Origin of the sequence: Sphingomonas sp. (assembly GCF_036388435.1) — a bacterium.
Taxonomy (GTDB): domain Bacteria; phylum Pseudomonadota; class Alphaproteobacteria; order Sphingomonadales; family Sphingomonadaceae; genus Sphingomonas.
This window is the reverse complement of sequence record NZ_DASVRV010000053.1, coordinates 110,016-167,227: the sequence shown is the minus strand read 5'-3', so window position 1 is coordinate 167,227 and position 57,212 is coordinate 110,016. Positions and strand designations below refer to the sequence as shown.

Genomic DNA, 57,212 nt, shown 5'->3' with positions numbered 1-57,212 from the left:
CCCGTCGCCGCCAGCGCACGGGCATGGGCGACGGTGCCGGACGCGGAGGTCGGGGGGAAACGGCGGAAATAGGCGACGACGCTCGCGGGCGAGGCGATCCCGGCCTGGCGCTCGGCCGCGCGCCGGTTCGCCCCCTCGTTCGGCCAGCCCGGATGGGCGAGCAGAAAGCGCGCATAGCTGTCGAAGGGCAGGGCGTCGGTCTGCCCGATCGCACGCCATTCGGCGATCGCCGACGCGATCGACCGGTCGTTCGCCGGCGTGCCGGCGACGGGAGCGACGACCTGCGACGGATAGCCGGTCCACCCGCCCGGCGAGGCGCCGGTGACCTGGGCGAGCACGGCGAGGACGGCAGTCGATTTGAGGAGCGTTGCGATCATGTGGACAGGATAGGCCACTCACCCGTATCTGTCCTGAACGAAATCGCGCGGTTCGGCGCGTAAGGAGCGGACTCCACCCATGTTTTCCGGATCGATCCCCGCGCTCGTCACGCCCTTCGCGGCCGATGGCGCGTTCGACGAAGCGGCGTATCGCGACCTGATCGAATGGCAGATCGCCGAAGGGTCGTCGGCTTTGGTGTCCTGCGGCACGACCGGCGAGGCCGCGACCCTGTCGGCGACCGAGCATTTCCACGTCGTCGCGGTCTGCGTCGGCCAGGCGCGGGGGCGCGTGCCGGTGATCGCGGGCGCGGGTTCGAACGACACGCGGGTCGCGGTCGACAACCTCCACGCCGCCAAGGCGGCGGGGGCCGACGCAGCGCTGATGGTCCCGCCCTATTATAACCGCCCCAGCCAGGACGGGATCGCCCACCACTTCGCGACGATGGCGGACGCGGCGACGCTGCCGATCATCCTCTACAACGTCCCCTCGCGTACCGTGACCGACATCCTGCCCGCCACGCTCGCCCGGATCGTCCAGGCGCATCCGGGCGTCTTCGTCGGCGTCAAGGATGCCAGCGGCGTCCTAGCGCGCGTGTCGGAGCACCGCGCGAGTCTAGGCGCGGATTTCTGCCAGCTGTCGGGCAATGACGACCTTGCGCTCGCCTTCAACGCGATGGGCGGGGTGGGGTGCATATCCGTCTCGGCCAATGTCGCGCCGCGGCTGTGCGCCGAGTTCCAGGCCGCGTGCCAGGCGGGAGACCATGCCCGCGCGCTGGAATATCAGGACCGCCTTTTTCCGCTTCACACGGCACTATTCACCGACGCCTCGCCCGGCCCGGTGAAATACGCCATGACCCGCGTCCGCCCCGGCTTTCCCGAAACGCTCCGCCCGCCGATGACCTGGCCGGGCGACGCGTCGCGCGCGGCGGTCGACGCGGCGCTGGCCCATGCCGGGCTTGTCTAGTCCGGGTCGGATCCGTCCTCCGGCACGCCCGCGTCGCACGCCCGCGCCGCCCCGCCGCACCCCGCTTCCGTTCTCCGGGGCGCTCCCCTACATGCGGCCTATGTCGCGTCCCAAGCCCGCCACCTTCGACAAGCGCAAGATCGTCGCCGAAAACCGGCGCGCGCGGTTCGAATATTCGATCGAGCAGACGTTCGAGGCCGGGATCGCGCTGACGGGGACCGAGGTCAAGTCCCTGCGCTTCGGCGAGGGATCGATCGCCGAATCCTATGCCGAGGTGAAGGGTGCGGAGGTGTGGCTCGTCAACTCCAACGTCCCCGAGTTCAGCCACGGCAACCGCTTCAACCACGAGCCCAAGCGCCCGCGTAAACTCCTCCTTCACGAGCGCGAGATCAAGAAGCTGCATGGCGGGGTCGCGCGCGAGGGGATGACGTTGGTGCCGCTGTCGGTCTATTTCAACGGCCAGGGCCGCGCCAAGGTCGAGCTCGCGCTGGCCAAGGGCCGCAAGGACCATGACAAGCGCGAGCATATCAAGGAACGCGAGTGGAAGCGCGACGCCGCCCGCATCATGCGCGACCGCGGATGACCGCCACCGCCCGCCTGGGCATGTGGAAGCGCGCGGCCGCCTGGGGCCACCGCAACATGCCCACGCGCGAGAGCATGGAACGCAGCCGCCTGCTCCGCCCTGTCGCGCACCGCGTCCTTCACCCCGCTTTGTGGCGCGCGACGCGGCGTTCGGTGCCGCGCGGCGTAGCGTTGGGCATGGTGACGGGCATCCTGTTTCCCGTCGCGCAGATCGCCTTTTCCGCGCTGCTCGCCTTGCCGCTTCGCGCCAACATTCCGGCGGCGGCGCTGACGACCTTCATCACCAACCCGTTCACGACGCCGTTCCTGTGGATCGTCGCCTATTTCATCGGCGAATGGGTGCTGCGCGTCGACCGCCACGTGCCGGGCGATCTGGCGGCGGGCGCCGCGCAGCAGATCGGGGAGAAGATCGGCTGGGTCCCCTGGTTGATGGAGAAGGGCGCGGTCGCGGCGCTCGGCATCGTGATCCTGACCGCCGTCCTCGCGGCGCTCGGCTATGCGCTGTCGGCGCTGGGCTGGCGGCTCTGGATCGCGCGCAAATGGCGGCACCGGCGCGTCGCGCGGGACGAACTGCACGGCACGATTGACGAGGCGTCCTAGTCGGGTAGAACACGGGGCATCCTCCTCCATCCAAGGATGTTCGATGCGGAAGTCGCTTCTCGTCACCTCGCTGCTCGCCACCGTCACGGTCGCGGGCATCGGCTATGCCCAATCGGGCGCACCTACGGCTCCGGCATTGCGCCCGGCGGCGGCCCGGCCGACCTCCGTGCCCGGCAAGCCCCAGCTCGGCAGCTTCGGCGTCGACCTCACCGCGATGGACCGGACCGTCGCGCCGGGCGACGACTTCTACAAGTTCGTCAACGGCCGCTGGATGGACCGGACCGAGATTCCCGCCGACCGGTCGAGCTGGGGCGGCTTCGGCATCCTGCGCGACCTGTCGGATCAGCGCACCCGCGCGCTGATCGAGGACGTCGCTCGCCAGCGCAACGCCCCCGGCTCGGCCGGCGAGAAGGTCGGCGTAGCCTATGCCAGCTTCATGGACGAGGCCGCGATCGAAGCAAAGGGCGCCGCGCCGCTCAAGCCCTATCTCACGGCCATCGACGCGATCGCCACCCCGGCCGATCTCGCCACCGCCTTTGCGGTCGCGACCCGGCGCGGGATCGACGTGCCGATCGGTGCGGGCGTCCAGCAGGACCTGAAGGACAATAGCGTCTACACCGTCTATACCGGGCAGGGCGGTCTCGGCCTTCCCGACCGGGACTACTACCTCGTCGACAATCCCAAATTCGTCGAGGTGCGCGCGAAATACGTGCCGCACATCGCGACCATGCTCCGCCTCGCCGGCCGTCCCGATCCCGAGGGTGCCGCCCGGCGCATCTTCGAGCTGGAGAAGCAGATCGCCCAGGTCCACTGGACCCAGGTCGAGAACCGCCAGATCGAGAAGATCTACAACCCCGTGCCCACCGCCGAACTGGCGAAGCGGATGCCCGGCTTCGACTGGGCGACGCTGCTGACCGCGCTGCGCATGCCCAGCCAGCCCCAGGTGATCGTGGCCCAGCCCTCCGCGCTGACCGCGACCGCGAAGATCGTCGGCGTCACGCCCCTGTCGACCTGGAAGGAATATCTCGCCTTCCACACGATCAGCAACGCGTCGCCGATGCTGCCCAAGGCGTTCGTGAACGAGAATTTCGCATTCTACGGCACCACGCTGTCGGGCACCCCGCAGCTGCGCGACCGGTGGAAGCGCGGCGTGTCGGTGGTCAACGGGTCGATGGGCGAAGCGGTGGGCGAGCTCTACGTCCAGCGCTACTTCACCCCCGACGCCAAGGCCAAGGCCGACGAGCTGGTCAAGAACCTCGTCCGGGCGATGGACGCGCGCTTGGCCAAGCTGGAGTGGATGGCGCCTGAGACCCGCGTCAAGGCCCGCGCCAAGCTCGCGGCGTTCACGCCCAAGATCGGTTATCCCGACAAGTTCCGCGACTATAGCGCGCTGCGGATCGTAGCCGGCGACCCGCTCGGCAATGCGGAGCGGGCGGCGAACTTCGAATATGATCGCCAGCTCGCCAAGGTCGGCAAGCCGGTCGATCGGTCCGAATGGTTCATGACGCCGCAGACGGTCAACGCCTACGCCAACCCGCTGCTGAACGAGATCGTCTTTCCCGCCGCGATCCTCCAGCCGCCCTTTTTCGATCCCAACGCCGACGCGGCGGTCAATTACGGCGGCATCGGCGCGGTGATCGGCCATGAGATCACCCATCACTTCGACGATCAGGGCCGCAAATTCGATCCCCAGGGCAATGTCGCGGAATGGTGGACGCCGCAGGACGTGGCGCGCTTCAAGACCTATACGGACCGCGTGGTCGCGCAATATTCGACCTATGAGCCGATCCCGGGCGGCAAGGTGAACGGCGAGCTGACCCTGGGCGAGAACATCGCCGACCTGGCTGGCGCGACCATCGCCTATGACGCGTACAAGCTGTCGTTGAATGGTCGCCCCGCGCCCGTGATCGACGGCTTCACCGGCGACCAGCGCTTCTTCCTGGGCTTCGGCCAGGTCTGGCAGACCAAGGCGCGCGAGGCGTCGATCCGCCAGCAGCTCACCACCGACCCGCACACGCCCGGCAATTTCCGCGCCTATGCCGTGCGCAACCTCGACCCCTGGTACGCGGCCTTCGACGTGAAGCCGGGCCAGGCCTATTATCTGCCGCCCGCTCAGCGCATCAAGGTCTGGTGATCCATCGATCCTCCCCGAGATCGAACTCGGGGAGGATTTGATTGCGCGGTCGGGTCGACCATGGTGAACAGCGCATCATGGCTTCCGCCCCCACCATCATCGCCCCGGTCCGCAGCGCGACCATCACGACCGGCGTCGCGGCGGTCCTCGCCGCCGCGCTCGTCCTGTTCCTGACCGGCAGCCCGGTCGCGGCGGCCGGGTTCCTGGCGGCCGGTCTGATCGCGGGCGGGGCGGTGATCGCCTGGCGCCTGCTCGCGCCGCGACGCGCCGACGCGGATGCGCGCGCGACGGACTGGGACCTGGTGCGCGGGATCGCCCAGGCCAGCGACGACGCCGTCGCGGTGACCGACCGCGCCGGCCGCCTGGTCTGCGCCAATGACGGGTTCGAGGCGATGTTCGGCGGACTGCCCGTGCCTCCCGGCTTGCCGCTCGACGAAGCGGGGGTGAACGCCCTCGGCGCGGCCGGACGCGCGGCGTGGCGCGACGGGCGGGGCGGGGCCGAACGGCTGCGCTCCGGGGCCGCGCTGCTCGCCGCGACCGTCACCCGGGCCGGGGTGGAGGCCGACATGCTCGTGTGGCGCTTTCGTGCGGACCGCGACTATGATCTCGGCCGCACCGTCGCCGAACTGCTCACCGGTGAAACGGGCACCCGATTGGGTCATGCAGGGATCATGGCCGCGCTGATCGGCCCGGATGGCCGCGTGCGTGCGGCCAACCCGGTGCTCGCCCACCGCGCCACCGGCCGTACCGAAGGCGCGATCGAGGGGCGCGACTTCGCCCGCCACCTCATCACCGACAGCCGCGGGCTCGTCCGCTTCGAACGCGAGGGGCTGGAAGGGCACCCGCTGCGCATCGTCCAGGTGCCGTTCCTCGACGGCGAGGACGCCCCCATGCTCGTGGCCCTGCTCGACGACGAGGAAGACGCGCCCGCCATCGGCGCCAGCGCGTCGGCGCATGTCCGCAGCCTCGTCTCGCTCATGCCCTTCGGCATGGCGCTGGTCGACCGGGACGGCCGCTTTCTCCAGATGAACGACGCCTTCACCCGGGCGGCCGGGGTCAAGTCGGACGCGCCGCCGCTCTATCCCGGCGATCTGGTCGTGCGCGAGGACAAGGGCGCGGTCGCCGACGCGATCCGCCGCTTCGCGGGCGGGGCGACGCATTCGACCGACATGGCGGTCCGTCTCGCCCATCATCCCGACGAACCCGTCGCGCTGACGATCGCGGGCGCGCGCGGGCTGGGCGACGCCGCCGTGCTCCTGTCGCTCAAGGACAATTCGGAGGAAAGCCGCCTGAAGCGCGAGGTGGCGCAGGCGACGAAGATGCAGGCGGTGGGCCAGCTCGCGGGCGGCGTCGCCCATGACTTCAACAACATCCTGACCGCGATCATCGGCTATTGCGACCTGATGCTGATGCGCCACTCGCCCGGCGACAGCGACTATGACGACATCCAGCAGATCCGCGCCAACTCGAACCGCGCCGCCGCGTTGACGCGCCAGTTGCTCGCCTTTTCGCGCCAGCAGACGCTCCGGCCGCAACTGCTCCAGCTCCCCGACGTGGTGTCGGAGGTGTCGAACCTGCTTAATCGGCTGATGGGCGAACTCGTCACGCTGGACGTCCATCACGGCCGAAATCTGGGCCCGGTGCGCGCCGATCCGGGGCAGCTCGAACAGGTCATCGTCAACCTCGCGGTCAACGCGCGCGACGCGATCCTGCAAAGAAACCCGCGCGGCGGCGGCACGCTGACGATCACGACACGCGCCGTCCCCGCGACGGAGGTCCGGCGCCTCCAGCACGACGTGCTCCCGGTCGCGGATTACACGGCGCTGGAGGTCAAGGATAATGGCAGCGGCATCCCGCCCGCCGATCTTCCCAAGATCTTCGAGCCCTTCTTCTCCACCAAGGAACTCGGCAAGGGCACGGGGCTGGGGCTGTCCACCGTCTACGGCATCGTCAAGCAATCGGGCGGCTATATCTTCGCCGAGTCGGAGCCGGGGCACGGTGCGACCTTTTCCATCTTCCTGCCGGTCCATGCCTCGGCCGGGCCGGTCAAGGCGGCGCCCGCCAAGCCCGCGGCCAAGCCCGCCGACCTGTGGGGGTCGGGGACGATCCTGCTCGTCGAGGACGAGGACATGGTCCGCGCCGTCGCCGAGCGCGCGCTGACGCGCCAGGGGTACAGCGTGCTGGCGGCGGAGAATGGCGAGGTCGCGCTCGACCTGCTGGAGCGGAGCGGGCGGCCCGACCTGCTGATCTCCGACGTGGTCATGCCGACCATGGACGGCCCCACCATGGTCCGCCACGTTCGCGAGAAATATCCCGACCTGCCTATCGTGTTCATGTCGGGCTATGCCGAGGAGCAGCTCCGCAAGTCGATCGATCTCGACAATGTCGTCTTTCTGCCCAAACCGTTCTCGGTCCAGCAGCTGGCCGAGGTGGCGCGCGACGCGATGGCGGGGCGGTGACGCGCCCGAATCGGCCCAACCGCTTGAACACCGGCCCATTTGCGCCCGCGCGAAAGCCCGCTATGCACCAGCCCCGATGACTTCTCCCAAGCGTATCCTTATCGTCGAAGACGAGCCCCTGATCGCCATGATGCTCGAGGACTTCCTCGAACTTCTCGACAAGGAGGTCGCCGGCACCGCCGATTGCGTCGCGGCGGCCATGCCGCTGATCGACGGCGCCGACGCGGCGATCCTCGACGTCAATCTGCGCGGCGGCGAGAAGAGCGGCCCGATCGCCGAGGAGCTGGCGTTGCGCGGCGTACCTTTCGTCTTCGCGACCGGCGGTTCCGAGGATTCGGTGGCCGAGAAATTCCGCGATCGGCCGCGCCTGATGAAGCCGTTCACGATGGACGGCGTGCAAAAGGCGCTCGACGCTCTCTGATCGTCTCCCCTCCCTGACACGGGGAGGGAAATGACGCCGGGGCTAGCCAACCCGCCTGTCCCGAAGCATAGCCGCACCATGCCACATGTCTTCGACAAGTCGCGCCTTCCCAGCCGCCACGTGTCGGTCGGGCCCGAGCGCGCCCCGCACCGCTCCTATTACTACGCCATGGGCCTGAGCGAGGAGGAGATCGCGCGACCCTTCGTCGCGCTCGCCTCCGCCGGCAACAATTCGGCGCCGTGCAACACCACGCTCGACGCGCAGGCCGACGCCGCGCAGGCGGGCGTGACCGCCGGCGGCGGAATGCCGCGGCGGTTCAACACCATCACCGTCACGGACGGCATCGCCATGGGTCACCAGGGGATGAAGTCGTCGCTGGTCAGCCGCGAGGTCATCGCCGATTCGGTCGAGCTGTCGGTGCGCGGCCATTGTTACGACGCGCTGGTGGGCTTTGCGGGGTGCGACAAGTCGTTGCCCGGCATGATGATGGCCATGCTGCGCCTCGATGTCCCGAGCATCTTCGTCTATGGCGGGTCGATCCTGCCCGGCCGCTTCCACGACCGGGACGTGACGGTGGTCGACGTGTTCGAAGCGGTCGGTGGATACGCGGCCGGCAATTGCCCGCTCGACGAGCTCACCGCGCTGGAGAAGGTCGCATGCCCCGGCGACGGCGCATGCGGCGGCCAGTTCACCGCCAATACCATGGCCTGTGTCGGGGAGGCGATCGGACTATCGTTGCCGAACAGCAACATGGTGCCGGCCCCTTACAGCACGCGCGAGCAGATCGCGGTGGCGGCGGGCGCGCAGGTGATGGAGCTGGTCGCGGCCAATATCCGCCCTCGCGATATCTGTACGCGCCAGGCCTTCATCAACGCGGCCCGTGTCGTCGCCGCGACCGGCGGCTCGACCAACGCCGCGCTCCACCTGCCCGCCATGGCGCATGAGGCGGGCATTGCGTTCGACCTGTTCGACGTCGCCGAGGCGTTCAGGTCGACGCCCTATCTCGCCGACCTCAAGCCCGGCGGGCGGTATGTCGCCAAGGACATGTACGAGGCCGGCGGCGTCTACATGCTGATGAAGACCATGCTGAGCGGCGGCTTCCTCGATGGCGACTGCCTGACCGTGACCGGCCGGACGCTGGGCGAGAATATCGACCGGGTCACCTGGAATCCCGACCAGAAGGTCATCTACGACGTCAAGGCGCCGATCAGCCCCACCGGCGGCGTGGTCGGCCTGCGCGGCACGCTTGCGCCTGAGGGAGCGATCGTGAAGGTCGCCGGGCTCCATCGCCTCCAATTCGCCGGTCCCGCCCGCGTCTTCGATTGCGAGGAGGACGCCTTTGCCGCAGTCGAGCGGCGCGACATCGCCGAGGGCTCGGTCGTGGTCATCCGGTACGAGGGCCCCAAGGGCGGGCCGGGGATGCGCGAGATGCTGTCCACCACCGCCGCGCTCTACGGATTGGGCCTCGGCGAGAAGGTCGCGCTGATCACCGACGGCCGTTTCTCCGGTGGCACGCGCGGCTTCTGTATCGGCCATGTCGGGCCGGAAGCCGCCGATGGCGGTCCGATCGCGCTGGTCGAGGACGGCGACCCGATCCGCATCGATGCCGAGGCTGGGACGATCGACCTCGACATCGCCGAAACGGTTCTCGCCGGGCGTCGCGCCCGCTGGATGCCCCGCGTCAATGACTACGGCTCCGGCGCGCTCTGGCGCTACGCGCGCAATGTCGGGCCAGCCTATCAAGGTGCCGTGACCCATCCCGGCGCGATCGCGGAGACGCACGTCTATGCCGATATCTGAGCGCGTCGGCGGGTGGGCTGCCCTGGTCCTGCTCGCCGCCTGCTCCGAGCAAAGCACCGCCGAGCGTGAGGCGGAGGCCCGGGTCGAGCGTCCCACCGTGATCACGGAGACGAACCACGTCTTCTGCGCGCATCCGGGAGACGAGATGGCCTCGAACTGCACGATCGAGCGCTATCGGACGGACCAGGGGTTGGTGCTGACCGTCCGTCATCTCGATGGCGCTTTCCGCCGCTTGGCGGTTACCACCGACGGACGCGGCATCGTGGCCGCCGATGGGGCCGAGCCCGCGCGTGTCACGATCCTCGATGCGAATCGGATCGAGGTGGCGATCGGCGGCGACCGTTACCAGCTACCGGCGACCGTAGGGGAGCAGGTCGCCCGGCCATGATTCGGATCGACGGCCAGCCGATCCTCACCGCCGCCGCGATGCGCGCGGCGGAAGAGGCGGTCATGGCGGCGGGCACGACGGTCGACACGCTCATGGCGCGCGCGGGGGACGGCGTGGCCGGCGCCGTGCGCCGCCTCGCCGCCGGATCGGAGGTGCTGATCCTGTGCGGCCCGGGCAATAATGGCGGTGACGGCTATGTCGCCGCGACCGCGCTCGCCCGCACGGGTCATTCCGTCCGCGTCGCCGCGATCGGCGAGCCGCACACCGATGCCGCCCGCCGCGCCCGTTCGGGCTGGACCGGCCCCGTCGAGTCGCTCACCGACGCGGCGCCGGCGCCGATAGTCGTCGACGCGCTGTTCGGCACCGGCCTGACCCGGCCGCTCGGCGACGATTTGGTCCAGGCGCTTCACCGCCTGGCCGACCGGGCGCAGTTCCGCATCGCCGTCGATCTGCCGAGCGGGGTGGCGACCGATGACGGCTCCGTCGCGAGCATACCGCCCCGCTTCGACCTGACCCTGGCGCTCGGCGCGCTCAAGCCCGCGCACCTGCTCCAGCCCGCCGCCCGCTATGCCGGAGAACCGCGCATTGTCGACATCGGCGTCCCTGTCGCGAGCCGAGTCGCCGCGCTCGCCCGGCCGTTACTGCCGGAACCCGGACCCGATGCGCATAAATTCACCCGCGGCCTCGTCGCGGTCGTCGCCGGCGCGATGCCGGGCGCCGCGTCGCTCGCCGCCGAAGCCGCGGCCCATGCGGGCGCCGGCTATATCCTGCTGTTCGGAAGCGAGGCCGCCGGCCCGCACGCGATCGTCCGCCGACCCTGGACTCCCGACGCCCTTCACGACCCCCGCATCGGCCCGCGCATCGGCGCCGTCGTGATCGGCCCCGGTCTCGGCCGTGACGCGGACGCGCGCGAAAAGCTCGCCGCCGCTCATGCCTCCTCCCAGAAACTGGTAGTCGATGGCGACGCACTTCGCCTGCTCGACGCGGACGAACCGCGAACCGCCGCCACCATCCTGACGCCTCATGCGGGCGAGTTCGAACATCTGTTCGGTGCGGGGCAGGGCGGCAAGATCGCCCGCGCCCAGGATGCCGCCCGCCGCACCGGCGCGGTGGTGGTCTTCAAGGGCGCCGACACGGTGATCGCCGCGCCCGACGGCCGCGCGGCCGTCGGCGCGTCACCGAGCCACTGGCTCTCCACGGCCGGCACGGGCGACGTACTTGCAGGCACTTGCGGCACGATGCTCGCATCGGGTCTCGATCCGTTCCAGGCGGCGAGCGCGGCGGTCTGGCTCCACGGCGAGGCCGCGCGCCGGCTCGGCCCCGCCTTCGTCGCCGACGACCTCGCCCGCGCGCTCTCGGCCGCCCGCGCGTGAGCGAGGTCGTCCGCATCGCCGCCCAGGGTGACGGGGTCGCCGCCGACGGCCGCCACGCGCCCTTCGCCGCGCCCGGCGACACGCTGACCGGGACGGGCGAGATCCTGCCCGGCCCGCATCACCGGCAGCCGCCCTGCCGCCACTTCCCCGAATGCGGCGGCTGCCAGCTCCAGCATCTCGACGATGCGAGCTATGCCGATTTCATCGCCGACCGCATCGCCGCGGCATTGGCTTCGCAGGGCCTGTCCGCCCCGATCCGCCCCGCGATCCTGTCGCCCCCCAATACCCGCCGCCGCGCCACCCTTCATGCGGAAGCGCGGGGCGGGCGCGTCCTGCTCGGCTTCGCGGCGGAGAAGAGCCATGCGATCGTCGACATGCGCGAATGCCACATCCTCGCGCCCGAGCTGTTCGCGCTCGTGCCGCCCCTGCGCGTCCTACTCCAGCGACTCGCGCTGCGCGGGCGCGGCGACGTTCACCTGTCGATCGCCGACCAGGGTGTCGACATCCTGCTCACCGGCCTGCGCCCCGACGGCCTCGCCGCCGCCGACGCGATCACCGCCTTTTGCGAGCGGCACCGCGTCGCGCGCCTGTCGGTCGACGACGGCCTCGGTCCGGAAACGCGCTGGGAACCCGAGCCGGTGACCGTGACGTTGGGCGGCATCCCCGTGCCCTTTCCCCCATACGGCTTTCTTCAGGCCACGCGCGAGGGGGAGGCGACGCTCGTCGCGGCCGTTCGCGAGGCCATCGGCACGGCGCGCATCACCGCCGATCTGTTCGCAGGTCTCGGCACCTTCGCGCTGGCACTCCCCGGCCGCGTCTACGCCGCCGAGAGCGCGCGCGAGGCCGTGTTGGCGCTCAAGGCCACCGTCCATGGCCGCCAGCGCGCCGTGTTCGTCGAGTATCGCGACCTGTTCCGCCGCCCGCTCACCACGCCCGAACTGGACCGCTTCGACGCGGTGGTGATCGACCCACCCCGCGCCGGCGCGCGCGAACAGGCGGCGACGCTGGCCGTCTGCCGGGTCCAGGCGATCGCCTATGTTTCGTGCAATCCCGGCAGCTTTGCGCGCGATGCGAAGACCCTATGCGAGGGTGGCTGGCGCATCGATTGGGTCCAGCCCGTCGGGCAGTTCCGCTGGTCCACCCATGTCGAGCTCGCCGCGCGATTCGTCCGTCAACCGGGATAGGTCGCCGCGACGAAATACAGCCCGTCGGGCGGCGCGTTGAGCCCCAGTCGCGACCGGTCCCGCGCCTCGAGCGCCGCACGCAACCGGTCGACCGACCAGCGCCCCATGCCGACCAGGGCCAGGCACCCGACCATCGACCGTACCTGATGATGCAGGAACGACCGCGCCGCCGCGCGCACGATCAGCCGCTCTCCCGCCCGCGTCACGTCGAGCCGATCGAGCGTCCGCACCGGGCTGTCCGCCTGGCAATGCGCCGAGCGGAAGGTGGTGAAGTCGTGCCGTCCCGCCAGCACCGCGCATCCCGCCGCCATCGCCGCCTCGTCGAGCGGTTGGGGGACGCGCCAGGCGAGCCCCTGCTCGACGGTCAGCGGTGCGCGCCGGTTGCTGATGCGATATTCATAGGCCCGCCCGGTGCACGAAAAGCGCGCATGCCAGTCGTCCGCCACCACGTCGCACGCCAGCACCGCGACCGGGTGCGGCCGTACCCGCGCGTTGAGCGCCTCCATCAGCCGAAAAGGCGCGATGTCGCGTTCCAGGTCGAGATGCGCGCGCATCGCCAGCCCGTGCACCCCCGCATCGGTGCGCCCCGCCGCATGGACCGCCACCCGCTCCCCCGTCACCGCGCGCGCCGCTTCCTCCAGCACTCCCTGGACGCTCGCGCCATGCTTCTGCCGCTGCCAGCCCATGAAGGGCCGACCGTCATATTCGACCGTGAGGGCGAAGCGGGTCACACCAGCGTGCCGGGCGGGATCGGAAAGCCACGGAGCAGTTCAGCCGTCGTCGTCACATCCCGACCCGCCCGCTGGACGAGCATGGGCCGGATCGCGCCATCCGCGCACGCGATGGCGAGCGCCCCGTCCAGTACGGTGCCCGCCGGGATCCCGTCCGGAAGGACAGGCGCGACGACGATATCAGCGTCCAGCACCTTGACCCGCTCGCCCGCCACCTCGAACCACGCACCCGGAACCGGCGAAAAGGCGCGCACCTGCCGCTCGATCTCGACCGCGCTCCGCCCCCAGTCGATCCGCGCCTCGGCCTTGTCGATCTTGGGCGCATAGGTCAGGCCGTCCTCCGGTTGCGCCGTGGGCGGATAGCGGTCGATATCGCCCAGCACCGCGACCATCAGTCGCGCGCCCATCGCGCTCAGCTCGGCCGTCAGTTCGCCCGCGGTCTTGCGCGCGATCGGCGTCCGCTCCTCCAGCCGCACCGGTCCGGTATCGAGCCCCGCCTCCATCTGCATGATCCCAACCCCGGTCTCCGCATCCCCTGCCAGGATCGCGCGCTGGATCGGCGCCGCGCCGCGCCAGCGCGGGAGGAGAGAGGCGTGGACGTTGAGACAGCCCAGCTGACAGGCGTCGAGCACCGCCTGGGGCAGGATCAGCCCATAGGCCGCGACCACGCCGATTTCTGCTTCTAGGGTGGCGAACTCGACCTGCGCCTCGGCTTTGCGCAACGACACCGGCGAGCGGACCGCGATCCCGAGCGCCTCCGCCTTAGCCTGGACCGGGGAGGGCACCAGCGCGCGCCCGCGCCGCCCGGCGGGGCGGGGCGGCTGGGTGTAGCAGGCGACCACCTCGTGCCCGGCGGCCACGACCGCCTCCAGCACCGGCACCGCGAAGTCGGGAGTTCCCATGAAGACGATCCGCATGGGCAAAGGCCCTTCCACGCTGGCGGAGCCGCTGCCAAGTCCCTATCTGTTCTCCATGGCGTCCCCCGAAATCGAGGCGTTGACCAACGCGCTGGCGCGGCTCCCCGGCCTCGGCCCCCGGTCGGCGCGGCGCGCGGTGCTGCACCTGCTCAAGAAGCGCGAGGCGGCGCTCGGCCCCTTGCTGACCGCGCTGGCGGCGGTCGAGGAACGGTTGGAAACGTGTCGGACCTGCGGCAATGTCGACACCGCCAACCCCTGCGCGGTCTGCGCCGACCCGCGCCGCGACGCCCGCGCGCTCTGCGTGGTCGAGGAGGTCGCCGACCTCTGGGCGCTGGAACGCTCGCGGCTGTTTCCCGGCCGATTCCATGTGCTTGGCGGCCGTCTTTCGGCGCTGGAGGGAATAAGGCCCGAAGACCTCGCTATCGACGCGCTGATCCGGCGCGTCGAGGCGGGCGGGATCGACGAGGTCGTGCTGGCGATGAACGCGACGCTGGAGGGGCAGACCACAGCCCATTATCTCGCAGAGCGGATCGAGCGTTTCCCCGTGCGCGTCACCCAGCTCGCCCACGGCCTGCCGGTCGGCGGCGAGCTCGACTATCTCGACGAGGGCACGCTCGCCCAGGCGCTCCGTGCCCGGCGGCCGGTGAGCTGATACGCGCGACCGAAGGCGGGCAGGGGCCACCCGAACTTGACGCCCCCAGCCCCGCGACCTAGCTCGCGCGCCATGGCCGTCCTTCCCATCGTCGAGATCCCCGATCCCCGCCTCCGCCTCGTCTCCAAACCCGTGGAGCAGGTCGACGACGCCGTGCGCGCGCTGATCGCCGACCTGACCGACACCATGTACGCCGCCAAGGGCATCGGCCTCGCCGCGATCCAGGTCGGGGTCGACCGCCGCGTGCTAGTCATCGACTTGCAGGAAGGCGAGGACGAGGGGGGCAGGCCGATCCGCGATCCGCATGCCTATGTGAACCCGGAGGTGGTGGAGGTCTCGGAGGAGCTGAGCAGCTACAATGAAGGCTGCCTGTCCATCCCCGAACAATATGCCGATGTCGAACGCCCTGCCCGCGCGCGCGTCCGCTGGCTCGACGAACGCGGCGAGCAGCATGAGGAATGGCTCGAAGGCCTGCTCGCCACCTGTATGCAGCACGAGATCGACCATCTGAACGGGGTTTTGTTCATCGACCATGTCTCCCGCCTGAAACGCGACATGGTGCTCAAGAAGCTCGCCAAGATGCGCCGCGCCGCCTGACGAACACGCTCTCGTCCCCGGATTGGGGAGGAGCCGGAGGTGCGTGGACGGGATGCGCCTTGCATCGCGCGATTCCCTCTGTCCTGCCACCTGCGTTCCGGCTACGTTCCAGCCCATGATGCGCCGCTGCTCCCTTTCACACCCTCTCCGAAACTTCACCAAACCCGATCGGGTCGGACCCCGCCGATGATCGAGCTGATCCTCGTCGCGCTGCTCGCGCTCATCCTCGGGCTCACGCTCGGCTGGCTGCTCGCCGGTCGGCGGTCGGCGGGAGTCGCCGCGGAGCTTGCCATGGCCCAGGGCCGGGCGGCCGATTTCGACATCGTTCGCCAGGCCCGCGACGCCGTCGAGCGCGAGCGCAACGACGCGCTTCGCGAACTGGCCGCGATCCGCGCCCGTTTCGAGGAACGCGACGCCGAGGTCCAGTCGCTCCGCACCGCGTTCGAGACGTCCAGGCGTGACCTTGGTGACCTTTCGCGCGAATTCGCCGACGTGAACGCCCGCGCGCAGGAGCGGGAGCAGGCGCATACCGAGGCGCTCAACCAGGCGCGCGAACAGATTTCCTCCCATTTCGGCGACGCCGCCGCCAAGGCGCTGGAGACCGCCCAGCGCCAGTTCCTCGAACGCGCCGACGCCCGCTTCCGCCAGTCGGAGGAAGCGTCGGGCCAGAAGCTCAGCCAGCTGCTCCAGCCCGTCAGCGAACGCCTGCAACGCTACGAACAGGGCGTGGCCCTGGTCGAGGAGCAGCGCCGCGACGCCTTTTCCGGGCTCCAGACCCAGATCGACCTGATGCGCAGCGGCCAGGAATCGGTCCGCGCCGAGGCCGCCAAGCTCGTCAACGCGCTCCGCAACGCCCCCAAGGCGCGGGGCCGCTGGGGCGAGCAGCAGCTGCGCAACGTCCTCGAGTCGTGCGGGCTGGCCGAACATGCCGATTTCCGGACCGAGGTCAGCGTCGACGACGGGGAGGGCGGCCGCTTCCGCCCCGACGTCATCATCCGCATCCCCGGCGGCAAGACGCTGATCATCGACGCCAAGGTGTCGCTCAACGCCTATCAGGACGCGTTCGGCGCCGTGGACGAGACCGAGCGGCTGGCGGGCCTCGCCGCCCATGCCCAGGCGATGCGCGCCCATGTCACCGGGCTGGGCGCGAAGAGCTATTGGGCGCAGTTCGAGGACGCGCCCGATTATGTCATCATGTTCGTGCCGGGCGAGCATTTCCTGTCGGCCGCGCTGGAGCATGACAACACGCTCTGGGACTTCGCGTTCGACCGCAAGGTACTGATGGCGACTCCGACCAACCTCGTCGCCATCGCCCAGACTGTCGCGGCGGTGTGGCGGCAGGAGATGCTGGCGTCGCAGGCCCGCGAGATCGGCCAGCTCGGCAAGGAGCTCTATTCGCGGCTGGCGACGATGAGCAGCCATGTCTCCAAGCTGGGCCGCAATCTCGACCTGGCGAGCAACGCCTATAACAGCTTCGTCGGCAGCCTCGAAAGTCAGGTCTATACCCAGGCCCGCCGGTTCGAGGCGCTCAACATCGATACCGGCGTCAAGCAGATCGAAACCGCGCCCGTGATCGAGACCAGCACCCGCCCGCTCACCAAGCTAGCTGAGAACAGCTCGCCGGACATCGACAAGGAGGGCTTGCGCGCTATCGAATAGGGCCTAATACGTCTTTGGCTTCAATCCTAATAGGCGGCAAAGAACTCTTAATCGGAAGCGAGAAGACCCGAAGCGGCGCGCGTGATCTGGTTCATATTTCTAACCAACTGACAAAGATTGAAGCTGTCTAGCGAAGGACAGCTATCATGGGCAGGTTGTATGACCTGCACCAAGATCGCGATCAAAAATGGCGTTGGTTCGGGGTGAAACCTGGATCAGATATTCTGATCGTGTCGCGTCGTTCTTGGGAGACGAGGCCGGGTGCTGAGGTAGCGCTTTCGCGCTATCTTCAACTCTGTAATCGTGTTTCCGGCGGCTAAGGTGCAGAGGGTACGGGTGGGGTAACCTACCTGTACTTTCAGCATGACGCTCATTTTTGGCGCTGCGCCAGGACCTCATAGGCCATCACGGCGGTCGCCACCGCCGCGTTCAGGCTGTCGGCGCGGCCGAGCATCGGGATCTTGACGAGCAGGTCGCATGCCTCGGCATAGCCCTCCGGCATCCCCTGCGCCTCGTTGCCCGTCAGCAGAAAGGTCGGGGCGGCATAGTCGACCGCGCGGTAATCGCGCTCGGTATCGAGGCTCAGGCCGACCAGCTGGCCCGGTCCGCCTCGCAACCATTCGAGGAACGCGTCCCACTCGCACCGGACCACCGGCACGGTGAACAGCGCGCCCATGCTCGCGCGGACCGCCTCGACCGAGAACGGATCGACGCAATCGCCGACCAGGATCAGCCCGCCGGCGCCGACCGCGTCGCCGGTGCGCAGCATTGTTCCCAGATTGCCCGGATCGCGCAGTCGCTCCGCGACCAGCCAGATGCCCGAGGCGTCCCGGTCGAGATCGTCCAGCGTCGCCCCGAACTCGTCATATACCCCCATCACCGCGCCGGGATTGTCCTTGCCCGACAATTTGGACAGGATGTCGGGCGTCGTCTCCAGCGCCTCGCCACCCGCCGCCTCGACCGCGTCGATCAGCCGGACGACCAGCGGATGCGCGGCGGTCGCGCCGGTGAAGAACAGCAGCCGCGGCACCCGCCCGCTTTCGCGCGCCTCGGTCAGGATGCGCAGCCCCTCGGCGAGGAACTGGCCCGATTCGCGCCGGTGCCGCTTCTCGCGCAGGTTGCGGGCATGCTTGACCAGCGGATTGGAATAGGCGGTGACGAGCCGGGTCATGGGCGGGTGGCGGAGAGGTCAGTCCTCCCCGAACTTGGCCTCGACCAGATCGCACAAGGCGGCGACCGCCTGCTCGGCACCGTTACCCTCGGCCGAGATGGTGATCTCGTCACCCATCGCCGCGCCCAGCATCATCAGCCCCATGATCGACGTGCCCGTCACCGCCGAACCGTCCTTGCCGACCTGCAGCTCGACCGGCTGGGCGGCGGCGAGCGTCACGAATTTGGCGCTGGCGCGCGCGTGGAGCCCGCGCCGGTTGACGATGCGGACCGTGCGGCAGACCGCCGTCACGCCGCCGCCTCGCCCAATATCTCGGAGGCGACCGAAATATATTTGCGCCCCGCCTCGCGCGCGGCGGCGACCGCGTCGACGACCTTCATCGCCTTTCTGGCGGAGCCGAGCCGGATCAGCATGGGCAGGTTCATCCCCGCGATCACCTCGACCCGGCCGCGCTCCATCAACGAGATCGCCAGGTTGGACGGGGTGCCGCCGAACAGGTCGGTCAGGACGATCACGCCCGATCCCGCATCCACGCGCGCGATCGCGCCGGCGATGTCGACGCGGCGCGCTTCCATGTCGTCCTCGGGCCCGATGGCGATCGTCGCCACCTGTGCCTGGGGTCCTACCACATGCTCCATCGCGGTCACGAACTCGTCGGCGAGCCGACCATGCGTGACCAGAACCAGGCCGATCATTTGCGTAGCTATATCCAAATCAAGTGGCGCCGGCCGGGGATCGTTCCAGCGAGTCCTGCAACGCCGCCTTCAGGTCGCGGTGTGACAGGGTGGGCGAAAATCCCGCCGCGCGCAACCGCCTCGCGATCCGGTCGGCGACATGAACCGACCGGTGTTTCCCTCCGGTACACCCGATCGCCACCGTCAGATAGGCCTTGCCCTCCGCGCGGTAGCGGGGAAGCAGCACCAGCAACAGCGCCTCGATCCGGCCGACCGCATCCTCATAGGCGGGATCGCCCATGACATAAGCCGCCACATCCGGGTCGAGCCCGATGCGCGGCCGGAGTTTGGGCACCCAATGCGGGTTGCGCAGGAAGCGCATGTCGAACACCAGGTCGGCGCTGCGCGGCAGCCCGCGCGAGAAGCCGAACGACATCACCGACAAGGTCGGCCCGCTGGTTCCCGCCAGCCCGAAGCTGCCCCGGATATCGCGCTGAAGCTCGTTGGCCTTCAGGTCGGTCGTGTCGATCAGCCTGTTGGCCCAGCGCTTGAGCGGCTCCAGCAGCTCACGCTCGTGCGCGATCCCGTCCGCCGCGGGGCGATCAAGCGCCAGCGGATGACGCCGCCGCGTCTCCGAATAACGGCGCTCCAGCTCGGGCGTGTCGCAGTCGAGGAACAGCGTGCCGACATCATACCCGCCCTCGGCGTTCAGATCGGTGACCAGCTCGATCAGCCGGTCGGCATCGAACCCGCGCGTATGCGCCCCCAGGCTGACCGCGACCGAGCCTAGCCCGTCATCGATCTCCGGCGCGTCGAGCATGCGGCGGACCAGGTTGAGCGGCAGGTTGTCGACCACCTCCCACCCCAGATCCTCCAGCGTGCGCAGCACCGTCAGCTTGCCCGCCCCGGACATGCCGGTGACGAGGAGAACGCGCCGACGCGGCGTCACGCGACCACCATCTCAGGGTTGGCGAGCATCAATTCGACCTTAATCGGCGCGGAGGCGGGGCGGGGGTCGAGGAGAAGTTCGGGGAGCGCGATCCCCGCGACCGACCGGGTGCGGGAGATCGGCAGGCGTTCGATCTCGTCGCCCAGCGCGACGCATAGCGACAGCGTGACCTCCGGCTGCGCAGCGGTCGTCCAGATACCCAATCCGCGCACCTCCAGCTTGCCGGCGATCAGGTCGGGCGAGCCCGCGACGATCCGCCCCGCATCGCGGCGCACCCGCGTCCGGTCGTCGGCGACCAGCACCGCCCCCCGATCGATCAGCCGCAATGCGAGGTCGGATTTGCCCGACCCGGACGGGCCGGAAATCAGCACGCCCCGGCCGCCGATCGCGACGGTGGTGGCATGGATCACCTCCTCGGACATGGACCTGCTCCGACGATCAACGTGGTTCGGCGAGCGGCAGCCGCACGACGAAGCGGGCGCCAGGTGCCCCGTCCGCGCGCGACTCGACCGCGACGGCGCCCTGATGGCCTTCCACGATCGTCCGCGCAATGGCGAGGCCCAGCCCCGAATGCCGCCCGAACTCCTCGCCGCTCGGCCGGATCGACTGAAAGCGCCGGAACACCGCCTCGCGTTCGGTCTCGGGAACGCCGGGTCCCTGGTCCTCGACCCAGATGATCATGTCCTCCTCGTCGGCCAGCGTACCGATGCGGATCTCGCCCGCATCGGGCGAGAAGGAGATCGCGTTCTCGAGCAGGTTCTCGAACACCCGCTCCAGCCGCGACCCGTCGCCCATCACCACCAGCGCGTCGCCCCGATCGCGAGCGAAGCGAAGCACGATCCCCCGCTCCACGCCGCGCGCGCGGCGCTGGTCGAGCAGGCCATTGATAAGGGCGGCGAGATCGACCGGCTCGAACTTCGCGCGGCTGAGCTGCGCGTCGAGCCGTGAGGCTTCGGATATGTCGCTGATGAGGCGATCGAGCCGGCGCACGTCGTCGCGGACGATCGCCATCAGCTGCTCGGCGAGTGCCGGGTCGCGGACCCGCTCCAGCCCGTCGACCGCGGAGCGCAGCGAGGCAAGGGGGTTTTTGAGCTCGTGGGTGACGTCCGCGGCGAACGCCTCGGTCGCGTCGATCTGCGCGCGCAACGCCAGGCTCATGTCCGACAAGGCGCGCGCGAGCATCCCGAGTTCGTCGCGGCGCGAGGGCAGGCGCGGCACCACCACCTCGCGCGCGCGCCCCAGCCGCACCCGCACCGCCGCGCGGGCGAGCCGGCGGAGTGGGCGCACGATGGTGCGCGCGAGAAAAAGCGACAGGAACACCGATACCAGGGTGGCGATCAGCAGCACCACGCCCAGGCGGAACCGCTCCACGCGCACCGTCTGGGTGATGTCGCGCGCGGTGCTCGCGGTCAGTACCACGCGGCGGCCGGACAGCGGTGCCGCCGCCGTCAGGACGGGGGTGCGGTCGGGCGCGCGCCAGACCGTCGTCGCGACCGAGCGCGTCGCCTGGGCTTCGCGCACGTCGGGCCATTGCAGCCCGTTCCCCCGTTCGCGGAACAGCGGCGAGCGCGCGGCCCCGACGATGGTGTCCAGCCCCGCGTCGAGCAGCCGTGCGCTGCGCTGGTCCCAGCCCTGCTTGTCCGGGTCGACCAGCACGAAGTTGCGCAGGCCGAGCCGACGCGAATCGACCATGCTGCCGCCGCGCTCGTCATAGATGCGGATGCGCGCGCCCGTGTCCTGCGCCAGCCTGACGACCAGCGCGTCGCGATAGCGCAGGTTCACCGCCGTGATCGCCTCCGCGATCAGCCGGACCTCGCGCGCCGATTGCTCCAAGCGCGAATCGATGATCCGCGACCGATAGGAGTCGAGATAGAAGAACCCGCCCACCATCATCATCAGGACGAAGATGTTGACCGCCAGGATGCGCCCGGTCAGCGAGACCTGTCCCGACCAGCGCAGCGTCAGGTCCCGGTCGCCCCTTGGCGACTCACTCGTCCGAGAATCGATATCCGGCGCCATACAGGGTCTCGATGGCGTCGAAGTCCGGGTCGACCTCCCGGAACTTGCGACGCAGGCGCTTGATGTGGCTGTCGATGGTACGGTCGTCGACGTAGATATCGTCCTGATAGGCCGCGTCCATCAACTGGTTGCGCGTCCTCACGATCCCGGCGCGCTGCGCGAGCGTCTCCAATATCAGGAACTCGGTCACGGTGAGCGTCACGGTTTCGCCCGCCCAGGTCGTGCGGTGGCGCGCGGGGTCCATCACCAGTCGGCCGCGGACGACCTGGGCGTCGCCCTCTTGCGGCTCCGCGTCAGGAGCCTGGGTCAGCTCGGTCCGGCGCAGGATGGCGCGTATGCGCGCGATCAGCAGCCGCTGCGAAAAGGGTTTGGCGATGTAATCGTCCGCTCCCATCGCAAGCCCCAGCGCCTCGTCGAGCTCGTCGTCCTTGGAGGTCAGGAAGATGACGGGCATCGCGCTATGCTCGCGCACGCGGCGCAGCAGCTCCAGCCCGTCCATGCGCGGCATCTTGATGTCGAAGATGGCGAGATCGGGCGGATTGTCGATCAGCGCCTTCAGCGCGGTCTCGCCGTCCGAATATAGACGCGTCAGGAAACCCTCGGTCTGCAGCGCGATCGACACGGAGGTCAGGATGTTGCGGTCGTCGTCGACCAGCGCGATCGTGGCGCTCATGTCGGGCTGGCGGCCGGAATCATGCGACGCCGGTAGTCCAAAGACGGAACGCGCTCAACCGCCACGGTGTTTGACCGCCAATGGTGGGCCGCTTATGCGACCGTATAGCAATGCGTCGTGGTGCCAGAGACCGCCTCGCATATCGAATTGGGGAGAAGTCTTTCGTGAACGAGCGCATTCCGGACGCCGGGCTGGACCGGCAGGGCATCGAGACCCGCGCCACGCTGCACTGGAACCTGGTCACCGCCCGCCTGATCGAGACGGCTGTCGCGCGCGGCGAGGGCAAGCTGTCCGCCGACGGTCCGCTGGTCGTCGAGACCGGCCTCCACACCGGCCGCTCCGCGCAGGACAAGTTCATCGTCCGCGACGCCGAAACCGAGTCGACCGTTTGGTGGGGCAAGTCGAACAAGGCGATGGAGCCCGAGCATTTCGCCGCGCTCAAGACCGATTTCCTGAAGGCGCTCCACGGCAAGGAGGACTTGTTCGTTCAGGACCTGTTCGGCGGATCGCAGCCCGACCACCGCGTGCGGGTGCGCGTCATCAACGAACTCGCCTGGCACAATCTGTTCATTCGCACGATGCTGGTCCGCCCGGCCGAGCATGAGCTCAAGGGCTTTGCGGCCGACTACACGATCATCGACCTGCCCAGCTTCCGCGCCGACCCCGCGCGCCACGGCACCCGGTCGGAAACGGTGATCGCGGTCAACTTCTCCGAGAAGCTGATCCTGATCGGCGGCACGAAATATGCCGGCGAGATGAAGAAGTCGGTGTTCGGGCTCCTGAACTACCTTCTGCCCCCGACCGGGGTGATGCCCATGCATTGTTCGGCGAACATGGGCGCGAACGGCGACACGGCGGTGTTCTTCGGCCTCTCGGGCACGGGCAAGACGACCTTGTCCGCCGATGCCAGCCGCACCCTGATCGGCGACGACGAGCATGGCTGGTCCGACACCGCCGTCTTCAACTTCGAGGGCGGCTGCTACGCCAAGATGATCCGCCTGTCGGCCGATGCCGAACCGGAGATCTTCGCGACCACCAAGCGCTTCGGCACCGTGCTGGAGAATGTGGTCATGGACCCGGTCACCCGCGGGCTCGACCTCCACGACAACAGCCTGGCCGAGAATAGCCGCGGCGCCTATCCGATCGACTTCATCCCCAATGCCTCCGACGAGAATATGGGGCCGGTGCCGCGCAATATCGTCATGCTGACCGCCGATGCCTATGGCGTGCTGCCCCCGATCGCGAAGCTGACGCCCGACCAGGCGATGTACCATTTCCTGTCCGGCTATACCGCGCGCGTCGCCGGGACCGAGATGGGCGTCACGGAGCCGGACGCGACCTTCTCGACCTGCTTCGGCGCCCCCTTCATGCCGCGTCATCCGTCGGTCTACGGCAACCTCCTCAAGGAGCGGATCGCGCGCGGCAACGTCGATTGCTGGCTGGTCAACACCGGCTGGACCGGCGGCAAATACGGCGTGGGCAACCGGATGCCGATCAAGGCGACGCGCGCGCTGCTCAACGCCGCGCTCGACGGCAGCCTGAACGATGCCGAGTTTCGGACCGATCCGAATTTCGGCTTCCGGGTGCCCGTCAGCGTACCCGGCGTCGACGCCGCCATCCTCGACCCGCGCGAGACCTGGGCGAACAAGGCGGAATATGACGCCACCGCGGCGAAGCTGGTCGATCTGTTCGTCGATAATTTCGCGCAGTTCGCCGAGCATGTCGACGAAGGCGTGCGGCAGGCTGCACCCAAGGTCGTCCAACCCGCCTGAACCCTTGCCCCTTCGAACGCCGACAAAGGGCGCGGGAACCCGGTTTCCGCGCCCCTTATCATGGGCGGATCAGGCGAGCGTCCCGATCACGCGCTCCAGCACCGTCATCGGCACGCCGCCCGTCGCGACCACCGCGTCGTTGAACCGGCGCTGGTCATACCGCCCGCCCAGCCTTTGCCGTGTCAGAAGGCGCAGGCGGTTGATCTCGCTATGCCCGACCTTGTAGCCGCAAGCTTGGCCCGGCCAGGCGCAGTAACGGTCGACCTCGCTTTGTGCCTGGCTCGCGCTGTTGCCGTTCCGCTCTACGAAAAAGGCGATCGCCTGCGCGCGCGTCCACCTCTTCGCGTGGAGCCCGGTGTCGACGACGAGGCGGCACGCCCGGAACGCGATCGACTGTAGATAGCCCAGCCGCCCGACCGGATCGCCGTCATAGGCGCCCAGCTCGTCGGCGAGCTGTTCGGCATAGAGCGCCCAGCCCTCGGAATAGGCGTTGAACGATAGCAGCGACCGCACCAGTGGCAGTTTGAAGCTGTATTCACCCTGCCAGATATGCCCCGGAATACCCTCGTGATAGCTCAGGGTCGGCAGCGCATAGCGCGGCCAGATGCCAGTATCGCGCAGGTTGATATAGTAGTTGCCGGGCACCGACCCGTCCATAGTACCCGGCCCCGCATAGCCGTTGGGGGCGCCGTTCTCGATCGAGGGCGGCACGCGCTTCACCACCAGCCGGCCAGGAACCAGCGTCGAAAAGGCGCGGGGCAGGCGGGTACGTATATCGGCGATCCGCTCGTCGATATAGGCCAGGATCTGGGCGCGGCCCGCGTCGGTCGCCGGGAACAGGTAGCGTGGGTCCTGGCCCAGCGCGGTCATCCGGTCGCCGACGCTGCCCGTCGTCAGCCCCAGGCCGCGCAGGATGACGTCCATCTGTCCGTGCAACTCCCCCAGTTCGGCCAGGCCGCGCGCATGGACCTCGTCCGACGTCAGGCGCGTGGTGGTCCCTGCCGCGAGCGCCCAGGCATAATAGGCTTCGCCCTCCGGCAGCTTCCACACGCCCGCATCGACCGTCGCCCGCGCACGGTGGCGCGTCAGCTCGGCGATCTGCCGGTCGAGCGCGGGGGCGACGCGCTCGCGGACGATCGCCTGCGCGCGGCCCGACCAGCCACCGGTGTTCTCCGAACTGCGCCGGGCGAGCGAGGCGACCACGCCCCATTGCGCGATCGGCTCCGCCCGCGCGGCGCGCAGCTGGGCCAAGGTCTTGTCGAGCAGGAAGGCGGGGGCGACCACGCCGCGACCGCGATCGGCGCGCAGCCGCTCGGTCTCCCCGTCGAGCGCGGCGGCATAGGATTCCAGTCGCGCGAGATAGGCCCGGCGATCGGCGTCGGTCGCGATCGCGTGGGTCGCGTCGAGAAAGTCGGGCACCTCCACGAACGCGCCCGTATTCTGCGCCACCACATAGGGCGCGTTGCGATAGGAGACGCTGTTGTTCAGCGGCACCACGTCGCCGAACGGAAAGGCATAGCCCGCCAGCGCCGTCTCGTGCGCGGTGCGGACCACGTCCACATCGACCCGCGTGCCCGGCGAAAGCGCCCCCAGGTCGACACGCTTCAGCCGAGCCAGCCGATTTTCCGCGTTCCGGCGCAGGCGCTGCTGACCGGCGGGCGAACGGTCGGTCAAGCGCGACTTCAGCCCGGCCCGCGCGCCCTTGTCGATACCCAAATAGGTCGCGTTCTCGGGAAAGTCGGCAAGCATCTCATCGGCCAGGCCGGCGAGCAGGGTTTGCGCGTCCATGTCGGCCGATCCGGCGGCATGGGCGGGCAGGGCGGCAAGCGCCAGCGACGCGCCGCCCGAGGCGATCAGGGTCCGACGTGACAGCATCAATGATCCTCCGTTTCCGAAGCGACATCTTCCACGACGAGCGTCGCGCCGTCCACTGCGACGACGCAAACCCGCGCGCCGATGGCCGCATCGGGTCCGCGCGCGGGCCAGGTGCCGTCGCCCACCCGCACCCGCCCGCGCCCATGCTCGATCGCGGTCGTCACCGTCACGACTTCGCCGATCAGCCGCGCACCGCGGTCGTTGAGCAGCGCATCCTCGCTCGCGACGGGGTGATCGCCGTACCAGCGCCGTCCGACCGCCACCGCCACGCCGCTCCACAGCGCCACCGAGGCGAGCTGGCCGACCAACGGCAGGTCGGGCACCGCGAGCAGCACCGCCCCCGTGATCGCGGCGGCGAGCGCGACGAAGACGAGGAACACGCCCGGCAGCATCAGCTCGGCCAGCCCGAGCGCCAGGGCGACGATCAGCCAGAGGCCCGCCGGGCTCAGCCCCAGATCGCCCGGGGTCACTGGGGCGGCAGCTCGAACGGCCCGCGGCGTTCCTCGATCGCCGGCTGAGCCGGCTTCGCTGCCGCCTGCGGCTTGGCCTGCGACCCGATCGCTTCTTTGGCCAGCTCGCCGATGCCGCCCAGCGTGCCCATCAGCTGCGTCGCTTCGACCGGGAACAGGATCGTCTTGGCGTTGGGCGAGGTCGCGAACTTGCCGATCGCCTCCACATATTTCTGCGCGATGAAATAGTTGATCGCCTGGACACCGCCCTTTTCGATCGCTTCCGACACGGCGGTCGTCGCGCTCGCCTCGGCGGCCGCAGCCCGTTCGCGCGCCTCGGCGTCGCGGAACGCCGACTCCTTGCGGCCTTCGGCTTCCAGGATGCGCGCCTGCTTCTGGCCTTCGGCGCGCAGGATTTCCGACGCGCGACTGCCCTCGGCTTCCAGGATGTTGGCGCGCTTCTCGCGTTCCGCCTTCATCTGGCGTCCCATCGCGTTGACGATGTCGGCGGGCGGGCGGATGTCCTTGATCTCGACGCGGGTGATCTTGACGCCCCAGGGCGTGGTCGCCTGGTCGACGACGTTCAGCAGGCGCGCGTTGATCTCGTCGCGCTTGGACAGCGTCTCGTCCAGATCCATCGACCCCATGACGGTGCGCAGATTGGTGGTGGTGAGCTGCTGGAGCGCGACGAACACGTCCGACACCTCATAGGCCGCCTTGGCCGCGTCGAGCACCTGGAAGAACACCACGCCATCGGTCGACACCATCGCATTGTCGCGGGTGATGATCTCCTGGCCGGGAATGTCGATCACCTGTTCCATCATGTTCACCCGGCGGCCGACCCGGTAGAAAAAGGCGGGGTAGAAATTGAACCCCGGCCGGGCCACCGTCGTGAACCGCCCGAAATGCTCGATCGTGTATTGAAAACCCTGCCGCACGATCTTGATCGACAGGAACAGATATAACAGCACCAGTCCCAGCGCGAGCAGCGCGACGGTGATCCCCATGCGACGAACTCCCCTTTGTACCGCGCCATCATATCACGATCGGGGGTTACCCATAGGCAAATGCACGGGGGTTGGTTACATGGCCTGCCACTCCTCCCTGGATGCGGCGCACACATGGAAATCCGGCTCGGCCTCACTTTCGACGACGTGCTTCTATACCCGGCCGCCTCCGAGGTGTTGCCGAGCGGGGCGGACACGCGGACGCGGGTGACGCGCGGCATCTCGCTCGACATCCCCGTGCTGTCGGCGGCGATGGATACGGTGACCGAGGGGCAGATGGCGATCGTCATGGCCCAGCTCGGCGGCATCGGGGTGCTCCACCGCAACCTGACGGTCGAGCAGCAGGTCGCCGCCGTCCGTCAGGTCAAGCGGTTCGAATCGGGCATGGTCGTCAACCCGATCACCATCGCCCCCACCGCGACGCTGGCGGAGGCGCAGGCGCTGATGACCGGCAACCGCATCAGCGGCATCCCGGTGGTCGAGGCGGACGGCCGGCTCGTCGGCATCCTGACCAACCGCGACGTGCGCTTCGCCGAGAATCCGAGGCAGCCGGTCGCGGAGCTGATGACGCGCGAGAATCTGGCCGTCGTGCCCGCGAACGTCGGCAAGGAGGAGGCGCGGCGCCTGCTCCACCAACGGCGCATCGAGAAGCTGCTGGTCGTGGACGATGCGTATCGCTGCGTCGGACTCATCACCGTCAAGGACATCGAGAAGGCGGTCGCCTATCCGAACGCCACCAAGGACGGGGCCGGGCGCCTGCGCGTCGCCGCCGCCACGACCGTCGGCGACAAGGGTTTCGAGCGTACCGAGGCGCTGGTCGACGCCGAGGTCGACCTGGTCGTCATCGACACCGCGCACGGCCATAACCGCGACGTGGCGCGCGCGGTGGAGCGGGTGAAGAAACTCAGCAACGCGGTCCAGGTCGTGGCGGGCAACGTCGCCACCGCCGACGCGACCCGCGCGCTGATCGACGCGGGCGCCGACGCGGTGAAGGTCGGCATCGGGCCGGGATCGATCTGCACCACGCGCGTCGTGGCGGGCGTCGGCGTGCCGCAATTCACCGCCGTGATGGACTGTGCGGAGGGCGCGCGCGACTCCGGCGTGCCGGTGATCGCCGATGGCGGCATCCGGACGTCGGGCGATGTCGCCAAGGCGCTGGCGGCGGGCGCGTCCTGCGTGATGATCGGTTCGCTGCTCGCCGGGACCGAGGAGGCGCCGGGCGAGACCTTCCTGTACCAGGGCCGCGCGTACAAATCCTACCGGGGCATGGGCTCGGTCGGCGCGATGGCCAAGGGATCGGCGGACCGGTATTTCCAGCAGGACATCAAGGACCAGCTGAAACTCGTACCCGAGGGCATCGAGGGGCAGGTGCCGTATAAGGGTCCGGCGCGCGACGTGATCCACCAGCTGGTCGGCGGCGTAAAGGCGGCGATGGGCTATACCGGCTCGGCGACGCTGGAGGATTTGCGCGAGCGCGCGCGCTTCGTGCAGATCACGGGGGCGGGGCTCAAGGAAAGCCATGTTCATGACGTGACGATCACGCGCGAAGCCCCGAACTACCCGACTCAATGACACCCCCGGCACGCGCCCAGGCGGCGATCGAGCTGCTCGACCAGATCGTTGCGGCGGCCGAGGGGGGCGGGGCGGCGGCGGACACCCTGATCGGGCGCTATTTCGCGACGCGCCGTTATGCGGGATCGAAGGATCGGCGAGTGGTGCGCGAGCTGGTCTACCGCGCGATCCGGCGCTGCGGCGAACGGCCGGCGAGCGGACGCGCAGCCTTGCTGGCGGTGGCGGGCGACGATGCGGAGCTTGGCGCCGCGTTCGACGGATCGGGGCATGGGCCCGCGCCCATCGCGGCGCAGGAGCGCGGCGCGGAGCCGGGGCTGGCGCCGGCCTGGCTGCTCGACCTGCTGCGCGCGAGCGGATTGGGGCAGGACGAGCTTCCCGCGCTCGTCGATCGCGCGCCGCTCGACCTGCGCGTGAACCGGCTCCGGGCCGAGCCCGACGAGATCGCCGCGCAGCTCGCCGGGGCGGAGGCGATCGCGGCATTGCCCGATGCGCTCCGCCTCCCGGCCGGAACCGATGTCGCCGCGCTCGCCGGGCTGGCCGAGGTGCAGGACGCCGGCAGCCAGGCGGTCACGCTCGCCAGCGTCGCGCAACCCGGCCAGCATGTCGTCGACCTGTGCGCGGGCGGGGGCGGGAAGACGCTCGCGCTCGCGGCGATGATGGGTAGTCAGGGCGCGATCCTCGCCTGCGACACCGATCGCGGACGGCTCCAGCGGCTCCCGCCGCGCGCCGAACGCGCAGGCGTCACGATCGTCGAGACGCGGCTGCTCAACCCCGGACGCGAGCTGGAAGCGCTCGGCGAATGGCGCGACGGCGCCGATTGCGTGCTCATCGACGCGCCCTGTTCGGGAACGGGCACCTGGCGGCGCAATCCCGAGGCGCGGTGGCGGCTGACGCCTGCGCGGCTGGAACGGCTGGTCGCGACCCAGGCGCATCTGCTCGCGGTGGCGGCGGAACTGGTGCGGCCGGGCGGCACGCTGGTCCATGTCGTCTGTTCGCTGCTCGACGCGGAAGGGCGCGGGCAGGTGCAGGATTTCCTGTCCGCACATCCGGGCTGGACCGCGGATCGGCCCAAACTCGGCTTCGGGCGTCCGCATGGTCTGGGGCTGCGGCTTACCCCGGCGTACGACCGGACCGACGGTTTTTTCGTCGCGCGCCTCAAAAGGCCATGCTAGCCAGTCGATCGTGCCGCAACTGGAGTGGATCATGCGCGTATCGTCCGTCGCCATCGCCGCCGCGCTGACGCTGGCGTCGCTGTCCACCTCGCTCAGCGGGCAGCGCCCCGATGACGAGATAGACCCCCGCTCGACCGCGCTCGTCGCCCAGGCGCGCGCCGCGCGCGCGGCGGGCCAGCTGGAACGCGCGACCGACCTGCTCGAGACGGCGGTGACGGTCGACCCGCGCAACCGTGCCGGCTTCCTGCTGCTGGCGGCGGTGGCCGACCAGCGCGACCTGCCGGGCAAGGCGATCCGCCTCTACCGCGAGGCGTTGCTGCTCGAACCCAACGACGTGGCGGCGCTGCGCGGGCAGGGCGAGGCGCTGGTCAAGAAGGGCGCGGTCGCGCGCGCCCGCGACAATCTCGCGCGCATCCGTACGCTCTGCAAAGGCAATTGCCCGGAGGCGGTGCAACTGACGGGCGTGATCGCCAAGGGTCCGCCGGTGACCACAGCCGCCGCGACGCCACCTCAGGCGAAGACCGAGGGCAATCCCTAGGGCCGCATCGCCCGGGCGACCGCGACCCAAGCCGCTACCGGCACCGTTTCGGCGCGTCGGGTAAGCTCGATCCCGACCGCCTCCATCGCCTCCAGCGCGCCCGGCACGCCGCGCAGCGACTGGCGCAGCATCTTGCGGCGCTGCCCGAACGCGGCAGCCGTCAACCGTTCGAGCAGCAGGGGATCGACCCCGGCGGGCGCCTCGAACGGGGTCAGGTGCACCACCGCCGACATCACCTTGGGCGGGGGGGTGAAGGCGGATCGGTGGACCGGCATCGCGATCCGCGCGTCGCTCCGCCACTGCGCCAGCACCGCCAGCCGGCCATAATGATCGGTGTCGACCCCCGCGACGATCCGCTCGGCCACCTCGCGCTGAAACATCAGCGTCAGCGATCGCCACCAGGGCGGCCAGGGTCCCGACAGCCAGCCGACGAGCAGCGCGGTGCCGATATTATAGGGCAGATTGGCGATGATATGTGCCGGCCCGGCGAACAGCCCCGGCGCTTCGATCTGGAGCGCGTCGCCCTCGATCAAGCGCAGCCGGCCGGGATAGGCGTCGCCCAGCTCGGCGAGCGCCGGGATGCACCGCCGGTCGCGCTCGATCGCGGTCACGCGCGCGCCCGCCGCCAGCAGGGCGCGCGTGAGGCCGCCGGGGCCGGGGCCGACTTCCAGCACCTCGGCATCGGTCAGGTCGCCGGGCACAGCGGCGATGCGCGCGAGCAGCTGGCCGTCGAACAGGAAGTTCTGCCCCAGCGCCTTGGACGCCTGGAGCCCGTGCCGCGCGACCACCTCGCGCAGCGGCGGCAGGTCGCTCACGCTGCGTAGGCGGTCGCGAAGCGTCGCTCGGCCGCCTGATGGGCCATCGCGATCGCCGCGATCATCGCGCCGGGATGCGCCGCATCACGCCCGGCGATGGGAAAGGCGGTGCCATGGTCGGGGCTGGTGCGGACGATCGGCAGGCCGAGGGTGAAGTTCACGCCCTCGTCGAAATGGAGTGTCTTGAGCGGCACCAGCGCCTGATCGTGATAGCAGCAGATCGCGGCGTCGTAACGCTCGCGGGCACGGGGGTGGAACATGGTGTCGGCGGCGAGCGGCCCGGTCGCGTCGACCCCTTCCGTCTGGAGGATCGCGATCGCGGGCGCCAGAATGTCGATCTCCTCGCGTCCCAGCGCGCCGCCCTCGCCCGCATGGGGGTTGAGCCCCGCAAAGGCGAGGCGTGGGGCGGCGATGCCGAAATTCTTGGCGAGCCCACGTACCGTCGCGCGCGCCTTGGCGAGGACGAGGTCGACCGACAGCGCGCCCGGCACCCGCGCGAGCGGGATATGGGTGGTGATCGGCACCACCCGCAGGCTCGGCCCCGCGAGCATCATCACCGCGTTTTCGGGCGAGACCCCGCACCGCTCGGCGACGAATTCCGTCTGGCCGGGATGGGTGAAGCCGATCGCGTAGAGCTGGGCCTTGGACACCGGCCCCGTCACCAGCGCGCGCGCGGCGCCCGACTGGGCCAGCCCGGCGGCGATCTCCAGCGAGGCGAGCGCGCAGCGCGCGCCCTCGATATCAGGCAGGCCGGGGGTGATCTCGTCGGCATTGTCGACGGCGAGCACGGGCAGCGCGCGGCCGAACACCGCCAATGCCTCGTGCAGGTCGCGCACGACCGACACGGGCCCGCGCCATACCCGCGCCACGGCTCGTGGATCGCCGACCGCGACGAAGGGCGGCAAGCCGCGATCGAGCCGCGCCGCCCACGCCTTGCCGACGATCTCGGGCCCCACGCCCGCCGGGTCACCCATCGAAACGACCAGGGGCGCGGCGGGAAGCGGCATCTCAGCGATACTCGACCACCGCGTCGCGACGCAGGTCGCGCAGCTTCTGCGTCGCGCGCAGATTCACGCGGGTCTGTTCGAGCTGGTTCTGGATCTGGTCGGCGCGCGGCAGCTGGCCCGTCGTCGGATCGTCGCGCCCGCACAGCACCAGCGCGCGCACCCCCTCCTGCGGGGTGCCGAAGGGCGGGGTCGACTGGCCGATCTGCAGGTTCAGCATGATCTCCTGCAGCTGGGGCGGCAGGTCGCGGACGCGGACCGTGTCGTTGTCGACGACCTCTGCGTTGAGCGTCGCCGCGACCCGGTCGACGGTGCCGCAGCCGCGCAGCGCCTGGGTCGCCGTCGCGAAGGCGGCGGCGCGCTTGGTCGCGTCCGCCTGGGTCGTCCCCTCCGGGAACCGCACGGTGAGCTGCTTCAGGCTCAACCGCGAGTCGCGCGGGTCCGCGGTCAGGATCTGGCGGCGATCGGTCAGGAACAGGATCGACAGGCCGCCCGGAACCTCGATCGGGCCGGCGACCTGACCCGGCTGCATCTCGGCCGCGGCTTGCGCCAATTCGGCGGGAAGCTGGTCGGCGCGTACCCAGCCCAGATCGCCGTTGACGGCGCGCGTCGACGCTTCGGAAAAGCTGCGCGCATAATATTCGAAAGGCTGCGTGCCTTTCTGGATGTCCGCTATAATCCGGCGAGCATTGGCATTGGCCTCGGCCGCGCGCTCGGCGGGCGCGGCGAGGTAGATTTCCTTGATGCTGTATTCGGTCGTCCCCTTCGCGGCTTCCAGCCGCGCGAGAATCGATTTCACCTCCTCGTCACCGACATTGACCGAGGGTTCGATCTGGCGGCGCAGATAACGCTGCCAAGCCAGTTCGCCCTCGATCTGGCGGCGCAGCGAGCGCTCCGACGATCCCGATGCGCGCAGGAATTCGCGGAACTTGGCGGGCGGCTGCTTGAAGTTGGCCGCGATCCGATCGAAGCTCTGGTTGAGCTCCTCCGGGCTGACCGTGATGTCCTTGGTCTTGGCTTCCTGGATCTGCAGCGTCTCGTCGATCAGCTGGCGCAGCACCTGCAGCTTGAGGCGATCGCGCTCAGCATCCTCGATCTTGACGTTGTTGGCCGCGCCGATCAGCGCAACCCGCTGGTCGACATCGGTGCCGGTGATCACCGCCTCGTTGACGATCGCGGTCGCCTTGCGGACATTGGGGTCGACCTTGCCGAAGATCTGGAGATTGGACGGGATGTCCAGCCCGCCCGTGCTCGGAACGCTGTCGTCGGCCACGGTCCGATCCGAAGCCGCAGGCGCGGAGCCAGCGGGCGCGGGACGACTGGGCGCCGCGCGATCGCGCGCGGAACCGCTCGGGCTGGTCTGCGCGACGCTCATCCCGGCCCCGGTCAGGCCGATCGCCAACGCCATGCCCACCGCGCGGGCGGTCCGCGACTTGCCCCGATATTGCTTCACGCTCATCACCTGTCTCGATATCGCCGATACGCATCCGGGCGCCCCGAACGCCCCCGCGTCCTGCCCGACCCCGTCATGCCGGGGCTTCGCTGAACGGCGGCTTAGCGGCCCAGGTTCGTCAAGGCCAGCGTCAACAGGAAGCTGTTGCCCGCACGCGCGTCGCCCGTCGCCTGGTAGTTGCGGCGCCAGGTCACCCCCAGCCTCAGGCAGTCATCCTCATATTCGACGCCCAGCCGGTGCCGGATCGGGTCGAACCCGTCCGCGACCGACAGCGAGTCCTCCTCGCGGTCGGTCAGGTCGACGACCGCCGACCCGAAGGCCGACCAGAAGCGCGTCACTTGCACGCGGCCGGCGACCCGCACCTCCTCGCGGTCCTGGAGATCCTCCGTCTGCGGCGCGATGTCGCGGTTGAGCCGCAGATAGCCGAGCAGCGCATAGGTGGCGCGGGTCCCGATCGTGGCGTCGACCTCGCTGCGACGCACCGCGAAATTGTCCTTGTCGAGGCGAAAGCGGTGGTTGAGCGACACGAAGTCGCGAAACCGCACCTCCATGCGCCCGACATAATCGGACCAGCGGTCGCTCAGCCCCGTACCCTCGAAGAAGATGCCGGGGCGCTCCGTCAGGCGATAGCTCTGCCCGACCAGCGCGTCGATCGACACGCCCGGCACGTTGGCGATCCATTGCACGCCATAGGTCGCGCGCGACGAATCCTCGAACCGGTCGTAACCGGGGAAGCGGTTGAGCGCGAACAGGTTCGAATCCTCCAGATCGACCGCGCGCGAATCCTCGTTGGGGATCGACAGATTGGCGATGCGCGGCGACGCGACGACCTGGACGCGCGGGATCAGCCGCTGCGTACCGCCCAGAAACGGGCCGACGAACGGCCAGCGCACGTCCACCGCCAGCGCGCCGATCGCGCGGTGGCTGAACCCCTCCGTGCCGCGATAGCTCTCCACCGCCGTCGAAAGCGTGTCGTCGGCGTTATAGGCGTCGGCGCGCGCATAGGCGGTGAAAGTCACCTCCTGCCCCATGGTCGTCAGGCGGCGCAGGTCCCAGCGCAGGCTGGCAAAGGCGCGCTGCGTGTCCTGCCCGGCGGTGCGGGTCAGCGCCAGCGTATTGAGCTGCGCCTCGACACGCCCGCCGAGCAGGCCGTCGTCGAAGCGGCGCCGATAATCGATCTCGGGAAAGGCGATCGGCTGAAGCCCCTGGCGATCGTCGACGCGCAGCGTCTGCACGGCCCAGCCGGTGATCGACAGATAGCTGTTCGGGTCGATCCGCTCCAGCTTGGCGGTGCTCCGCAGCCGGTCGTCGCGCGACAGGTCGTAGCGGCGCAGGAAGGTACGGTCGCTGGCGAGGCGGAGCGATCCGCTCGCAGTCCATTCGGGCGACAGCTGATAGCGCGCGATTCCGTCTATATAGCCGCGCGGTCCCATGCTGGTGTCGTCGGATCGTTGCACCGTCAGGTCGTCGGCGCGGCGGCTGGCGGTGATGTAGCCGCCGATCCGGAACGCCCCCAGACGATCGAGTTGCCGATATTCCGCACGCAGCATCGGCAGCACGCTGGTGAAGACGGTTGGCGCCACCAGCAGCCCGCGATCGGGCGCAAGCCGGAAATAATAGGGCACGGTCACATCGATGCCGTTCGCCCGGCTATAGCCGATATCGGGCGCCAGAAAGCCGTTGTCGCTGCCCCCGCCGATCGCGGTCGAGAAGCTGGGCAGGGGCACCACGGGCAGCCCGAACAGGTGAAAGCTCGGCCGGGTGAAATAGACGCGCGAGCGATCGGGCCGATAGGCGATCCGCACCGCCGTCACCTTCCAGGACGGTTCCTTGGGGCAGTTCTCCGCATCGACGACCGCGCACGGGCTATAGGCCGCGCGGTCGAGCAGAAAGGTCCCGCTCGCTTCGCGCGTTCCCTTGTCCGCGGCCAGGCGCCCCCCCTGTTCGAGGACCACGAGCAGATTGTCGACCACGCCGTCCTTCAGCGAATCGGTGAGCTCGATCGTGTCGCCATAGGCCACGTCGCCGGCGGGGTTGGCGATCGCGACCCCGCCCGTCGCGACGACCTGGCCGGAGGTGCGGTTCCAGGTGACGCGGTCGGCGCGCAGGCGATCGCCCGCGCGTGTCATGCGGACCTCGCCCGTCGCGGTCACGATCTCCGCGTCGATGTCATATTCGATCTGCCCGGCGCTGAAGCGGATCTGGTCGACGCTCGCGGGAGCGTCCGACGCGGGCACGGGCGCGGCAGGAATAGCCGGCGAACCGGACGGCCGGTTCCGAAGGTCCTGCGCCGACGCGGGCGCCGCGCCGACAAGCGCACAGGCGAGGACGGAACCCGCCAACAGGTGGAAACGCGACACGGACAGGAGCTTCGACCCTTTACCTGCTTCCCGGACGCCCGCCCTGATCGCGCGCCGCCGAGCGCCTGCCTATCGCACCGGCACACGCACACCGCAATCGCGCGCTTTGCGCGCGCGGTTCGCTGGCCTAGGGGACCGGGATCATCATCGTCGAGGGCGCAGCACCCGTGTCAATCCAGATCAAGTTCCAGCCCACCCTTCCCGAAACCGCCGGCGCGATGATCCTTCCCGTCGGGAAGGACGGCCTGGACCGCGTGAGCTGGGGCGCGCACGACGTGTTGGGCGCGCTCGCCTCTACAGCCGCGACCGCGAGCCGCTTCACGGGCGAGGCGGGGTCGACGCTCGAGCTGTTCGCGGGCGATCCGGTACGTCACTTCGTGCTGCTGGGGACCGGCGGCGGGGACGAGCCCGATTGGGAGAAAGCGGGCGGGGCACTGACCGCGCGGTTCCTGGCCTCGGGTGCGACGGCGGTCGCGGTCGACCTGTCCACGCTTCCCGCCGCGCCGACCGCCAAAGCCGTCGCGCGCTTCGCGGCGGCGGCGGCGCAGCGCGGGTGGCATCACCACGCCTATCGCACCAAGCTGCCCGAGAAATCGAAGCCGACCCTGACACAGGTCGTTGTCGTCGGCGCCCCGGACGGAGCCGAACAGGCCTGGGCGCACCAGTTCGCGGTGACGGGCGGGCTGGCGCTCACCCGCACCCTCGTCACCGAGCCGCCCAACGTGATCTATCCCGAAAGCTTCGTCGCCCATGTCCGCGCCGAGGTCGAGGGACTGGGGCTGGAGATCACCGTGCTGGACGAGGCCGCGATGGCGGAGCTCGGCATGGGCGCGCTGCTCGGCGTCAGCCAAGGATCGGCGCGCGAGGCGCAGGTGCTCGCGCTCAAGTGGAACGGGGCGGGCGGCGGCGATCCCGCGCTGGCGCTGGTCGGCAAGGGCGTGACCTTCGACACGGGCGGCATCTCGCTCAAGCCCGGGCCCGGCATGGAGGACATGAAGTGGGATATGGGCGGCGCGGGCGCGGTCGTCGGCGCGATGAAGGCGCTCGCCACGCGTAAGGCCAAGGCCAACGTCGTCGGCGTGTGCGGGCTGGTCGAGAACATGCCCGACGGCGCCGCCCAGCGGCCCGGCGACGTCGTGACCTCCATGTCCGAGCAGACGATCGAGATCCTGAACACCGACGCCGAGGGACGGCTGGTGCTCGCCGACATCATGACCTGGGTCCAGCGGACGCACCGGCCGGGGACGATCGTCGACCTGGCGACGCTGACCGGCGCGATGATCGTCAGCCTGGGCAGCGAGCATGGCGGGCTGTTCGCCAATGACGACGCGCTCGCCGACCAGCTGCTCGCGGCCGGGCTCGCGACCGGCGACAAATTGTGGCGCTTCCCGCTCTCGCCCGCTTATGACAAGATGATCGACAGCCCGATCGCGGACATGAAGAACATCGGCGGCAAGGGCGCGGGGTCGATCACCGCGGCGCAGTTCATCGGTCGCTTCGTCGAAGAAGGCGTCCGCTGGGCGCATCTCGACATCGCCGGCATGGTCTGGGCCGACAAGGCGGGGTCGACCTATGACAAGGGGGCGACCGGATACGGCGTGCGGCTGCTCGACCGGTTCGTCGCCGACAATTTCGAAGGGTGACGGGCAGGGCGCATGCAGGTCGACTTCTACCACCTCACCGCCCAGCCGATCGAGCGCGTCCTGCCCCAGATCGCCGAAAAGGTCGTCGCGACGGGCGGGCGACTGCTGATCGTCGATGCCGACGAGACGCGGCGCGACCGGATCGACCGGTTCCTGTGGGAATATAGCCGCGAGGGTTTCCTGCCCCATGCGGTCGCGGGCACGGGCGACGACGCGGCGCAACCCGTGCTGATCGCGCCCGACACCCGGGCCGGGAACGCCGCGCGCCACGTCGCGCTCGCCGATGGCCGCTGGCGCGACGAGGCGCTCGGCTTCGACCGCGCCTTCCTGTTCTTCGACGAGGAGCGCGTGGGCGACGCCCGCGCGGCGTGGAAGGGGCTCGCCGCCACCGATGCGGTCCAGCGCCGTTACTGGAAGCAGAACGAGGCGGGCCGCTGGGAGCAGGCGGCGTGAGAGTTGCGCGGCGCTCCGCGCACCTCTAGGGCTCCGCGCCATCCCGCACCCGCAACGAATATAGGAGCCCGTGACCATCATGGCCGCGACCAGAACCTTTTCGATCATCAAGCCCGACGCCACCCGCCGCAACCTGACGGGCGCGGTCACCAAGATGCTGGAGGAAGCCGGTCTGCGCGTGGTCGCCTCCAAGCGCCTCCGGCTCTCGCGCGAACAGGCCGAAGGCTTCTACGCCGTCCACCGCGAGCGGCCCTTCTTCGGCGACCTGGTGTCGTTCATGATCTCGGGGCCCGTCGTCGTCCAGGTGCTCGAAGGCGAGAACGCCGTGCAGCGCAACCGCGACGTGATGGGCGCCACCAACCCCGCCAATGCCGACGCCGGCACGATCCGCAAGGAACTGGCCGAGTCGATCGAGGCCAATTCGGTTCACGGTTCCGATTCGGAAGAAAATGCCGCGACCGAGATCGCCTATTTCTTCAAGCCGGAAGAGATCGTGGGTTAAAAGGCCGGGGCTGATGAACTGGCGGCTGCGGCGAGCGGAGGCGGGTGACGAGGCCGCGCTCGCGCTCGTCGCCGCCGCCACCTTCCTGGAGACCTATGCGGGCATCGTGTCGCGCGACGACATGCTCGCGCACTGCGCGACGAAATGCTCGGCGAGCCATTTCGCGGGGTGGCTGGCGCGCGCGGATCATCTGGTGTCGCTAGGCGAGCATCCGGACGGCGGCGCCCCGCTCGGTTTCACGGCGCTGACCCCGCCGGATTTTCCCATCGCGTTCGGACCCGAGACGATCGAGCTGCGCCGCATCTACGTGCTCGCGCCCGCTCATGGATCGGGGCTGGGCAAGGCGCTAATGGACCGCGCCGTCGCCGATGCCCGCGCGCTCGGCCGGACGCGGCTGGCGCTCGGCGTGCATCCCGGCAATGCGCGCGCACGGACCTTCTACGAACGCAACGGCTTTCGGATCGTCGGCGAGCGCCGCTTCCAGGTCGGCGAGGCGCTGTTCACCGATCCGGTCTACGCCCGCTCTATCTAGCGGCCGCCGCCAGCTCGCGCGCCCAGAGCGCGTCGATCCGCGCCCGGCTTCCGCCAAGCTCGCGCAACCGCGCCGCCGTGATCGTGAGCATGCGTCCGCCGATCAGCCGTCCCTCGGTCGCCCAGGCGATATCGACGATCGCCGACCCGCTGCGCCGCGTGTCGCCGTCCAGATAGGTCGCGCTGACCAGCACCGGCAGCCGCCCCTCGCGCGCGTCGGCGCCGCCGTCGGTGGCCTTGAGCAGCGCGCCCTCGAACCAGTCGCGCTCGATCGCCGCCGCGGCGACCGGTCGCCTGTCCGCGACGCCGAGTATCTTTGGAAAAGCGGCGACCACCTCCTGCAACTCGTGCCGGGGGTCGCTCAGTACCACGCGGCGCCCGTCCTCGACGCTCGCGCGCAGGTCGAGCCGGGCCCGCGCCTTGTTCGCGCCCAGGGCGGCGGCCTGCTTTTCCGCGGCCGCTTCGCGTCGCTCCGACCAGTTGCTCCAGAAGCCGAGCGCGGCGAGCACCAGCCCCGCGATCGCGACGAATTCGGCCAGGTTGATCCAGCGGCGCTTGCGGCGCGTCTCCTCGCTCACCGTCCGCCCGCCTCGAGCAGCCCGGCGGGGGCGGCCAGTTCCCAGCTCCGCGCGATCCGGTCCTCGACGAGCGTCCAGTCGGCCCCCTCGCCGAGATCGACCGCGACCCAGCCCTTGAGGCCCAGATAAGCGGGGCGCGAATAGGTGTCGGGATCGGCCTCGATCAGCATCGCCTGCTCGTCGGTGCCGCTCGTGCGCACGCAGACGACGATGCGGCCGTCGCCATGATGGTCGGCCCGTACCTGCGCGAATTGCCGGTCGCGCACGAAGAAGGTGGGCTGGCCGTGCGAGGGCCGCTCGCTCACCTCGGGCAGCAGCATCGCGGTCGCGCGGACGCGGTCCAGGGCTTGGGTCATCGCGTGACGAACTCCGACAAGATGCGGGGGTAGAGGAGGTGTTCCGCGATCAGCACGCGCGCCGCCAGCGTGTCGGGCGTGTCGCCCCGCTCGACCGGCACGCGCGCCTGGCCCAGCACCGCGCCGCCGTCGAGTTCCTCGTTCACCAGATGGACCGAACAGCCCGCCTCCCCATCGCCGGCGGCGATGGCGCGGGCATGGGTGTCGAGGCCCTTGTAGTTGGGCAGCAGCGAGGGATGGATGTTGACGATCCGTCCCCGCCACGCGGCCACGAAGTCGTCCGACAACAGGCGCATATAGCCGGCCAGCGCGATCACCTCAACGCCCGCGTCCCGCAGGGCGCGGTCGAGCGCGGCCTCATAGGCAGGCTTGCCGATGCCCTTGGGCGACAGCGCGAAGGTCGCCAGCCCCCGCGCCGCCGCCCAGGCGATCCCGGCGGCGTCGGGCTTGTCGGACGCGACCATCGCCACCTCATAGCCGCGCGCCCGTTCGACCAGCGCCATCATGTTCGATCCCCGGCCGGACAGCAGGATGCCGACGCGCGTCACGCGTCAGGCCTCATGCGTCGCGGTCCAGTCCGCGCGCGCGCTCCACGTCTCCGTCGATCCGCGCACGGTGCAACCGCGCGGGCCCGCCTCGACGCGGCCGATCGCGAACACCGTCTCGCCCGCCGTCTCCAGCGCCGCCGTCACCGCATCCGCCTCGTCGGTGCCGACCACGACCGCCATGCCGATGCCGCAGTTGAAGGTCCGCGCGAACTCCTCGGGCTCGATCAGTCCCTGCGCCTGGAGAAAGGCCATGAGCCGCGTCTGCGGCCAAGCGTCGGCGTCGATCACCGCATGCGTACCGCCCGGCAGCACGCGCGGGATATTCTCCAACAGCCCGCCGCCGGTGATATGCGCCAGCCCCTTGATCCGGCCCTCGCGCAGGAGCGGCAACAGGCTCGCGACATAGATCCGCGTCGGCGCCAGCAGCGTGTCGATCAGCAGATGGTCCTGGTCGACCGGCGAGGGCCGCCCGAGCTTCCAGCCCCGATCCGCCGCCAGCCGTCGGACGAGCGAATAGCCGTTGGAATGCACGCCCGACGACGCCAGTCCCAGGATCATGTCGCCCGGCGCGATGCGGTCCCCGGTCAGCAGCCGGTCGCGCTCGACCGCGCCGACGCAGAAGCCCGCCAGGTCATAATCGCCGGGCGCGTACATGCCGGGCATTTCGGCGGTCTCACCCCCGATCAGCGCGCATCCCGCCTGACGGCATCCCTCCGCGATCGAGGCGACCACCCGTTCGGCGATGGCGGGGTCGAGCTTCCCGCACGCATAATAATCGAGGAAGAAGAGCGGCTCGGCGCCCTGGACGATCAGGTCGTTGGCGCACATCGCGACCAGGTCGATGCCGACTCCGGCATGGCGATCCCATTCGATCGCCAGCTTCAGCTTGGTGCCGACCCCGTCATTGGCGGCGACGAGCAGCGGATCGACGAACCCCGCCGCCTTCAGGTCGAACAGGCCACCGAAGCCGCCCAGCTCGGCGTCGGCGCCGGGTCGCCGCGTCGCGCGGGCGAGCGGCCCGATCGCGCGCACCAGCGCATTGCCGGCGGCGATCGAGACGCCGCTATCGGCGTAGGTGTAGGGCTCGCTGTCATCCATCGCTCAAGCGCCTAGCCAGAACGCGCTTGGATTTCCACGCCCGCTTCGCCAAAAGGCGCCCCATCATGCATTCGCCCCGATCGACGCCGGTCCGCCTTGCCGCGGCCGCCGCACTCCTCGCCGCCGCCGGGGCCGGCCTCGCCCAGATCGAGGGCGGCGACCGCGGGGTCGCGCCGATCGACAGTTCGGGCGACTTCGAGGTCAGCGGGGTCACCGTGGACGTCGCCGCGAAGACGCCCGACGCCGCGCGGCTGGGCGGCTGGCGCATCGCCCAGCGCAAGGCGTGGACGCAGCTTTCCGGGCGCTTAGGGGCGGGCGGAGCGGGCGTGTCGGACGGCACGCTCGACCAGCTCGTCTCGGCCATCGTCGTCGAACGCGAGCAGATCGGCCCGACGCGCTATGTGGCGCGACTGGGCGTGTTGTTCGACCGGGGGCGGGTCGGCTCGCTGCTGGGCATCGCTACCGGCGGGGCGCAATCGGCACCGATGCTCGTCATTCCCGTTCAATATTCGGGCGGGGTAGGCCAGGTGTTCGAGGCGCGGACCGAGTGGCAGCAGGCCTGGGCGCGCTACCGCACCGGCAACAGCATCGTCGACTATGTGCGACCCGCGGGCACGGGCGCCGATCCGCTGCTCCTCACCGCCGGGCAGGTGAGCCGCCCCGGCCGGCGCTGGTGGCGCGCGATCATCGACCAATATGGGGCGTCCGACATACTGATCCCGGTCGTGCGGCTTTATCGTCAATATCCCGGCGGCCCGGTCGTCGGCGCGTTCGAGGCGCGCTGGGGCCCCGATAACAGCTATCTGGGCGGCTTCTCGCTCCGGGTCGGGAGCGCGGCGGGCCTGCCGCAGCTGCTCGACGCCGGGGTCGCGCGGGTGGACCAGCTCTACCAGTCCGCGCTCCGCAACGGCGTGCTGCGCGCCGATCCCACATTGTCGCCGCCGCCCAGCCCGACGCCGACCCCGACGCCGACCCCGACGCCGGGCGCGACGCTCGACGCCGTCATCCGATCGCTCCCGGCGGACGGCTCGACCCCGGCCGGGGCGGGGATCCCCGTCACCGTTCAGTTCGAGACGCCCGACGCCGGCGCGGTGGCCTCGATCGAAGGCTCCGTGCGCGCGATACCAGGCGTGCGATCGGCGACCACCACGTCCCTCGCGCTCGGCGGCGTGTCGCTGATGCGGTTGACCTATGATGGCGATCCGGCGGCGTTGGTGTCCGCGCTTCAGAGGCAGGGCTTTCAGGTCTCGGGCAGCGGACAGTCGCTCCGCATCCGTCGTGCGACGCCGGGCGTCCAACCTCCGGTCCAGCCCCGACTTCCCGACGCCACGCCCGTCGAATGAGTCAGCTCGCCCTGCCACTCGTCTGGCCGGCCGATCCCCGCGACGACGCTTTCTTGGTCGGGTCGTCCAACGAGCAGGCCGTCCGCCGGCTCGATCGCCCCGACGAATGGCCCGTCCGCACCGCCCTGTTGATCGGCCCGCGCAAGTCGGGACGCAGCCTGCTCGCGCGCATCTTCGCCGCCAAGCATGGCGGCGCGATCGTCGACGATGCGTCCCGTCTGCCCGAGGCCGAGCTGTTCCACGCCTGGAACCGCGCGCAGGAAGGAGGGCGACCGCTGGTCCTCGTCGCCGACCAGCGCCCGATCGGCTGGGGCTCGCGCCTTCCCGACCTGCGCTCGCGCCTTGCCGCCAGCCCGGTGGCGGAGATCGGTGCGCCCGACGACGCGCTCGTCCGGGCCCTGCTCGCGCGCCAGCTCGCGCGGCGCGGACTCGACGCCAGGCCCGATCTGGTCGACTGGCTGGCGGCGCGGATCGAGCGTAGCCACCTGGCGCTGCTGCGCGCGGTCGACGCCCTAGACGCCCGCGCGATGGAACAGCGGCGCGGGCTATCCATTCCCTTTGCACGCGCCACACTCACCGAGTCCGGGCTGCTGAGCCCGGTGGAGCCCGACCCGTCATGACCCGCCCCGCGCATCTGAGCAGACTGGCCGACGCCGACGACGATCCCTTCGCCGCGACGCCCGCCGGCCGCTATTTCAATCGCGAGCTGTCCTGGTTGGCGTTCAACCGGCGCGTGCTGGAGGAGGCGTGCAACCGCGCGCATCCGCTGCTCGAACGCCTGCGCTTTCTGTCGATCTCGGGCGCCAATCTCGACGAGTTCTTCATGGTCCGCGTCGCCGGGCTGAAGGGCCAGCAATTGCAGGAGGTCGAACGGCTGTCGGCCGACGGGATGACCCCCGTCCAGCAGCTGACCGCGATCATCGCCGAAGCCGACGCGCTGATGGCGTCGCAGCAATCGGTCTGGCGCGACCTGCGCCGTGAACTCGCCGCCGCCGACATCCACGTGCTGGGCAGCCGCCAGATCGACGACGAGGCGGCGGTCTGGCTCGAACAGCATTTCCTGCGCCAGATCTTCCCGATCCTGACGCCGCAGGCGCTCGACCCCGCGCACCCGTTTCCGTTCATGCCCAATCGCGGGCTGGCGCTGATGTTCGACCTCGTCCGCGACTCGGACGAGGAGCCGATCCGCGAGCTCGTCATGCTCCCCGCCACCATGCCGCGTTTCGTGCGTTTGCCCGGCGAGCCCGCGCGCTATGTCGCGATCGAATCGCTGGTGAAGCGTTTCTCCGCGTTGCTCTTCCCCGGATACGAGGTGCGCGGCGCCGCCGAGTTCCGCGTCCTGCGCGACAGCGACATCGAGATCGAGGAGGAGGCCGAGGATCTGGTCCGCTACTTCGCCAACGCGATCAAGCGCCGCCGCCGCGGCCGCGTCATCCGGCTGGAGCTGGAGACGGGCATGGCCGAGGGCCTGTCCTCCATCCTCAAGGACGAACTGGGCGGCAGCGGCACCATCGTCACCGAATCGGGGTCGTTCCTGGGACTGAACGATCTCGACGCGCTGGTCGAGGAGGATCGCCCCGACCTGAAATGGCCCAGCTTTACGCCCCGCTTTCCCGAACGCATCCGCGAATTCGGGGGCGACTGCTTCGCGGCGATCAAGGCCAAGGACATCCTCGTCCACCATCCGTACGAGACGTTCGAGGTGGTGATCGCCTTTTTGAAGCAGGCGGCGGGGGACCCCGACGTGGTCGCTATCAAGCAGACGCTCTACCGCGCGGGCAAGCAGTCGGCGATCATCAACGCGCTAATCGCGGCGGCCGAGGCGGGCAAGTCGGTGACCGCGATCGTCGAGCTGAAGGCGCGGTTCGACGAGGAGCAGAATCTGTACTGGGCGAGCGCGCTGGAACGCGCGGGCGTCCAGGTCGTCTACGGCTTCATCGACTGGAAGACCCATGCCAAGGTGTCGATGGTCGTCCGGCGCGAGGGCGGCGAGTTCCGCACCTATTGCCATTTCGGCACCGGCAATTACCACCCCGTCACCGCGCGCATCTATACCGATCTCAGCTTCTTCACCGCCGACCCGGACCTGGGCCAGGACGCGGCGCAGATGTTCAACTACATCACCGGCTATGTGGAGCCGCGCGCGCTCAACTGCATCGCCCTGTCGCCGCGCGACCTGCGCCCGCGCCTGATGGAGCTGATCGACGCCGAGATCGCCCATGCCCGCGCGGGCAGGCCCGCCAGCATGTGGGCCAAGGTGAATTCCCTCGTCGACCCCGAACTGATCGAGAAGCTCTACGAGGCGAGCGGGGCGGGGGTGGAGATCGACCTGGTCGTGCGCGGCATCTGCTGCCTGCGCCCGGGGGTGCCCGGCCTGTCCGACCGCATCTACGTCAAGTCGATCGTCGGGCGTTTCCTGGAGCATAGCCGCATTTGGGCCTTCGGGAACGGCGAGGCGTTGCCGAACGACGGGGCGAAGCTGTTCATCTCGTCTGCCGACTGGATGCCCCGCAATTTCGACCGCCGCGTCGAGTACATGCTCCCGATCGTCAACGAGACCGTCCACGACCAGATCCTCGACCAGGTGATGGTCGCCAACCTCATCGATAACGAACAGAGCTGGGTGCTCGGCCCGGATGGCGATTACACCCGTGTCGAGCCGGGCGACCGGCCGTTTAACCTTCACCGTTATTTCATGACCAATCGGTCGCTCTCGGGGCGCGGTGCCGCGCTGGAGACCAGCGACCAGGTGCCCACCCTGTCGCTCCGGCGCCGGCGTTGAACCTGCTCGCCCCCTTCCGCGCGGTCGCCCGGTCGCTGACCGACACGGGCCCGCGCTGGCCGCGCACCGCGATCATCGACATCGGCTCCAATTCGATCCGCCTCGTCGTCTATCAGGGCCCGGCGCGGCTCCCCGCCATCCTGTTCAACGAGAAGGTCATGGCCGGGCTTGGCCGCGGCCTCGCCGCCACCGGCGCGATCGAGCCCGGCGCGCTGCGCAAGGCCCGCACCGCGCTCGCGCGCTTCGCGGCGGTGGCGCGCGTCATGGAGGTGGAGACGCTGCGCACCGTCGCCACCGCCGCGGTCCGCGACGCATCCAACGGCGCCGAGCTGATCGACGAGGCCGACCGGCTCGGCCTGCGCGTCGAGATCCTGCCGGGCGAACAGGAAGCGCTGGCGGCCGGGGAGGGCGTATTGTCGGGCATCCCCGACGCGGATGGGATCGTCGGCGACCTGGGCGGCGGCAGCCTGGAACTGGTCCGCGTCCGGGACGGCCGGGTCGGCGAGCGCGTATCCTTCCCGCTGGGTGTGCTCCGCATCGCCAAGTTCCGCGAATGGGGCGCCGCGAGCTTCGAGCGCCATGTCGCCGCGATCGTCCGCGACGCGGGCTGGACGGGGAAGGGGCGCGGCCTGCCGCTCTATCTCGTCGGCGGATCGTGGCGCGCGCTCGCCAAGCTCGACATGGGGCTGACCGGCTATCCGCTCCCCGTCATCCACCAATATGCATTGTCGGCGTCGCGCGTCGCCGAGCTCGACGGCGCGATCCAGCACCTGTCGCGCCAGCGGCTGAAAGAGATCGCCGACATCGCCTCGACCCGCGCCGGGCTCCTCGGCGACGCCACCGCACTGCTGTCGGTGCTGCTCCGCCAGCTCGGTTGCGATCGCACGGTCGCTTCCTCCTTCGGCCTGCGCGAGGGACTGCTGTTCGGGGCGCTCGACGACGCGACCCGGCAGGAGGACCCGCTGATCGTCGCCGCGCGCGAGGAGGGGCGGCTGCTCGGCCGCTTTCCCGAACATGGCGACCTGCTCGACCGCTGGATCGCGCCGCTGTTCGGCGGCACCCCCGCCCAGGCGCGGCTGCGCCATGCCGCCTGCCTGCTCGCCGATGTGGGCTGGCACGCCAATCCCGATTTCCGCGCCGAACGCGGGATCGAGACCGCGCTCCACGGCAATTGGGTGGCGATCGACGGCGCCGGCCGCGCGATCCTGGCGCAGACGCTGAGCGCCGCGTTCGGGGGCAACACCGACGCGCCCGATCCGCTGCCCCGCCTGGCCGGGGTCCTCGACCTGAAGACGGCGGCGGCCTGGGGCCTGGCGATCCGGCTCGGACAACGGCTGAGCGGGGGTGTCGCGGGTCCGCTCAAGCGGTCGCGGCTGGCCGACGACGGCGCGGCGCTGACGCTCCACCTCGATCCCGCCGACCGCGACCTGTACGGCGAGGCGGTGGAGAAACGCCACGCCACGCTCGCCATCCTGCTCGGGCGGACGCCGTCGCTCGGCGCTTAGGCGACCTCTGTCCGCGTCATCTTCAGCTTTCCGTTCACCACCGCGAAGGCCAGCCGCCCTTCCACCAGGTCGAGCGCGTCGCGCCCGAACTGGTCGAAGCGCCACCCCTCCAGCATCGCCAGGCCGTCGCGCTGCCCGGCCGCGAGCGCCTCCAGCTCGTCGGTGCGCGCCAGCAGCTTGGACGCGACGTCGATATCGCGCGACCGGATCTTGAGCAGCAGCTTCAGCAGGTCGGCGACCAGAGAGCCCTCCTTGCCCAGCCCCGGCTTGCGATCGTCGCGTGCGGGCATCTCCGCCTCGGGCAGCGGTCCCGCGCCCTCGATCGCCGCCATCAGCCGCGCGCCGATCTCGTTATGCGCCCAGGCCGGCGACAGCCCGCGCACCTTGGCCAGGTCGGCCTGGCGCTTGGGCGCATGACCCGCCAGGTCGGCCAGCGTCTCGTCCTTGACGATGCGCCCGCGCGGCAGGTCCTTCCCCCGCGCCTCCAGCTCGCGCCACCGCGCGATCGCCTTCAGCTTGCCGAGCACATCGGCCTTGCGGCTGTTCACCCGCACACGCTTCCAGGCGAGGTCGGGGTCGTTCTCGTAATTGGCGGGGTCCGCCAGCCGCTCCATCTCCTGGTCCAGCCAGCCGCCGCGGCCGGTCTTGCGCAGCCGCTCGAGCATCTTGGGGAAGATCGCCGACAGGTGGGTCACGTCGCCGATCGCGTAATCGACCTGGCGCTCGTCGAGCGGCCGCCGCGACCAGTCGGTGAAGCGCGCGCCCTTGTCGATCTGGATGCCCAGCCAGCTGTCGACCAGGTTGGAATAGCCGATCTGCTCGCCCTGCCCCAGCGCCATCGCCGCCACCTGCGTGTCGAACAGCGGGTGGGGCGTCTTGCCGGTCAGGTTGTACACAATCTCGATATCCTGTCCGCCGGCATGGAAGACCTTCAGCACGTCCTCATTGTCCGTCATCAGGTCGAGCAGGGGTTTCAGGTCGATGCCCGGCGCCATCGGGTCGATCGCGGCGGCTTCCTCCTCGTTGGCGACCTGGATCAGGCACAATTCCGGCCAGAAGGTCGATTCGCGCATGAACTCGGTATCGACGGTGACGAAGGGCGACTCGGCCAGGCGGACGCATAGGTTGGCGAGCGTCGCGCTGTCGGTGATGAGCGGGTGTACGTGCATCGCCCGGCTCTAGCGCGGGCGGGCCGGGTTGACAAAGCGGGGCGGGGCGGGGGAAGCGCCCGCCCATGACCAGCCCCACCATGCACGCCTATCGCACTCATAATTGCGCCGCGCTCTCCACGCCCCATGTCGGCCGGACCGTCCGCCTGTCCGGCTGGGTGCATCGCAAGCGCGACCATGGCGGCGTGCTCTTCGTCGACCTGCGCGACCATTACGGCATTACCCAGATCGTGGCGGACAGCGATTCGCCCGCGCTCGCGACGCTGGAACAGGTCCGCGTCGAGTCGGTCATAACGATCGACGGCGTGGTGAAGAGCCGGTCGGAGGCGACGGTCAACACGGGCCTGGCGACCGGCGCGATCGAGGTGTTCGCGCAAGGCGCCGTCGTCCAGTCCGCCGCGCAGGAGCTGCCGCTCCCCGTCGCGGGCGAGGCGGAGTATCCCGAGGACGTCCGCCTGCGCTACCGCTTCCTCGATCTGCGGCGCGAGCGCATCCACGCCAACATCATGCTCCGTTCCCAGGTGATCGCGAGCATCCGGCGCCGGATGATCGAGCAGGGCTTCACCGAATTCCAGACGCCGATCCTGACCGCCTCCAGCCCGGAGGGCGCGCGCGACTATCTGGTCCCCAGCCGCGTCCATCCCGGCAAGTTCTACGCGCTTCCCCAGGCGCCGCAGATGTTCAAGCAGCTGCTGATGGTCGCCGGCTTCGACCGCTATTTCCAGATCGCGCCCTGCTTCCGCGACGAGGACGCGCGCGCCGACCGGAGCCCGGGCGAATTCTACCAGCTCGATTTCGAGATGAGCTTCGTCACGCAAGAGGACGTGTTCCAGGCGATCGAGCCCGTGCTCCATGGCCTGTTCTCCGAATTCGCCGACTGGCAGGGCAGGGGCCGCCAGGTCTCCGCGCTGCCTTTCCCGCGCATTCCGTACCGCGAGTCGATGCTCCGCTACGGCAACGACAAGCCGGACCTGCGCAACCCTCTCGTCATCACCGACCTGTCCGATCAGTTCCGGGGCTCGGGCTTCGGCCGGTTCGCGACGATCGTCGAGGGCGGCGACGTGGTGCGCGCCATCCCGGCGCCGAACACCGCCGATCGCAGCCGCAAATTCTTCGACGACATGAACGGCTGGGCTCAGTCCGAGGGCTTCGCCGGGCTCGGCTATGCGACCCGCAAGGGCGGCGAATGGGGTGGCCCGATCGCCAAGAACCACGGCGAGGAGGGAATGGCGAAGATCGCCGAGGCGCTGGGGCTCGGCCCCGACGACGGCGTGTTCTTCGCGGCGGGCAAGGAGGCGCAGGCGGCCAAGCTGGCGGGGCTGGCGCGCACCCGCGTCGGCGAGCAGCTGGGGCTGATCGACCCGAACCGCTTCGAATTCTGCTGGATCGTCGACTTCCCGATGTTCGAATATGACGAGGACAACAGGAAGGTCGATTTCAGCCACAACCCCTTCTCCATGCCGCAGGGCGAGCTGGAAGCGCTGGAGACCCTCGATCCGCTCGACATCCTCGCCTATCAATATGACATCGTGTGCAACGGCGTGGAGCTGTCCTCTGGCGCGATCCGGAACCACCGGCCCGAGATCATGTACAAGGCGTTCGAGATCGCCGGTTACAGCCAAGCCGATGTCGACCGCGACTTCGCGGGCATGATCAACGCCTTCAAGTTCGGTGCGCCCCCGCATGGCGGCTCGGCGCCCGGCATCGACCGCATGGTCATGCTGCTGGCGGGCGAGCCGAACATCCGCGAGGTCGTGCTTTTCCCAATGAACCAGCGCGCCGAGGACCTGATGATGGGGGCGCCTGGCCTCGTCTCGGCGAAGCAATTGCGTGAGCTTAACCTGCGCAGCACGGCGGACGGGGCGAAAGCCGGCTGACCTACTCCCCTCCCTGGAACAGGGAGGGGCTGGGGGTGGGTGGACGGGATGCGCTCAATTTCACGGTCGGCGTAGATCGGTCGCGCACCTCGGCCGATATTCTTACGTCCACCCATCCCCGACCCTCCCTATCCAGGGAGGGGAGTAGCGTCCCACCACTCCGCGAACCGCCCTCTCTCCGCCGGCGTCAGGTGCAGCCCCAGCTTGCTCCGCCGTTCCAGCGCGTCCTCCACTGACCGCGCCCATTCGCGTGTCCTCATCCACCGCGCCTCGACCTCGGTCAGCCCAGCGCCGAACGCCTCGCCCATGTCCGCCTCGTCTTCGACACCGGCGAGCAGGTCGCCCAGCATCGACCCATAGGCGCGGGTCATCCGTTCCGACCGAACCTGGCCCAGGAACGGCCAGCGCGTCCTTACCTCGCCCAGATACCGGTCGAACTCGCCGATATCGCCCCCCGGAAAAACCCGATCGCGCGTCACCCGCCCGATCTTGCGCCCCAGCGCCGGGGCGAGCTTGCCGACCGCCTCCTCTGCCAGATGCCGCGCGGTCGTGATCTTGCCGCCGAAGACGGACAGCAGGGCAGGGCCCGTCAAATCCAGCTCCAGCACATAATCGCGCGTCACCTCGCGCGCCTCGCTCGCGCCGTCGTCGTACAGCGGCCGCACCCCCGACCATGTGCTCGTCACATCGGCCGGGCCGACCTGCCGCGTGAAGTGCCGGTTCGCCGCCTCGCACAGGTAAGCGATCTCGCCCGCGTCGATCACCGCGTCCTCGGGCCGGTCGACCGGTACATCGGTGGTGCCGATCTCGGTCCCGCCCTCATAGGGAAGGGCGAAGACGATGCGCCGATCGGGCTGCTGGAGAATGTACGCGTGGTCGCCCTCGTACAGCTGCGGCACGACGATATGGCTGCCCTTGACCAGCCTCACGCTCGCGCCCGCGTTGACGCCGAGCCTGCCCAGCAGCTCCGCTACCCACGGCCCCGCCGCGTTGACCAGCGCCTTGGCCCGCACGTCGCGCCCGTCCGACAGCCGCGCCGCCCATAGCCCGCCCTCGCGTCGCGCGCTCTCGACCGCGGTGCGCGTCGCGACCTCCGCCCCGTTCGCGGCCGCGTCGACCGCGTTGAGAAGGGTCAGCCGTGCGTCGTCGACATAGGCGTCCGAATAGACGAACCCGCGCCGCCCGTCCTTCAGCGGCGCGCGATAGGCGGCGTCCACCGGCCCGAGCCCGCGCGACCGCGCCAGCGTCGATCGCCCGCCCAGCCGATCGTACAGCAGCAGCCCCGCCCGCACCAACCACCAGGGCCGGACGGCGTGGGTGTGCGGGAGCACGAAGCGCATCGGCCGGATCAGGTGCGGCGCCGCGCGCACCAGCCGCTCGCGCTCACGCAGCGCATGGGCGACCAGGCGGAAGTCGTAATATTCCAGATAGCGCAGCCCGCCATGAATCAGTTTGGTCGACGCGGACGAGGTATGCTGCGCCAGGTCGTCGCGCTCGACCAGCAGCACCGACCAGCCGTTCAGCGCCGCCTCGCGCGCGATCGCGCACCCGTTGATCCCGCCCCCGACGATCAGGAGGTCGTGAGGGTCGCGGTCCGCCATGGGACGTGACGTAAGGGGAGCGAGCTCCTATCTCCACCCCATGCCGAAGAAAACGCCGGGCCTTCCGACCCGCCAGCAAGTGCTCGACTTCATCGCCTCCTCGGAGGAACCCGCCGGCAAGCGCGAAATCGCGCGCGCCTTCGGCCTTTCCGCGCAGGACAAGATCGCGCTCAAGGCGCTGCTCCACGACATGGCCGATGAGGGGCTGATCGACTCGGCCCCCGGCCGCGCTTTCCACAAGATGGGAGGGCTGCCCAAAGTCACCGTACTCCGCATCGTGGATGTCGATGACGGCGGCAATGTCTGGGCGGTGCCCGAGCGGTGGGAGGCGGAGACGCCACCCCCGCGGCTGCGCGTCCGTGAGCGCAAGCGCGGCCAGCTCGGCATCGGCGAACGCATTCTTGCGCGCACCGAGGAGGCCGGGCCGGGGTGGATCGCCCACCCCATGAAGACGCTCGCCCCCGCCTCCGAACAGGTGCTCGGCGTGCTCCGGGCGGAGGGCGACCGCTTCTGGCTGACCGGCGTCGAGAAGAAGGAACGGCGCGAGTTCGCCGTGTCCGACACCGGCGGCGCGGCGGTGGGCGATCTCGTGCTCGCCGAAAAGACCGGGCGCCCCCCGCGCATCACCGTGCGGGTTGTCGAACGGCTGGGCGATCCCTTCGCCCCGCGCAGCTTCTCGCTGATCGCCATTCACAAGCACGGCATACCCGACCAGTTCGGGCAGGAGACGCTCGACGAGGCCGAGCGCGTCGCCGGACTTCCGCTCGGCGATGACCGCGAGGATCTGCGCCACCTGCCGATCGTCGCGATCGACCCGGTCGACGCGCGCGATCATGACGACGCGGTCTGGGCCGCCCCCGACGACGACCCCGTCAACGCCGGCGGCTGGCGCGCGATCGTCGCCATCGCCGACGTGTCCTTCTATGTCCGCCCCGGCTCCGAGATCGACCGCGAGGCCCGGCGGCGCGGCAATTCGGTCTATTTCCCCGACCGGGTCGTGCCCATGCTGCCCGAAATCCTGTCGGCCCATGTCTGCTCGCTGGTCGAGGGCGAAGACCGCGCCGCGCTCGCCTGCCATATCCAGGTGACCCCGGCCGGCACGCTCAAATCCTGGCGTTTCACCCGCGCCGTCGTGAGGATCGCGGCCAACATCGCCTATGAGGACGCCCAAGCCGCGATCGACGGGGCGCTCGCCCATCCGCTGACCGACACCGCGCTCCGCCCGCTCTGGGACTGCTGGCGCGCGCTGCTCGCCGCGCGCGAGAAGCGCGAGCCGCTCGACCTCGACCTGCCCGAACGGCGCGTCGTGCTCGACGAGAAGGGCCGGATCATGTCGGTCGCCCCGCGCGAGCGGCTCGATGCGCACCGGCTGATCGAGGATTACATGATCGCCGCCAATGTCGCTGCAGCCAAGGCGCTGGAGGCGAAGAAGTCGCCTGTCATGTACCGCGACCACGAGCCCCCCAGCCGCGAGAAGCTGGTCGCGCTCAAGGACTATCTCGAGACGTTCGATATCGCCTTCACGCTGGGCCAGGTGGTCCTGCCCAGGACGTTCAATCGCATCCTCGACAAGGTCGGCGATGCCGAGTTCCGCCCCCAGGTGATGGAACAGGTGCTGCGGTCGCAGACCCAGGCCTATTACGCCCCCGGCAATACCGGCCATTTCGGGCTGTCGCTGGGCAGCTACGCCCATTTCACCTCGCCCATCCGCCGCTATGCCGATCTCCTGGTCCACCGCTCGCTGGTCCGTGCCTTCGGGTTGGGCGACGGCGCGCTGACCGCCGGCGAGGCGGAGGGAATGGAACGGATCGGCCAGTCGATCAGCGGCTTCGAACGGCGCGCGATGGAAGCCGAACGCGATACGATCGACCGCTATGTCGCGGCTTTCCTGTCCGAACGCGTCGGCCAGACCGTCGAGGTTCGGATCACCGGCGTCCAGAATTACGGCTTCTTCGCTACGGTGGAAGGGGTCGGCGGCGACGGCCTGATGCCGGTCCGCGACCTGGGCGGCGAGTATTTCAAATTCGACGAGGCGGCGCGCACGTTGATCGGGGAGACCAGCGGCGAGGCGTACACGCTCGGCCAGCGACTTGAACTCCGGCTCGCCGAGGCCAACCCGGTCTCGGGGGCGCTCCGCTTCGAGCTGCCCGGCGGCAAGGGCGCCGCGCCGCCGTCCGAGGCCGATCGACGACGCGGCGGACCGCGCGTTATCAAGCGGCGCGGGCGCCCGGCGAACATCCGACACCAGGGCGGGCGTCGCTGACCGCCCCCGTCGAGGCTAGCCGGCCGTGAAGGTCAGCCCCGCCTTGGCCTGAAGCCGCTCGCGCAGCGCGTGGCCCATCAGCGCGCCCGGCGTCCACACGCCACCCTCGCCGCCGATGTCCTGCACCAGGCACAGGGCGGTCTCGGCGATCATCTTGGAGGTGGAGCCATAGCCCGGATCCCGGTCGCCGGTAACCACCGCGTCGAGGCGCGTACCGTCGGGCATCAGCCCCGCGAACAGCAGGTCGTAATGGCCGCTGTCGCGCTCCTCCTTGGACGGTCCCTCGCCGGGCTTAGGCCCCTTGTCGCTGGCCAGCGGGTTCAGCTTGGCGATCGCCTCCGCGGCCGCCTTGCCCATCTCGCCCAGCCCGGCGACCATCATCTCGTCATATTTGAAGTCGACGCCGTAGCGGTGGCCGAGCAGGAAGTTGGTCCGGTGGACGTTCTTGGTGTTGATCGGGGCCATGATGAACGGCGCGACCCAGCTTTGGAGCGTCGTGTCATATTCGGGGATCAGCCCCGTCGGCTGATGCGGACCGGTGAAGCCGGGCGTCAGCGCGAAGGGGCTGGCAAGCAGCTTCAGTAGCGAAGGATCGCGTGCGGCGGCCGCCAGCGTCGCCTTGAGGCTGGCCGCCGTCCCGCCCGAGAAACCGCCCTGCATCGACCGGACCCGGCCCTTGACGCGCGGCGCAGGCGTCCCGAACCGCTCGATCGCGCGCTCCTGCAGCGTGAGCACGCCCAGATCGAAGGGGATCGAGTCGAACCCGCAGGAAAAAACGATCCGCGCACCCGTCCGCTTCGCGGCCGCCTCATGCGCGTCGATCATGTGCCGCATCCAGGCCGGCTCGCCGCATAGATCGACATAGGCCGTCCCCGCCGCCGCGCAGGCCGCGACCAGCTCGGACCCATGAAGCTGGTACGGGCCGACGGTGGTCAGCACCACGGTCGCGCGCTCGGCCATCGCCCGTAGCGAAGCCGGATCGCCCGCGTCGGCGGTGACGAGCGGGATATCGCCCGGTGCCCCGATCAGATCGCGCACTTCCTCCAGCTTGGCGAGCGACCGCCCCGCCATCGCCCAGCGTGGCCTGTCGCCGCCGGTATAGGCCTGGGTCAGATATTCCGCGACGAGCCGCCCGGTGAACCCGGTCGCGCCATAGACGATCACGTCGAAGTCCTTGGTCATGCCTGTCTCCGTCAAGCCGCTTCGCTGAACTGCAGGTTCGCCAGCCGCGCATAGAGCCCGGGTCTTGCCATCAGCTGGGCGTGGCTGCCCTGCTCGATGATACGGCCCTCGTTCATCACCACGATCCGCTCCGCCGCGCGGACCGTCGCCAGCCGGTGCGCGATCACCAGGGTCGTGCGGTTCGCCATCAGCCGCTCCAGCGCCTGCTGGACCAGCTGCTCGCTTTCGGCGTCGAGCGCGCTGGTCGCTTCGTCGAGAAGAAGGATGGGTGCGTCGCGCAGCAGCGCGCGGGCGATGGTGATGCGCTGGCGCTGTCCGCCCGACAGCCGGGCACCGCCCTCGCCCAGAAAGGTGTCGAGCTGGTCGGGAAGGGCGCGGAGAAAGCCGGCGGCGTTGGCGGCCTCGGCGGCGGCCCAGAGCTCGTCGTCACTCGCGTCCCAGCGGCCATAGCGTAGATTGTCGCGCGCCGACGCGCCGAAGATCACCGTCTCCTGCGGCACCACCGCGATGCGCGCGCGAACATCGGCCGGATCGGCCTCGGTCAGCGCCACGCCGTCGATCAGCACGCGACCGGCTTCGGGGTCGTAGAAGCGCTGGGCGAGCTGGAACAAGGTCGTCTTGCCTGCCCCCGACGGCCCGACGATCGCGACCGTCTCACCCGGCCGGACATCGAGCGAGAACCCGTTCAGCGCCGCCACCTCGCGCCGGGTCGGATAATGGAAATGCACCGCCTCGAAGCACAGCGCACCACGCGCCGGCTCGGGCAGCGCAACGGGTCGGGCGGGCGCTGCGATCTCGGGCTGCTCGGCGAGCAGTTCGGACAGCCGCGCCGCGGCGCCGCTCGCGCGGAGCAGGTCGCCCCACACTTCCGTGAGTGCCCCGAACGAGCCCGTGACGATCCCCGCCGTCAGCACGAAGGCGGTAAGCGACCCGCCCGAGAAGCGGCCGGTCGCGACATCCTGGACGGCGACCCACATGATCCAGGTCACCCCGCCGAACAGCAGCCCGATCGCGACGGCGGTCATCAACGCCCTGAGCGCGAACCGGCGCCGTGCACTCGCGAAGCCCCGCCCGACGGCTTCCTCGAAACGATCTCCCTCCCGTCGCTCCTGCCCGAACGCCTGAACGATCTTCATCGCGCCCAGCGTCTCGACCGCCATCGCCCCGATATCGGCCAGTCGGTCCTGGCTGTCCTTGGAATAATCGCGGACCTTGCGACCGAGCACGACCACCGGAAGGATCAGCAAGGGGATGCCCAGCAGCAACGCACCCGCGAGCTTGGGCGCGAGCGCGAACAGGTAGATCACGCCGCCGATCCCGATCACGACGTTGCGCAGCGCGATCGACATGGTCGATCCGACCACCTGCTCGATGATCGCGGTGTCGGCGGTCAGGCGGCTGGCGATCTCCGAAGGACGGTTCTCCTCGAAATAGCGCGGC

At 69.8% G+C, this 57,212-nt stretch carries 52 protein-coding genes (2 of these 52 cut by a window edge); 27 read left to right on the top strand and 25 right to left on the bottom strand.

The annotated features are described in order from the left end of the window. On the bottom strand, window positions 1-377 hold the start of the coding sequence (locus VF592_RS13735; RefSeq protein WP_331006188.1) for a lytic transglycosylase domain-containing protein. The gene continues 1,609 nt to the left of window position 1, outside the view; 377 of the gene's 1,986 nt are visible here — the first part of the coding sequence; its start codon is at window positions 375-377; the stop codon falls past the left edge of the window. A gap of 79 nt (window positions 378-456) precedes the next feature. On the opposite strand from VF592_RS13735, the gene dapA reads away from it, so the two are divergent. The 10 genes from dapA (at window position 457) to VF592_RS13685 (ending at window position 12,282) form a co-directional block, all read left to right on the top strand. After that, window positions 457-1,341, top strand: a complete 885-nt coding sequence (gene dapA / locus VF592_RS13730) for a 4-hydroxy-tetrahydrodipicolinate synthase (protein ID WP_331006187.1) — start codon at window positions 457-459, stop codon at window positions 1,339-1,341. Between the two features lie 100 nt (window positions 1,342-1,441). Continuing rightward, entirely contained in the window at window positions 1,442-1,924 is a 483-nt protein-coding gene (gene smpB, locus VF592_RS13725; RefSeq protein WP_331006186.1) for an SsrA-binding protein SmpB, read from the top strand. After that, a complete protein-coding gene (locus VF592_RS13720; protein ID WP_331006185.1) occupies window positions 1,921-2,523 on the top strand; it encodes a DUF2062 domain-containing protein in 603 nt (200 codons plus the stop codon). Before smpB ends, VF592_RS13720 begins: the two co-directional genes overlap by 4 nt. Window positions 2,524-2,566: 43 nt before the next feature. Then, complete coding sequence (locus VF592_RS13715; protein ID WP_331006184.1) at window positions 2,567-4,657, top strand: M13 family metallopeptidase; 2,091 nt, start codon at window positions 2,567-2,569, stop codon at window positions 4,655-4,657. A gap of 77 nt (window positions 4,658-4,734) precedes the next feature. Continuing rightward, complete coding sequence (locus VF592_RS13710) at window positions 4,735-7,116, top strand: hybrid sensor histidine kinase/response regulator (protein ID WP_331006183.1); 2,382 nt, start codon at window positions 4,735-4,737, stop codon at window positions 7,114-7,116. Window positions 7,117-7,192: 76 nt separating this feature from the next. Continuing rightward, window positions 7,193-7,537 carry a response regulator gene (locus VF592_RS13705; RefSeq protein ID WP_331006182.1) on the top strand — a complete coding sequence of 115 codons (345 nt, stop codon included), beginning with the start codon at window positions 7,193-7,195 and terminating at the stop codon, window positions 7,535-7,537. Between the two features lie 78 nt (window positions 7,538-7,615). Next, window positions 7,616-9,337, top strand: a complete 1,722-nt coding sequence (gene ilvD / locus VF592_RS13700; RefSeq protein WP_331006181.1) for a dihydroxy-acid dehydratase — start codon at window positions 7,616-7,618, stop codon at window positions 9,335-9,337. Continuing rightward, window positions 9,324-9,725, top strand: a complete 402-nt coding sequence (locus VF592_RS13695; protein WP_331006180.1) for a hypothetical protein — start codon at window positions 9,324-9,326, stop codon at window positions 9,723-9,725. Before ilvD ends, VF592_RS13695 begins: the two co-directional genes overlap by 14 nt. Continuing rightward, window positions 9,722-11,098: an NAD(P)H-hydrate dehydratase gene (locus VF592_RS13690; RefSeq protein ID WP_331006179.1), complete on the top strand. Its 1,377-nt coding sequence runs from the start codon at window positions 9,722-9,724 to the stop codon at window positions 11,096-11,098. Before VF592_RS13695 ends, VF592_RS13690 begins: the two co-directional genes overlap by 4 nt. Beyond that, window positions 11,095-12,282, top strand: coding sequence for a class I SAM-dependent RNA methyltransferase (locus tag VF592_RS13685; protein WP_331006178.1), 1,188 nt, complete (start codon window positions 11,095-11,097; stop codon window positions 12,280-12,282). The genes VF592_RS13690 and VF592_RS13685 overlap by 4 nt, the downstream gene beginning before the upstream one ends. Here VF592_RS13685 and truA read toward each other — a convergent pair. Continuing rightward, window positions 12,270-13,013 carry a tRNA pseudouridine(38-40) synthase TruA gene (gene truA / locus VF592_RS13680; protein WP_331006177.1) on the bottom strand — a complete coding sequence of 248 codons (744 nt, stop codon included), beginning with the start codon at window positions 13,011-13,013 and terminating at the stop codon, window positions 12,270-12,272. The genes VF592_RS13685 and truA overlap by 13 nt on opposite strands. Then, a complete protein-coding gene (gene fmt, locus VF592_RS13675; protein ID WP_331006176.1) occupies window positions 13,010-13,930 on the bottom strand; it encodes a methionyl-tRNA formyltransferase in 921 nt (306 codons plus the stop codon). The genes truA and fmt overlap by 4 nt, the downstream gene beginning before the upstream one ends. 55 nt (window positions 13,931-13,985) lie before the next feature. On the opposite strand from fmt, the gene recR reads away from it, so the two are divergent. From recR to rmuC, 3 genes are all read left to right on the top strand, one after another. Then, on the top strand, window positions 13,986-14,582 hold the full coding sequence (gene recR, locus VF592_RS13670) for a recombination mediator RecR (RefSeq protein ID WP_331006255.1): 597 nt from the start codon (window positions 13,986-13,988) through the stop codon (window positions 14,580-14,582). Window positions 14,583-14,654: 72 nt separating this feature from the next. Beyond that, the gene (def, locus tag VF592_RS13665; RefSeq protein ID WP_331006175.1) at window positions 14,655-15,179 is read left to right on the top strand and encodes a peptide deformylase; all 525 of its coding nucleotides are present in this window, start codon (window positions 14,655-14,657) and stop codon (window positions 15,177-15,179) included. 186 nt (window positions 15,180-15,365) lie between these two features. Further along, entirely contained in the window at window positions 15,366-16,838 is a 1,473-nt protein-coding gene (gene rmuC / locus VF592_RS13660) for a DNA recombination protein RmuC (protein WP_331006174.1), read from the top strand. A gap of 370 nt (window positions 16,839-17,208) precedes the next feature. Here the strand turns inward: rmuC and VF592_RS13655 are convergent, their stop codons facing one another. From VF592_RS13655 to VF592_RS13625, 7 genes are read right to left on the bottom strand one after another with little or no spacing between them, the layout of a single operon-like run. Next, window positions 17,209-18,009, bottom strand: a complete 801-nt coding sequence (locus VF592_RS13655) for an RNA methyltransferase (RefSeq protein ID WP_331006173.1) — start codon at window positions 18,007-18,009, stop codon at window positions 17,209-17,211. 18 nt (window positions 18,010-18,027) lie between these two features. Further along, complete coding sequence (locus VF592_RS13650; protein WP_331006172.1) at window positions 18,028-18,300, bottom strand: HPr family phosphocarrier protein; 273 nt, start codon at window positions 18,298-18,300, stop codon at window positions 18,028-18,030. Further along, on the bottom strand, window positions 18,297-18,704 hold the full coding sequence (locus VF592_RS13645; RefSeq protein WP_331006171.1) for a PTS sugar transporter subunit IIA: 408 nt from the start codon (window positions 18,702-18,704) through the stop codon (window positions 18,297-18,299). The genes VF592_RS13650 and VF592_RS13645 overlap by 4 nt, the downstream gene beginning before the upstream one ends. Window positions 18,705-18,723: 19 nt before the next feature. After that, the gene (gene rapZ, locus VF592_RS13640) at window positions 18,724-19,632 is read right to left on the bottom strand and encodes an RNase adapter RapZ (protein ID WP_331006170.1); all 909 of its coding nucleotides are present in this window, start codon (window positions 19,630-19,632) and stop codon (window positions 18,724-18,726) included. Next, on the bottom strand, window positions 19,629-20,054 hold the full coding sequence (locus VF592_RS13635; protein WP_331006169.1) for an aldolase: 426 nt from the start codon (window positions 20,052-20,054) through the stop codon (window positions 19,629-19,631). The genes rapZ and VF592_RS13635 overlap by 4 nt, the downstream gene beginning before the upstream one ends. A gap of 16 nt (window positions 20,055-20,070) precedes the next feature. Further along, entirely contained in the window at window positions 20,071-21,651 is a 1,581-nt protein-coding gene (locus VF592_RS13630; protein WP_331006168.1) for a sensor histidine kinase, read from the bottom strand. Continuing rightward, the gene (locus VF592_RS13625; protein WP_331006167.1) at window positions 21,620-22,324 is read right to left on the bottom strand and encodes a response regulator transcription factor; all 705 of its coding nucleotides are present in this window, start codon (window positions 22,322-22,324) and stop codon (window positions 21,620-21,622) included. Before VF592_RS13625 ends, VF592_RS13630 begins: the two co-directional genes overlap by 32 nt. A gap of 164 nt (window positions 22,325-22,488) precedes the next feature. Here VF592_RS13625 and VF592_RS13620 point away from each other — a divergent pair, with 164 nt between their 5' ends. Next, window positions 22,489-24,096, top strand: coding sequence for a phosphoenolpyruvate carboxykinase (locus tag VF592_RS13620; RefSeq protein ID WP_331006166.1), 1,608 nt, complete (start codon window positions 22,489-22,491; stop codon window positions 24,094-24,096). Between the two features lie 69 nt (window positions 24,097-24,165). Here the strand turns inward: VF592_RS13620 and VF592_RS13615 are convergent, their stop codons facing one another. Genes VF592_RS13615 through VF592_RS13605 form a run of 3 tightly spaced genes read right to left on the bottom strand, consistent with a single transcriptional unit; the run spans window position 24,166 to window position 27,427 of the window. Continuing rightward, entirely contained in the window at window positions 24,166-25,974 is a 1,809-nt protein-coding gene (locus VF592_RS13615; protein WP_331006165.1) for a DUF885 domain-containing protein, read from the bottom strand. Beyond that, window positions 25,971-26,441 (bottom strand): NfeD family protein, encoded by a 471-nt coding sequence (locus VF592_RS13610; protein WP_331006164.1) that lies wholly within the window; start codon window positions 26,439-26,441, stop codon window positions 25,971-25,973. The genes VF592_RS13615 and VF592_RS13610 overlap by 4 nt, the downstream gene beginning before the upstream one ends. Beyond that, entirely contained in the window at window positions 26,438-27,427 is a 990-nt protein-coding gene (locus tag VF592_RS13605; RefSeq protein ID WP_331006163.1) for an SPFH domain-containing protein, read from the bottom strand. Before VF592_RS13605 ends, VF592_RS13610 begins: the two co-directional genes overlap by 4 nt. Before the next feature lie 114 nt (window positions 27,428-27,541). Between VF592_RS13605 and guaB the strand changes: the two genes are divergently transcribed. From guaB to VF592_RS13590, 3 genes are read left to right on the top strand one after another with little or no spacing between them, the layout of a single operon-like run. Continuing rightward, entirely contained in the window at window positions 27,542-28,999 is a 1,458-nt protein-coding gene (gene guaB / locus VF592_RS13600) for an IMP dehydrogenase (RefSeq protein WP_331006162.1), read from the top strand. After that, complete coding sequence (locus tag VF592_RS13595; protein ID WP_331006161.1) at window positions 28,996-30,171, top strand: RsmB/NOP family class I SAM-dependent RNA methyltransferase; 1,176 nt, start codon at window positions 28,996-28,998, stop codon at window positions 30,169-30,171. The genes guaB and VF592_RS13595 overlap by 4 nt, the downstream gene beginning before the upstream one ends. A 31-nt stretch (window positions 30,172-30,202) precedes the next feature. Further along, window positions 30,203-30,709 (top strand): hypothetical protein, encoded by a 507-nt coding sequence (locus VF592_RS13590; protein ID WP_331006160.1) that lies wholly within the window; start codon window positions 30,203-30,205, stop codon window positions 30,707-30,709. Here the strand turns inward: VF592_RS13590 and rsmA are convergent. From rsmA to VF592_RS13570, 4 genes are all read right to left on the bottom strand, one after another. Continuing rightward, entirely contained in the window at window positions 30,706-31,524 is an 819-nt protein-coding gene (gene rsmA / locus VF592_RS13585) for a 16S rRNA (adenine(1518)-N(6)/adenine(1519)-N(6))-dimethyltransferase RsmA (RefSeq protein WP_331006159.1), read from the bottom strand. The two genes, VF592_RS13590 and rsmA, sit on opposite strands and share 4 nt — an antisense overlap. Continuing rightward, window positions 31,521-32,531, bottom strand: a complete 1,011-nt coding sequence (pdxA, locus tag VF592_RS13580; protein WP_331006158.1) for a 4-hydroxythreonine-4-phosphate dehydrogenase PdxA — start codon at window positions 32,529-32,531, stop codon at window positions 31,521-31,523. Before pdxA ends, rsmA begins: the two co-directional genes overlap by 4 nt. Window position 32,532: 1 nt before the next feature. Continuing rightward, window positions 32,533-33,987: a peptidylprolyl isomerase gene (locus tag VF592_RS13575; RefSeq protein WP_331006254.1), complete on the bottom strand. Its 1,455-nt coding sequence runs from the start codon at window positions 33,985-33,987 to the stop codon at window positions 32,533-32,535. Window positions 33,988-34,082: 95 nt separating this feature from the next. After that, window positions 34,083-36,341, bottom strand: a complete 2,259-nt coding sequence (locus VF592_RS13570) for an LPS-assembly protein LptD (RefSeq protein ID WP_331006157.1) — start codon at window positions 36,339-36,341, stop codon at window positions 34,083-34,085. Window positions 36,342-36,514: 173 nt separating this feature from the next. On the opposite strand from VF592_RS13570, the gene VF592_RS13565 reads away from it, so the two are divergent. The 4 genes from VF592_RS13565 (at window position 36,515) to VF592_RS13550 (ending at window position 39,471) form a co-directional block, all read left to right on the top strand. After that, on the top strand, window positions 36,515-37,984 hold the full coding sequence (locus tag VF592_RS13565) for a leucyl aminopeptidase (RefSeq protein WP_331006253.1): 1,470 nt from the start codon (window positions 36,515-36,517) through the stop codon (window positions 37,982-37,984). Between the two features lie 12 nt (window positions 37,985-37,996). Next, a complete protein-coding gene (locus tag VF592_RS13560; protein WP_331006156.1) occupies window positions 37,997-38,437 on the top strand; it encodes a DNA polymerase III subunit chi in 441 nt (146 codons plus the stop codon). Window positions 38,438-38,516: 79 nt separating this feature from the next. Then, window positions 38,517-38,939: a nucleoside-diphosphate kinase gene (gene ndk / locus VF592_RS13555; protein ID WP_331006252.1), complete on the top strand. Its 423-nt coding sequence runs from the start codon at window positions 38,517-38,519 to the stop codon at window positions 38,937-38,939. Between the two features lie 13 nt (window positions 38,940-38,952). After that, a complete protein-coding gene (locus tag VF592_RS13550) occupies window positions 38,953-39,471 on the top strand; it encodes a GNAT family N-acetyltransferase (RefSeq protein ID WP_331006155.1) in 519 nt (172 codons plus the stop codon). On the opposite strand, the gene VF592_RS13545 is transcribed toward VF592_RS13550, so the two are convergent. Genes VF592_RS13545 through purM form a run of 4 tightly spaced genes read right to left on the bottom strand, consistent with a single transcriptional unit; the run spans window position 39,464 to window position 42,050 of the window. Then, window positions 39,464-40,048, bottom strand: coding sequence for a hypothetical protein (locus VF592_RS13545; protein WP_331006154.1), 585 nt, complete (start codon window positions 40,046-40,048; stop codon window positions 39,464-39,466). The two genes, VF592_RS13550 and VF592_RS13545, sit on opposite strands and share 8 nt — an antisense overlap. Beyond that, the gene (locus tag VF592_RS13540) at window positions 40,045-40,404 is read right to left on the bottom strand and encodes an MmcQ/YjbR family DNA-binding protein (RefSeq protein ID WP_331006153.1); all 360 of its coding nucleotides are present in this window, start codon (window positions 40,402-40,404) and stop codon (window positions 40,045-40,047) included. Before VF592_RS13540 ends, VF592_RS13545 begins: the two co-directional genes overlap by 4 nt. Beyond that, on the bottom strand, window positions 40,401-40,910 hold the full coding sequence (gene purN / locus VF592_RS13535; protein ID WP_331006251.1) for a phosphoribosylglycinamide formyltransferase: 510 nt from the start codon (window positions 40,908-40,910) through the stop codon (window positions 40,401-40,403). The genes VF592_RS13540 and purN overlap by 4 nt, the downstream gene beginning before the upstream one ends. Before the next feature lie 45 nt (window positions 40,911-40,955). Continuing rightward, window positions 40,956-42,050, bottom strand: a complete 1,095-nt coding sequence (gene purM / locus VF592_RS13530) for a phosphoribosylformylglycinamidine cyclo-ligase (RefSeq protein WP_331006152.1) — start codon at window positions 42,048-42,050, stop codon at window positions 40,956-40,958. A 65-nt stretch (window positions 42,051-42,115) separates the two neighbouring features. On the opposite strand from purM, the gene VF592_RS13525 reads away from it, so the two are divergent. The 4 genes from VF592_RS13525 to VF592_RS13510 are packed head-to-tail and all read left to right on the top strand — an operon-like array spanning window position 42,116 to window position 47,680. Continuing rightward, window positions 42,116-43,393 carry a heavy-metal-associated domain-containing protein gene (locus VF592_RS13525; RefSeq protein WP_331006151.1) on the top strand — a complete coding sequence of 426 codons (1,278 nt, stop codon included), beginning with the start codon at window positions 42,116-42,118 and terminating at the stop codon, window positions 43,391-43,393. After that, window positions 43,390-44,013 (top strand): HdaA/DnaA family protein, encoded by a 624-nt coding sequence (locus tag VF592_RS13520; RefSeq protein ID WP_331006150.1) that lies wholly within the window; start codon window positions 43,390-43,392, stop codon window positions 44,011-44,013. The genes VF592_RS13525 and VF592_RS13520 overlap by 4 nt, the downstream gene beginning before the upstream one ends. Next, window positions 44,010-46,175, top strand: a complete 2,166-nt coding sequence (locus VF592_RS13515) for an RNA degradosome polyphosphate kinase (protein ID WP_331006149.1) — start codon at window positions 44,010-44,012, stop codon at window positions 46,173-46,175. The genes VF592_RS13520 and VF592_RS13515 overlap by 4 nt, the downstream gene beginning before the upstream one ends. 2 nt (window positions 46,176-46,177) lie before the next feature. Then, window positions 46,178-47,680, top strand: a complete 1,503-nt coding sequence (locus VF592_RS13510; RefSeq protein WP_331006250.1) for a Ppx/GppA family phosphatase — start codon at window positions 46,178-46,180, stop codon at window positions 47,678-47,680. Here VF592_RS13510 and rnd read toward each other — a convergent pair. Next, on the bottom strand, window positions 47,677-48,849 hold the full coding sequence (gene rnd, locus VF592_RS13505) for a ribonuclease D (RefSeq protein ID WP_331006148.1): 1,173 nt from the start codon (window positions 48,847-48,849) through the stop codon (window positions 47,677-47,679). The two genes, VF592_RS13510 and rnd, sit on opposite strands and share 4 nt — an antisense overlap. An 80-nt stretch (window positions 48,850-48,929) precedes the next feature. Here rnd and aspS point away from each other — a divergent pair, with 80 nt between their 5' ends. Next, a complete protein-coding gene (gene aspS / locus VF592_RS13500) occupies window positions 48,930-50,726 on the top strand; it encodes an aspartate--tRNA ligase (RefSeq protein WP_331006249.1) in 1,797 nt (598 codons plus the stop codon). 128 nt (window positions 50,727-50,854) lie between these two features. Here aspS and glpD read toward each other — a convergent pair whose 3' ends face one another. Then, entirely contained in the window at window positions 50,855-52,327 is a 1,473-nt protein-coding gene (gene glpD, locus VF592_RS13495) for a glycerol-3-phosphate dehydrogenase (RefSeq protein ID WP_331006147.1), read from the bottom strand. Between the two features lie 40 nt (window positions 52,328-52,367). On the opposite strand from glpD, the gene VF592_RS13490 reads away from it, so the two are divergent. After that, the gene (locus VF592_RS13490; RefSeq protein WP_331006146.1) at window positions 52,368-54,590 is read left to right on the top strand and encodes a VacB/RNase II family 3'-5' exoribonuclease; all 2,223 of its coding nucleotides are present in this window, start codon (window positions 52,368-52,370) and stop codon (window positions 54,588-54,590) included. Window positions 54,591-54,605: 15 nt separating this feature from the next. Here VF592_RS13490 and VF592_RS13485 read toward each other — a convergent pair whose 3' ends face one another. Together VF592_RS13485 and VF592_RS13480 are read right to left on the bottom strand one after the other, a co-directional pair. Further along, on the bottom strand, window positions 54,606-55,772 hold the full coding sequence (locus tag VF592_RS13485) for a saccharopine dehydrogenase family protein (protein WP_331006145.1): 1,167 nt from the start codon (window positions 55,770-55,772) through the stop codon (window positions 54,606-54,608). A gap of 11 nt (window positions 55,773-55,783) precedes the next feature. Next, on the bottom strand, window positions 55,784-57,212 hold the 3' portion of the coding sequence (locus tag VF592_RS13480) for an ABC transporter transmembrane domain-containing protein (RefSeq protein WP_331006144.1). The gene runs 353 nt beyond the window's last position; only the last 1,429 of its 1,782 coding nucleotides appear in the window; the start codon falls outside the window, past its right edge; it ends in the stop codon at window positions 55,784-55,786.

Coding starts and splice junctions, on each gene's coding strand:
- dapA (WP_331006187.1), top strand. CDS start 457: ATGTTTTCCGGATCGATCCCCGCGCTCGTCACGCCCTTCGCGGCCGAT.
- smpB (WP_331006186.1), top strand. CDS start 1,442: ATGTCGCGTCCCAAGCCCGCCACCTTCGACAAGCGCAAGATCGTCGCC.
- VF592_RS13720 (WP_331006185.1), top strand. CDS start 1,921: ATGACCGCCACCGCCCGCCTGGGCATGTGGAAGCGCGCGGCCGCCTGG.
- VF592_RS13715 (WP_331006184.1), top strand. CDS start 2,567: ATGCGGAAGTCGCTTCTCGTCACCTCGCTGCTCGCCACCGTCACGGTC.
- VF592_RS13710 (WP_331006183.1), top strand. CDS start 4,735: ATGGCTTCCGCCCCCACCATCATCGCCCCGGTCCGCAGCGCGACCATC.
- VF592_RS13705 (WP_331006182.1), top strand. CDS start 7,193: ATGACTTCTCCCAAGCGTATCCTTATCGTCGAAGACGAGCCCCTGATC.
- ilvD (WP_331006181.1), top strand. CDS start 7,616: ATGCCACATGTCTTCGACAAGTCGCGCCTTCCCAGCCGCCACGTGTCG.
- VF592_RS13695 (WP_331006180.1), top strand. CDS start 9,324: ATGCCGATATCTGAGCGCGTCGGCGGGTGGGCTGCCCTGGTCCTGCTC.
- VF592_RS13690 (WP_331006179.1), top strand. CDS start 9,722: ATGATTCGGATCGACGGCCAGCCGATCCTCACCGCCGCCGCGATGCGC.
- fmt (WP_331006176.1), bottom strand. CDS start 13,930: ATGCGGATCGTCTTCATGGGAACTCCCGACTTCGCGGTGCCGGTGCTG.
- recR (WP_331006255.1), top strand. CDS start 13,986: ATGGCGTCCCCCGAAATCGAGGCGTTGACCAACGCGCTGGCGCGGCTC.
- def (WP_331006175.1), top strand. CDS start 14,655: ATGGCCGTCCTTCCCATCGTCGAGATCCCCGATCCCCGCCTCCGCCTC.
- rmuC (WP_331006174.1), top strand. CDS start 15,366: ATGATCGAGCTGATCCTCGTCGCGCTGCTCGCGCTCATCCTCGGGCTC.
- VF592_RS13655 (WP_331006173.1), bottom strand. CDS start 18,009: ATGACCCGGCTCGTCACCGCCTATTCCAATCCGCTGGTCAAGCATGCC.
- VF592_RS13645 (WP_331006171.1), bottom strand. CDS start 18,704: ATGATCGGCCTGGTTCTGGTCACGCATGGTCGGCTCGCCGACGAGTTC.
- VF592_RS13635 (WP_331006169.1), bottom strand. CDS start 20,054: ATGTCCGAGGAGGTGATCCATGCCACCACCGTCGCGATCGGCGGCCGG.
- VF592_RS13630 (WP_331006168.1), bottom strand. CDS start 21,651: ATGGCGCCGGATATCGATTCTCGGACGAGTGAGTCGCCAAGGGGCGAC.
- VF592_RS13625 (WP_331006167.1), bottom strand. CDS start 22,324: ATGAGCGCCACGATCGCGCTGGTCGACGACGACCGCAACATCCTGACC.
- VF592_RS13605 (WP_331006163.1), bottom strand. CDS start 27,427: ATGGGGATCACCGTCGCGCTGCTCGCGCTGGGACTGGTGCTGTTATAT.
- guaB (WP_331006162.1), top strand. CDS start 27,542: ATGGAAATCCGGCTCGGCCTCACTTTCGACGACGTGCTTCTATACCCG.
- VF592_RS13595 (WP_331006161.1), top strand. CDS start 28,996: ATGACACCCCCGGCACGCGCCCAGGCGGCGATCGAGCTGCTCGACCAG.
- VF592_RS13590 (WP_331006160.1), top strand. CDS start 30,203: ATGCGCGTATCGTCCGTCGCCATCGCCGCCGCGCTGACGCTGGCGTCG.
- pdxA (WP_331006158.1), bottom strand. CDS start 32,531: ATGCCGCTTCCCGCCGCGCCCCTGGTCGTTTCGATGGGTGACCCGGCG.
- VF592_RS13575 (WP_331006254.1), bottom strand. CDS start 33,987: ATGAGCGTGAAGCAATATCGGGGCAAGTCGCGGACCGCCCGCGCGGTG.
- VF592_RS13560 (WP_331006156.1), top strand. CDS start 37,997: ATGCAGGTCGACTTCTACCACCTCACCGCCCAGCCGATCGAGCGCGTC.
- ndk (WP_331006252.1), top strand. CDS start 38,517: ATGGCCGCGACCAGAACCTTTTCGATCATCAAGCCCGACGCCACCCGC.
- VF592_RS13550 (WP_331006155.1), top strand. CDS start 38,953: ATGAACTGGCGGCTGCGGCGAGCGGAGGCGGGTGACGAGGCCGCGCTC.
- VF592_RS13540 (WP_331006153.1), bottom strand. CDS start 40,404: ATGACCCAAGCCCTGGACCGCGTCCGCGCGACCGCGATGCTGCTGCCC.
- purN (WP_331006251.1), bottom strand. CDS start 40,910: ATGATGGCGCTGGTCGAACGGGCGCGCGGCTATGAGGTGGCGATGGTC.
- purM (WP_331006152.1), bottom strand. CDS start 42,050: ATGGATGACAGCGAGCCCTACACCTACGCCGATAGCGGCGTCTCGATC.
- VF592_RS13525 (WP_331006151.1), top strand. CDS start 42,116: ATGCATTCGCCCCGATCGACGCCGGTCCGCCTTGCCGCGGCCGCCGCA.
- VF592_RS13520 (WP_331006150.1), top strand. CDS start 43,390: ATGAGTCAGCTCGCCCTGCCACTCGTCTGGCCGGCCGATCCCCGCGAC.
- VF592_RS13515 (WP_331006149.1), top strand. CDS start 44,010: ATGACCCGCCCCGCGCATCTGAGCAGACTGGCCGACGCCGACGACGAT.
- rnd (WP_331006148.1), bottom strand. CDS start 48,849: ATGCACGTACACCCGCTCATCACCGACAGCGCGACGCTCGCCAACCTA.
- aspS (WP_331006249.1), top strand. CDS start 48,930: ATGCACGCCTATCGCACTCATAATTGCGCCGCGCTCTCCACGCCCCAT.
- glpD (WP_331006147.1), bottom strand. CDS start 52,327: ATGGCGGACCGCGACCCTCACGACCTCCTGATCGTCGGGGGCGGGATC.
- VF592_RS13490 (WP_331006146.1), top strand. CDS start 52,368: ATGCCGAAGAAAACGCCGGGCCTTCCGACCCGCCAGCAAGTGCTCGAC.
- VF592_RS13485 (WP_331006145.1), bottom strand. CDS start 55,772: ATGACCAAGGACTTCGACGTGATCGTCTATGGCGCGACCGGGTTCACC.